Below are 43,354 nucleotides of genomic sequence, written 5' to 3' on the forward strand. Positions count from 1 at the left end.
GGTGGCGCCCGCCGGGGCCTCCGCGGCCCGCGCGCCGGAGCCGCCGGCGGCCCCCGCGGTCGCGCCCACGGCCCGAGACCCCGAGGCCCGCGAGTCCGAAGGGCCGGCACCGGATCCCGTGGCGCGGGCGGCGCGGGCGATCTCGGCGCGGTCGAGCGCGGTCGCGGTACGCCGTGGAACCGACGCCCGCTCGTCCGGTCGGGCATCCGGTTCCACCCTGATGGATGACGCTCGATCGGGTGAACCCGCGGCGGCCGCGCGGGCATTCGCGCGCGCCCGGCGGGAGCCGCCGATCACCATGTCGTTGACCTTGACCATGGTGGCCACGACCGCCGGGAGGACGGGCACGGCCCACCAGCTGACCAGCTCCGCCAGTGCCAGGAGAACCCCGGCGGCGATCATGCACTCGAAGAGCAGGAAACTCACGAACCCACCCACATGGAGGTGGCGAAGCCGCAGCGCACGCACGTAGAGCGGTGCCTGGTGCGCCAACCCGTTGCTCGTCGTCATCGTCCTATTCCTCCACCGCGCGCAGCGACCACTGCGAACACCGCCCGCTCGAGGGCATAGCCGCGGTCATCAGATCCACCCTTCACGGCGGCATTGCACTCTGCCGCCGCTCGCATGGCATCAACGAGCGCCTCGGCCGTCCAGCCACGGGCTTGGCGCTGCGCGCGTTCGACCTTCCACGGAGGCATTCCCAAACTTCCGGCGAGTTGGTATGCACTCCCCTTCCCGGCCGCGGCCACCCGGGCCACGCTCCGGACCCCGTCGGCGATGGCGTCGGCGATCGGCACCGGGTCGACCCCGACGTGCAGGGCCCACCGCAGCGCCTCCAGCGCACCCGCCACGTCGCCGACCATCACGGCATCGGCGACCGTGAAGCCGGACACCTCGGCGCGACCCTTGTAGTACTGCGCGACGACCTTGGCGTCGATGCGACCCCCGGTGTCGGCCATGAGCTGCGAGCAGGCCGCCACGATCTCGCGCAGGTCGTTGCCCACCGCGGCGAGCAGTGCCTCGGCCGCGTCCTCGCCGATCTTGCCGCCCTGCCGCCGGATCTCGTTGCGCACGAAGTCGACCCGCTCGCGGTGCTTGCTGATCTTCGCCGCCGGCACCACGTCGGCGCCGGCCGCCTTCAGCCCGTCGGCCAGCGCCTTGCCCTTGGCCCCGCCCGCGTGCGTGACCACGAGCACCACGTCGTCCTCGGGGTTCTTCGCGTAACCGACCAGCGCCGCCGACACGTCCTTCTTCGCGTCCTGCCCGTCGTGCACGACCAGCACCCGCCGGCCACCGAACAGCGAGGGGCTGAGCATCTCGGCCAGTTCCCCCGCGACGAGCTCGCCGCCGGGCCGCTGCCGCACCTCGGTGTCCGGCTCCTCGGCGCGCGCGGCGGCGATGGTCTCGGCGACGGCGCGGGAGACGAGCAGCTCTTCGTCGCCGATCACCAGGCGAAGGCGGGGAAGGTTCGACACGCCAGCCATCGTTTCACGCATCCGGCCGCCGACGCGGGACTCGACCGCCGCGGTCACACACCGCAGTCTGGCGACCACGCATCGAGCAACGTCCGCGCCATTCGATGAGACACTGATAACCGAAAAGTCGGATATGTCCGTCACGGCGTGGCGGACATATCCGGCCAAATGCCTACTCTTTGCGCACCGATACCGCCAGCCGACCGGCCCCGTCCCGTAGCACCGCCAGGTCTCCGTGCTCGTCGGTACGCAGCACCTGCGCCCCGCCCCGCACGAGCCGGGCCATCAGCACCGGGCTCGGGTGCCCGTAGTCGTTGCCGGCCCCGACGCTGACCAGCGCGATCCGCGGCGCGACGGCCTCCAGGAAGCCCTCATCCTGGTAGGGCGAACCGTGATGGGCGACCTTCAAGACCTCGGCCCGCAGCACGCCCGGATCGTCCGCCGCGAGCAGGCTGAGCTGCTCCTCCGTCTCCGCGTCGCCGGTCAGCAGCAGCCGCACCCCACCGGTCGTCACCGCCAGCACCAGCGAGTTGTTGTTCGGATCCGAACGAGTGCCGGCCAGCGGGCGCACCGGGGCGAGCACCACCAGGTGCACCCCGCCCACGTCCAGCGCCGCCCCCGGCGGGCCGGCCACGCGGGGCAGGCCGTGCGCGAGGACCGCGGCCCGCGCCGCAACCGGCTCGGCGAAGTCCGGCGCGAGCAGGCCGCCGACGGCGCGCCCGCGCAGCACGCCGTCGAGGCCGCCCACGTGGTCGGCGTGGAAGTGGCTCAGGACGAGCAGCGGGACGCGACGCACGCCGAGGCGGCGCAGGCAGCCGTCGACCGGTTCCGGGTCCGGGCCCGCGTCGACGACCACCGCGGCGCCCGGGCCGGCCGCCAGGGCGAGCGCGTCGCCCTGGCCCACGTCGCAGGCCACGATCAGCCAGCCCGGCGGCGGCCAGCCCGCGGCGACAAGGCGCACCGGCACCGCCCCGAGCACGGCGGCGACGGTGGTGACGAGGACTGCCCGCCGTACCGCCGGGAAGCGAAACCCCACCAGCAGCGCCGTCACCAGCAGCGCGAGCAGCAGCCCGCCCGCCGTGCCGGAGGGCCACGGCAGCACCCCGGCCGGCACGTCCGCGCCCCGGTGCGCGATCAGCACCAGCCAGCGGGCCGGCCACGACGCGAGCCAGGCGGCGAAGGCGGCCGCGGTGGGGGCGAGCGGCGACAGTACCGCCGAGAAGATCCCCAGGATCGTGGCCGGCGCGACCGCGGGCTCCGCCAGGAGGTTGGCCGGGACGGTGGTCAGGCCGACCCCGCCGGAGATCGCGACGATGACGGGAGCGCAGGCGGCCTGGGCCGCGGCCGGCACCGCGAACGCCTCGGCGGCCACCCGCGGCCAGCCCCGGGCCTGCAGCGCCTCCCGCCACCGGGGCGCGATCAGCACCAGCCCGCCGGTGGCGAGCACCGACAGCGCGAACCCGGCGTCGACGGCCAGCTCCGGATCGACCACCACCAGCCCGAGCACCCCGGCGGCCAGCGAGGGCACCGCCGCCCGCGGCCGCCCGAGTGCCAGCGCGACGAGCGCCAGGCCGCCCATCGCCGCGGCCCGCAGCACGCTGGGCGACGGACGCACCAGCACCACGAAGCCGGCCAGCGCGACGACGCACACGACGGCCGCCACCCGCGGCCCGGCCCGGCCCCACCGCGCGACCGCGAGCACCAGCCCGATGAGAATTGCCAGGTTAGCTCCGGATACGGCCGTAAGGTGCGTCAGCCCGGTCGTCTTGAAGTCGTCGGCGAGCGCGGGATCGAGCCGGCTGGTGTCCCCGACGACCAGGCCCGGCAGCAGCCCGCCCGGCTCGGCCGGCAGCCCCGCGCAGGCCCGCTGCAGGCCGGCCCGGAGCACCCCGGCGGCCCGCTGCACGTACGGCGCCGCCCCGATCGGCCGAGGCCTCCCCGGCACCGAGACGAGCGCCGCCCGCAGGTCGCCTCCCCCGGCCGGCGCGAGCCGCCCCTCGGCCTCGGCCCGCTGGCCCGGCAGGAGCCCGAGCCACCCGCGGTCGGCCCCGAGCACCAGCACCCGCGCGCCCAGGGCGATCCGCCGGCCGTCCCCGGTCGCGACCCACTCCAGTCGCGCCGGCACGACGACGGTGGCGTCCCGCCCCACGCGAGCCCGCCCGAGGCGGGGGTCGTCGGTGATCCGCACCTCGACCGTGACCTGGGCATTGCGCGCCGCCAGGCCCCGCAAGGGCTCGGCGTCGCGCTCCCCGATCCGCGCCGCCGTGGCCGCGGCGCCGCACGCCACCCCGGCCGCGACCGCCGCGACGACCCATCGCGTGGCCCCGACCGGATGCCGGCCGGCCAGGAAGGGCCACGCGACGGCAATCAGCAGGGCCGATCCCCCAACGGCCCAGCCGGCGCCGGTCGGGACGAAGAGCGCGCCGATCGCCGCGGACCAGCAGCCCAGCGCGGCACCGACCAGTCGCATGTCCGCGTTCATACCGTCACGCGGCTCTTGAGCTGCTGGTACTTGGCGTCGCCGATCCCCTCGACCTGCCGTAGGTCGCTCACCGCCCGGAAGCCGCCGTGGGCCTCGCGGTACTCCACGATCCGCTGCGCCAGCACCTCACCGATCCCGGGCAGGGACTGCAGTTCGGCGAGCGTCGCGGTGTTGAGGTTGACCGGGCCGCCGGTGGGGCCGCCGCCCGGGCCGCCGGCAACCGCCCCCGGCGGCGGGGTCACGCCGATCGCGATCATCTCGCCATCGACGACCTTGCGGGCGAGGTTGACGCCGGTGAGATCGACGCCGGGCAGCACCCCGCCGGCCGCCTCGATCGCGTCCGCCACCCTCGATCCGGCCGGCAGCCGCACCAGCCCCGGGTGCTGCACCCGGCCCGTGACGGAGACCACCAGCAGGGCCGCCGGGCTGGGCGAGCCGGCGGCGGCCGGGGCCGCGCTCACCTGCGGCGCCGCCGTCACCCGGGGCCGCGACCACCACACGATCCCGGCCGAGATGCACACCACCAGCCCGGCGACCACGAGCAGCACCCGCACCCCGCGCCGCCCCGGATCGAACGCCGAGAACGCCGAGGACCCGGCCCGCGGCGGTTTCTCCGGCTCGCCCGATCTTCGAATCGCGCCGTCCCATGGGTACTCGTCGCCCATGTCCGAGAGTTCCGAAGACAGGGCAGTGACCCGGGGAACGTCGTCATCATGTTCGTCAGTGCGCCACATGACCCGGCAGGTTAGGCCGGAACGCCCGCCCCTCGCGGGCCTCGACCCCCGGATCTGTGGATAACCGACCCCTTGTGGATAACCGCCGGAACGGCAGTTGATCTGCTATGCGCCGGCCGCGGCCCGGTGCACCACCACGGCCACCATCCCCGGCCCGACGTGCGCGCCGACCACGGCGCCGACCTCGGTGAGGTACGCCGCCCGCAGCCGCTCCCCGAGCCGCTCCTTCAGCGTCGTGAGCAAGCCGTCGGCCCGGTCGGGCGCGGCCAGATGGTGCACGGCGACGTCGACGTCCCCGTCGCCGGACGCTTCCACGGCGATGTCGACCAGCCGGGCCAGCGCGCGGCCGGCCGTGCGGACCTTCTCGCGCACCACCACCCCCTGATCGGTGGTGTGCAGGATCGGCTTCACCGACAGCGCGGTGCCCAGCAGCGCGGCCCCCGCCCCGATCCGCCCGCCGCGCCGCAGGAATTCCAGCGTGTCGACGTAGAACAGCGTCGTGGTCCGGCCCACCGCGTCGAGCGCCGCCTGCCGCACCTGGGCGAGCGAGCCCCCGGCGGCCGCGGCCTCGGCGGCGGCCAGCGCCGGGAAGCCGAGCCCCATCCCGGTCGACTGGGTGTCGATGACCTCGACCCGGTCGCCGAACTCCTCGGCCGCCAGCACCGCCGCGTCGTACGTGCCCGAGAGCCGCGCCGACAGGTGCACCGACAGGACGGCGTCCGCGCCGGAGTCGAGCTGTTCGCGGTACACCTGGGAAAACGCCTCCGGCGAGGGACGCGATGTGGTCACGGCGACCCGCCGGGCGTTGAGGGCGTCGGCGACCGTGGCCGAGTCGATGTCGACGGTCTCCAGCCCCAGCACCCCGTTGACGACGACGGCGAGTGGCACGACGGTGAGCCGCGGGGCGGCGATGGGCATTGGCGGAAGGTACGCGGTCGAGTCGGTGACCACGGCAACGGTCATGTCCGCACCGTAGCCGATTGCGGCCCGGTGGCGCTCAGGGCTCGATCTTCGTGACCTTGAACGGCGTGCCCTGCTGGCAGGTCGTCATGAGATCGGGCTGCGGCGTGCCGTATACGGTCACCTGCTGACCACTCTTCATCGCCGCCCGGTCCCCGCCGATCAGCAGGTACGTCTTGGCGTCGGTGGCCAGCAGCACGCACCCCGGCTCCACCCCGTCCTTCAGCGTCCCCCGGACCGACATCACCGAACCGGAGGGCGGGCCCGCCAGGGGCGCGGCCGAGGAAGCCCCCGGCGAGGACGGCGCGACCGAGGGCGGGGCCAGGGCCGGCGAGGACGCGTCCTGAGAGGCGCAGCCGCCCAGCGCCGCGAGCACGACCAACGTGGCGATGCGAAGTCTCATGACCGTTTGACGTTAGTCGCCCGGCCACGGTTCCGCGGCGAATGTGACGATACCGCTACGCAACGTTGTGGGCCTCGAGCATCCAGCCGCGCAGCGGGTCGTGCCGCAGGTGGGTGGCGTGGCAGTTGTGCAGCGCGCCGAGCGCCGGGGCCAGCGCCATCGGCCAGCCGAGCAGCCGGACGGCGGCGAACCGGGCGGCGGCCCCGTGCGTAGCCGCCACGATCACGGCGTCGGGCTCGGCGGCGGCGACCGTCTCCCGCAGGGCCGCGCTCATCCGCTCGGCCACCGCGTCGATCTCCTCGACCCCGGCGTCGTGGACCTCCTCGCCGCGCCGCCAGCGGGCGAACGACTCCGGCCAGCGCTCGGTCGCCTCGGCGTGGGTGTGTCCCTCCCACTCCCCGAAGCCGCGCTCGCGCAGCCGCGGGTCGAAGGTCACCGGCAGCCCCGAGATGTCGACCAGCGCACGGGCCGTGGTCGCCGCCCGGGTGAGGTCGCTGGCGACCAGCACGGTGGGCTTCAGCGCGAGCAGGCGGGGCGCGCTCTCCATGGCCTGGGCGATCCCCACCGCGGACAGCGGGGTGTCGGTCTGCCCTTGGATCCGGTGCGCGGCGTTCCACTCGGTCTGGCCGTGCCGCCAGAGCACGAGCAGCGTCATGCGGAAGCCGGCAGGCCGCGGTCCACGAACTCGATCTGCGGGCAGTCCTTCCACAACCGATCGAGCGCGTAGAACTCCCGCTCCTCCGTGTGCTGCACGTGGACCACGATGTCGACGTAGTCCAGCAGCACCCACCGACCGCCGCGCTCGCCCTCCCGGCGGACCGGCTTGGCCTTCTCCGGCAGCTGCACCAGCCGCTCCTCGATCGCGTCGACGATCGACAGAACCTGCCGCTCGTTGGGCGCCGAGGCGAGCAGGAACGCGTCGGTGATGACCAGCTGATCGGCCACGTCGAGGATGACGATGTCTTCGGCCTTCTTGTCGGCGGCTGCCTGCGCAGCGGTGAGCGCCAGCTCGCGGGCACGCTCAGTGGCGGGCACCGGTCTCCCTTCGTTGAACGATCCCGGCCAACCTCACCGGGCTCGTTCCAGCCTCTCACGCGGGTACGACATTTTGCGCATCAGTTATTGCCGACTTTTCGGTACAAACCTCGCTTTGCGATGTACTGCACCACGCCATCCGGCACCAAATACCAGACCGGCTTGCCCTCCTCCACGCGCCGCCGGCAGTCGGTGGACGAGATCGCCATGGCCGGCACTTGCACCAGGCTGACCGTGTCGTCCGGCAGGTGCGACGCGCTGAGCTCGAAGCCGGGCCGCGTCACGGCCACGAAGTGCGCCAGCTCGAAGAGGTCGGCGGCGTCCTTCCACGAGAGGATCTTGCCAAGCGCGTCGGCGCCGGTGATGAAGAACAGCTCGGCGTCGTGACCGTACGCGTCCCGCAGGTCCCGCAGCGTGTCCACTGTGTACGTCGGCCCGCCCCGGTCGATGTCGACCCGGCTGACCGTGAAGCGCGGGTTGGAGGCGGTGGCGATGACGGTCATGAGGTACCGGTCCTCGGCCGGGCTCACCGTGAACTCGCTCTTCTGCCAGGGCTGACCGGTCGGCACGAACACCACCTCGTCCAGCCCGAACCGGTCCGCGACCTCGCTGGCCGCCACCAGGTGTCCATGGTGGATCGGGTCAAAGGTGCCGCCCATGATGCCCACGCGCATCACCGCATCGTAATGATCGAAGCGGCCATCCGCCGTCGTGCCGCTCGTCACCCTGGGCACACCCGGCCGCCATCCGATCGGGCGGGGCGGGCCGCGCGCGGCCACCCGTGGCGGTACGGTGACGCCCATGACGCTGCCCCATCCGAAAGGCGACTTCGACAGCTCCCGCGCCGTGTGGAAGTCCGCACCGGGCGACAGCCACGGCAGCCGCGTCGAGGTCGCGTTCGTCGACGATCTCATCGGCCTACGCAACGGCGCCGATCCGGACAGCCCCATCCTGGTCTTCACCCAGGCCGAGTGGGACGCCTTCGTGGCGGGCGCCAAAGACGGCGAGTTCGACGTCTGACACCCGCCCCGAGCGGGACGCCTTCGTGGCGGGCGCCAAAGACGGCGAGTTCGACGTCTGACGCCCGCCCCGAGGCAGCGCAACAACCCGCGGCGACGGCGGCTCAGAGCAGCAGTGTCCGGAGCGGCCCCATCCGCTCCAGGCGCGGCGCGAGCGCGCGCACCTGCAGCAGCAGCGTCACCGCCGTGAACGTCGGCTCCTCCTCCGGCGGCCGGTACCCGGCCCGCCCCGCCAGGAACTCGGCCACCTCGGCCCAGTCGTAGACCGGCCGCCGCGGGTGCGCGAACACGACGCCCGGCAGCGGCCAGGCCCGCACCACCTCCGCCGGCCGGCCGAGCCGCTCCGCCACCGTCTCCACGGTGACCAGCGAGTCGTCGGCGGCCGCCGCCGCGACCCCCAGTCCCGCCGCGTCGAGGTCGCGGACCGCCGACACGACCGCGTCCACCAGCCCGGGCGCCATCCGGTCGAAGGCCACCCAGGCGACCGCCCCGTCCGCGGCCGGCAGCGCGCACGGCAGCCCGTCGAACTCCGGCGCCGCCGCCGGGCCCGCGCTGACCTCCACGCACAGGTCGTCCGCCCGGTCGAAGAGCGCGTCCGCCGCCGCGTCGGGCAGCCCGCCCGCGACCATCAGCCGGAACTGCCGCAGCCGCATCATCGCGGCCCCCCACAGGCCCGGTGCCGCTGCGCGAACGCGTCGATCCGCCGCGCCACCCGCTGCGCCGCGAGGCCGCGCGGCGCGTCGGCCGGCACCCCCAGCCAGCCCCGGCACACCGGGCACTCCAGCCGCAGCCAGGCCCGGTCCTCGTCGATGTATCGATGCACAGGTCCTCCCCCCGTGATCCCTTCCCGCCGCTCCAGCGAACACCAGAAAACGCCGCTTGGGAGGGGCCAGCCGGGAACCCCAGCCGCTGCCCGATATCGATGCATCCAACGCCGCTATCCGGGTGCTAACCTCGGATACATGTCGCAGTGCCCCGCGTATCGACAGAGCTGGCGCGCCCCATAGGGGCGGCCATCCTTCGCGCACCGCGATATCCCCACATATCACCACGGCCGCCCGTCTCGGGCGGTCGCTTCGTATGCGCACACGCTCGACTCGGGCCAGAATCCGAACAGGAGCGAGCGCAATGTCCAACAGCCTGGCCAACCGCCGCATCTCGGGCTTCAAGCCCACCGGCCCGCTGCAGCTCGGCAACTACGTCGGCGCGATCCGCCCGACGGTCGAGGGCCAGCACGCCCACCCCACGATCGCCTTCGTCGCCGACCTCCACGCCCTGACCGTCCCGCACGATCCCGAGCGCCTGCGCGAGCTGTCCCTGCAGGTCGCCGGCCTACTGCTGGCGGCCGGCCTGGACCCGCACCGCACGCTGCTCTACCGCCAGTCCGACCTGCCCGCCCACGCCGAGCTGCACTACCTGCTCGAGTGCGTCGCGAGCTACGGCGAGGCGCACCGGATGATCCAGTTCAAGGAGAAGGGCGGCGGCTCCGGCACCCGCCTGTCCCTGCTCACCTACCCGGTCCTCATGGCCGCCGACATCCTGCTGCACGACATCGAGGAGGTGCCGGTCGGCCGCGACCAGCGCCAGCACGTCGAACTGGCGCGGGACATCGCCATGCGCTTCAACGAGCGCTACGGCCCGGCGCTGACCGTCCCCCGGGCCGTCCACCCGCCGGTCGCGGCCCGCCTGGCCGACCTCGCCGACCCGGCGGCCAAGATGGGCAAGACCAGCGCGAGGACCAACGGCGTGCTGTTCCTGCTCGACCCGCCCGACGTCCTGCGCCGCAAGATCATGCGAGCCGTGACGGACGGCGGCACCGAGGTCGTCTACGACCCCGAGCACAAGCCGGGCGTGGCCAACCTGATCGACCTGATCTCGGCCTGCACGGGCGGCAAGGCCGAGCAGATCGCCCAGCATCACGAAACGTACGGCGCCCTCAAGGCCACGGCCGTCGACGCGGTCCTCGCCGTCATCGAACCGCTCCAGCAGCGGTACCACCAGCTCGGCACGGAAGAAATCGAACAAGTCCTGGAAGACGGCGCCGAGCGGGCCCAGGACCGCGCCGCGCGAACCGTGAACCGGGTCAAGGAGGCCCTGGGCCTCACCACCGCACGGCGCGCTCCCGCAGGTACCCCAGCGAAGCCGGCGACGGCGACGCCACCGCGCTGAAGCGAGCCGGCCGGTAGGCGACCTCCTCGAACAACAGGTCGGCCTCGACCAGCAGCGCCCACGGCACGTGGAACACCCGCTCGCCCGGCACGGACACGCCCACCAGATCCACGGAGGGCAGCAGCGCCGGCGTCCCGACCGCCCAGGTGGCCGTCGTGAACGCCGACCCGTCCGGCCGGGCGGCGAGGGTGGCCCCGGCCAGCCGCGGATCGCCCAGGGTCCGCCGCTGGTGCTCGGCGACGTCGACCGCGAGCCGCCGGGCCGCCCGGGCCGCGGCCGGGTACGCCGGATGCCCCCGAGGCGGCAGGAACGGCACCACGCGCCCGTCGTCGTCGGTCGTGTACGCCATCGGCGACAGCGGCCGCGGCGTGCGCGCGTACTCGTCCCCGGCCAGCTCGAACAGCTGCTCGACCAGCCGCGGCTCGTCGGCGCAGACCAGCAGCATGAGCGTGCTGGGCAGGAACGCCACCGCCCGCCCGCCGACCTGCTCGTCGAGCTCGGCCAGCCAGCCCTCCAGCAGCACCCAGGAGACCAGGTGCTCGCCGCCGTAGTCGGGCACGTGCAGTACCGATGGACCGAAGAAACCCGCCGAGGCCGGCAGCTCGGCGCGGGCCAGCGTGCGCTGGTGGGCCGCGGCGAAGATCTCTTCCGGGCTCACCCCCCAGCGGCCGGGGCTGTCGATGTCCAGCGGGGTCTCGCCGACGAGCACGACCTCGTCGAGGTGCGGCAGGGCCGGCCGGCGCAGCGTGCGGGTGCCCCTGGCCGCGTGGCGCAGGGCGAGCCGCAGCTCGGGCAGCGCCTCCGCGAAGCTCTCGGGCTGGGCCGGCGGGATGAGGCTGTGCGCGACGAACTCCCGGACGAACTGCTTGCGATCGCCCGGACTGCGTTGGTACCGCGAAAACGCCTTGGAGAGAAACAACGTGCTGTACGCGTCCTGGCCGCATTCGCACACGATGGCGAACTGGGTCGGGCGAAATTCGGCGTCCCGGAATCCGAGTCTGCGCAGCTCGGCCAGCACCTGGTCGGCGAAGCGCTCCCGTGGTGAACGGGCCGGTCGGGTCAGCCGCTCGAGGATGCCCACCGACCAGACACTAGCCTCAGGCGAGCTCAGACGCGATGGGCTCGGGAGCAATCACAAGTTTTTCGTAGCAGAGGCTGAGCGGGCTGTGTACGTACGGGCCATACGGCGGAATCGGTCGGTAACCGGCTGATTCGTACAATCGGATCGACTCGGGCTGCCGCGGCCCGGTCTCCAGCCGGATCACCAGGTAGTGCGAGCCCGCGGCGAGGTCCTCCAGCGCGGCGAGCATGCGCCGGGCCAGGCCGTTGCCCCGGTAGGCCGGGCGCACGTACATCCGCTTGATCTCGACGGTCTGGTCGTCCAGCGGCTGGATCGCGCCGCAGCCGGCCGCCACCCCGTCCACCGTGGCCAGCACGAACCTGGCCAGCGGGTCGATCGGGAAGCGCCGGGCGGCGGGGCTGCCGTAGCGGCCGGCGGCCTCGTCGGCCGAGAGCGCGATCAGCTCCGACACGGCCGGGTCGGCCGGCGAGCGGCGGACCACCCGGGTCTCCCGCCCGGCGTCGTCGAAGTGCTTCTCGAAGCAGCGGCTGGCCTCGTACTTCACGTATCCCCCGAACCGCGCGATGGGCCGGTAGCCCGCCGCGAGGAACAGCGAGATCGCCTCGGGCGAGGTCACCCCGGCCTCGAGCCGCACGACGCGGTGCCCGCGGGCGGCGGCGAGGTCCTCCAGGGCGGCCAGCATGCGGCGGGCCACCCCCCGGCCGCGGTGCGCCGGGCGCACGTAGAGCCGGGTCACCTCGGCCGTGTCGATGTCGATCGCGAGCAGCGCGCCGCAGGCGACGGCGTCGCCGCCGACGACCGCGACCAGATAGCGGGCGGCCGGGTCGACCGCGTACACGTGGCCCTCCCGGCCACCGTCGCGCGCCCGCAGCTCGACCTGCTGGTCGACCACGAGCGCGATCACCTCCGAGTCGCCCGATGGGCGTTGCTCGATCAGCATGGACCGACGGTACGCACCCTCGATTTCCCCGATGTTTCCCTGAATGGGCAAATCACGTTGCGCGGAGGATCAAAAATCCTCGTCCTCGTCGTCGGCCCCGGGCGAGACTTCCAGCTCCTCGTAGGGCCGGCGGCGGGCCGCCCGCATGGCCTTGCGCTCGGTCGCCCCGACCCGCTTGGACGCATCTTCGAGGCGATAGTCGGTGCCCCGGTTGCCCGGCACGAACTCCTCCTCGACGAACAGGTTCGGCTGCCAATCGAATTCATGGACGCCAATGCGAACCGGGTCTCCGGGCTGTGCGCCGGCCTTCTTCAGCCCCACCTCGACGCCGAGCCGGGCGAGGCGGTCGGCAAGGTACCCGACGGCCTCGTCGTTGTCGAAGTTGGTCTGGCGCACCCAGCGCTCCGGGGCGCCGCCCCTGACCACGTACACGCCCTCGGCGTCGCGCTGGATCGTGAAGCCGCTGTCGTCGACCGCGATCGGGCGCAGGATGATCCGGGTCCGCTCCGGCGGCGGCGCGGCCGCCCGGTGCTGCTTGACGACGTCGGAGAGGGCGAACACCAGCTCGCGCAGCCCCTCGTGGGTGACCGCACTGATCACGTGCACGGCATAGCCGCGGGCCTCGAGCTCGGGGCGGACGATGTCGGCGAGGTCGCGCCCGTCGGGCACGTCGATCTTGTTGAGCACGACCAGCCGGGGCCGGTCCTCCAGCCCGCCGTAGGCGGCCAGCTCGGCCTCGATGGCGTCGATGTCGGAGAGCGGGTCGCGCTCGGTCTCCAGCGCCGCGGTGTCGACCACGTGGGCGAGCACGGCGGTGCGCTCGATGTGCCGCAGGAACTCCAGGCCCAGGCCCTTGCCGGTGGCCGCGCCGGGGATGAGCCCGGGCACGTCGGCGACGGTGAAGGTCTCGTCGCCGGCCTGCACCACGCCGAGGTTGGGCACCAGGGTGGTGAACGGGTAGTCGGCGATCTTCGGCCGGGCCGCCGAGATGGCCGCGATCAGCGACGACTTGCCGGCCGACGGGAAGCCGACCAGCCCGACGTCGGCGACGCTCTTGAGCTCCAGGACGACGTCGATCGTCTCGCCCGGCTCGCCCAGCTCGGCGAAGCCCGGGGCCTTGCGCCGGGTGCTGGCCAGGGACGCGTTGCCCCGCCCGCCACGGCCGCCGCGGGCCAGCTCGAACTGGGTGCCGACGCCGACCAGGTCGGCCAGCACCTCGCCGTCGATGCTCTGCACCACGGTGCCGTCGGGCACCCGCAGCGTGAGGGTCTCGCCGTTGGCCCCGTCGCGGTGGTTGCCGGCCCCGCCGTTGCCGTTGCGCGCCTTCTGGTGCGGGTGGAAGTGGAAGTCCAGCAGGGTGTGCACGCCGGCGTCCACGACCAGCGTGACGCTGCCACCGTGGCCGCCGTCGCCGCCGTCGGGGCCGCCGAACGGCTTGAACTTCTCCCGGTGGATGGACACGCAGCCGTGACCGCCGTCGCCGGCCCTCACGTGCAGCACGGCCCGGTCAACGAACGACGTCACGGTGCACACCTTTCAAAAAGCTGTTTATGGCTCCGGTCCGTCGTGGTGACGACCGTTGCTCCCGTCAGCGCCTGGTCTGGGTCGATCAGAGCGAAGCCCAATCGAGCCAGACTAGGCGAACCGGTCGAAGCTGGCGCTTCTCCCTGCCAGTTTCGACGTGGGTCGCGGTCAGAACCAAAACCCCCGGAACACAGCAACGGCGGGCGAGGGGCTGTTATGCCCCCTGCCCGCCGCGCGAAGAAACGAACTCAGCCCTCGGCCGGGGTGATGCTCACGGTCTTGCGGCCGCGCTTGAAGCCGAAGGTCACGTGACCGTGGGCGAGCGCGAACAGCGTGTCGTCGCCACCGCGGCCGACCAGGTCGCCCGGGTGGAACTTGGTCCCACGCTGGCGGATGATGATCTCGCCGGCGTTGACCAGCTGACCGCCGAACCGCTTCACGCCGAGCCGCTGGGCGGCGGAGTCGCGCCCGTTCCGCGAGCTGGACGCACCCTTTTTGTGTGCCATGGCGCTTAGCCCTACTTCCCGGTGGAGATGCCGGTGACCTTCACCTGGGTCAGCGGCTGACGGTGACCCTGGCGCTTGTGGTAGCCGGTCTTGTTCTTGAACTTGTGGATCCGAATCTTCGGACCCTTGGTGTGCGCGACGACCTCGGCGGTCACCTCGGCACTGGCAAGCTTGGCAGCATCGGTGATGAGATCCTCACCGTCGACAAGCAGGACCGCGGAGAGCTTCAGCGCATCGCCCGGCGCGCCCGCGAGCTTCTCGACCTCGATCACATCGCCCTCGGCGACCTTGTACTGCTTGCCGCCGGTCTTGACGATCGCGTACATGGGACGCGGACTCCTGTCGTAGAGCTCTGGCGGGCTGATCCGGGTCTCAACTGCTACTGACGCCTTACGGCACGCGAAGACCCTGCACACGAAAGTGCGCTTTGATGAGCGTACGCCATCGCTGGCGTACTCCCCAAATCAGGGCCGGGTCCGGCGGCGAACGCCACCCCGGCGGGTCCGGCGGCGGGCGCCGGCGGCTTCCTCCTCGTCGTCCTCGACGTTGTCCGGGTCGTCCTCGGAGGCGATCGGCGTGAACTCCGCCTCCTCCTGGACGTCCTCGACCACGTGCGGGGCCTCGACGGTGGTCTCCTCCTCGGCGACCGCGGTGGCGCCGCGGCGGCCGCGCCGGCGGCTGCGCGGGGCGGGCACGTCGGCCTCCTCCACGCCGGTGGTCACGCCGGGCGACGTGGTGGCCGAGGCGACCTTGGTCACGGCGTTGTTGTGCCCGCCGCCACCACCGCCACCGCCGCCGCCACGCTTCTCCGGGATCGGCTCGGTGTGGATGATCAGGCCGCGGCCCTTGCACACCTCACAGGTCTCGCTGAAGGCCTCCAACAGCCCCTGTCCGACCCGCTTGCGGGTCATCTGGACCAGGCCGAGCGAGGTGATCTCGGTGACCTGGTGCTTGGTCCGGTCCCGGCCCAGGCACTCGGTCAGCCGGCGCAGCACCAGCTCGCGGTTGGACTCCAGGACCATGTCGATGAAGTCGATGACGATGATGCCGCCGAGGTCGCGCAGCCGCAGCTGGTGGACGATCTCCTCGGCCGCCTCGAGGTTGTTGCGGGTGACCGTCTCCTCGAGGTTGCCGCCGGCGCCGGTGTACTTGCCGGTGTTCACGTCGATCACGGTCATCGCCTCGGTGCGGTCGATGACCAGGCTGCCGCCGGAGGGCAGGAACACCCGCCGGTCCAGCGCCTTGATCAGCTGCTCGTCGATGCGCAGGTCGGCGAAGACGTCGCCGGCGCCCGCGTAGCGGTGCACCCGCTCCACCAGGTCCGGCGAGACGTGCGACAGGTAGGGCTCGACCGACTCGAAGGCATCGCTGCCCTGGATCACCAGGTCGCGGAAGTCCTCGTTGAACAGGTCACGCACGACCCGCACGACCAGCTCGGGCTCCTCGTAGAGCAGGGCCGGCGCGCTACTGCTGCGGGCCTTGTCCTGGATGGCCTCCCACTGCGCCTGCAGCCGCTTGACGTCGCGGGCCAGGTCGTCCTCGGAGGCGCCCTCGGCCGCGGTGCGCACGATCACACCCGCGCCGTCGGGGACAAGGTTCTTGAGCACGTCGCGCAGGCGCTTGCGCTCCACGTCGGAGAGCTTGCGGCTGATCCCGGAGGCGTTGCCGTGCGGCACGTAGACCAGGTGCCGCCCGGACAGCGCGATGTGGCTGGTCAGGCGGGCGCCCTTGGTGCCGATCGGGTCCTTGGTCACCTGCACGAGCACCGAGTCGCCGGACTTGAGCGCCTGCTCGATGGTGCGGGTGCGCCCCTCCAGCCCGGTGGCGTCCCAGTTGACCTCGCCGGCGTAGAGCACCGCGTTGCGGCCCCGGCCGATGTCGACGAACGCCGCCTCCATGCTGGGCAGCACGTTCTGCACCCGGCCCAGGTAGACGTTGCCGACCATGGAGCTCGACGAGGCCCGGGTGACGTAGTGCTCGACCAGCACCTTGTCCTCGAGCACGGCGATCTGCGTCCGGTCGTTCTTCTGCCGGATGACCATGGTGCGGTCCACGGCCTCGCGGCGGGCCAGGAACTCGGACTCGCTGAGGATCGGCGGACGGGTGCGGCGCTGCTCGCGGCCGTCCCGGCGGCGCTGGCGCTTGGCCTCCAGCCGGGTCGAGCCGGAGACGCCCTGCACCTCGTCGCGCTCGCGGGTGGTGGTGCGCGGCTCACGGATCTTCACGACCACGTGCGGGTCGTCGCCCGCGTCGGCGTCGCCGGCCGCGCCCTTGCGCCGGCGGCGGCGACGACGCCGGGTCAGCCCCTCGCCCTCGCCCTCGTCCTCGCCGTCCTCGTCGGCGGACGCCTCGGCCTCCTCCTCCGCGGCGGCCTCCTCGTCGGCCCCCTCGGCCTCGGCGGCCTCCTCGTCCAGCTCGTCGGCGGCGGTGCCGCGCCCGCGGCCCCGGCCGCGACGGCCGCGGCGGCGACGGCGGCGGCCCCCGGCGGTCTCGAAGTCCTCGTCGTCCTCGCCCTCTTCGCCTTCCTCGGCCTCCTCGGCCTCCTCGACCTCTTCGGGGGCCTCGACGGCCTCCTCGACCGGCGCCTCGACGAAGACGTCCTCGGCGGCGGCCCGGCCGCGGCGGCGGCGCCGGCGACCGGCCGGCTCCTCCTCCTCGGCGGCCTCCTGCGGCTCGAGGGCGACGATCTGCTCGCTGGGCGACATGAACAGCAGCTGCACCGGCGCGGGGGCGCGGCGCCCGCGGCGGGCCGGCGGCGGCGGCTCCTCCTCGACCTCGACCAAGGGCTCGAGCTCCTCGGCCGTCTCCTCTTCCGCGTCGGCCAGGAGCTCCTCGACGGCGACGGGCTCCGGCTCCTCGGCGGGAGGCTCCTCGGCCACGGGCTCCTCGACCGGGGGCTCCTCGACCACCGGGGGCTCCTCGACGACCTTGGCGCGGCTGCGCCGGGCGCGGGTGGCCTTCACCGGGGCCGGTGGCTCCTCGATCGGAAGCGCCTGCTGTCCGGACTCGCCGGATTCGCCCGGTTCCTCGCCCGCCGTCACCTTCCGTCGGCGGCGCGTGGTCGCCTTGACAGGGGCCGGCTCCTCCACGGCGGGCGGAGCCTCGGGCTCCGCCACCGGCTCGGCGGCGGCCTTCGTGGTCCGGCGCCTGGTGCGACGCACGGGGGTAGTGGTCTCTTCGCTGGCTGCGGCAGCAGCCACCGGCTCGTCGCCGGTGGTCTCGCCGCTCGCCGACTCGTTGTCGAACATGCGGACGTTCTCCAGTTCTGGCGCTCCCGGGCGCGTCACAACGCAGCCACACGGGGGCACCGCATATATGTTGTGCCGGCGGAGGTTTCCGCTCACGCGGACGATCCGCCGAAAGTCTGCCAACCTCGCGCCCGGCGACCAGCGGCCCGCCACCTGGCGGGTCACCCGTCGTCTACAGCGACGAAGTCCCCACGACGGCCGCCGGCCGATCCACCTCGCCAGACTGGGCGAGCGGATCGACGAGCCCACCCTGCTCGGTCAGCACTCCCTGAGCCAGTCGGGTCGCACGGGGCGGAACCGGCGGCTCCAGGTCGGCCACAACGCGCAGACCGGACAGCACATCGTCGGGTCGCACGGTCGGGGTTACCTGCCGCACGACAAGGTCGAGTATCGCACACGGTGTGTCAGTGACCTCGGAAGGTACGTCCCCGGGAGCGGAATCCGACAGAACTTCAAGATCGGAACAGGCCAGCGACACCACCGCGGCGCGCGTGTCGAAGGTCCGTCGACCCTGCTTGGTGAGGCGTTCGACGAGCACCTCGGGGGCGTCGAGGAACGCGCGGATGGCCTCCGTGGCGTCGTGCGCCGACACGCCGGGCAGCTCGATCCGCCATGCCGAGGCGTCGATCCGGTCGGCGAGGCTGCCCCCGCCGGTGAGCGGCGACTCGACCGCCTCGAGCACGTCGAGGCCGGGCGAGAGGGCGGCGTCGAGCGCCACCCGCAGCCGGTCCGGCTCGACCACGGCCCGCAGGCCGATCTCCAGGTACTCCGCCTCGCTGGCCACCCCCGTCGGCGCGGCGCTGGCGTAGGAGACCTTCGGGTGCGGGGTGAAGCCCTGGGAGTAGGCGATCGGCACGTTGGCCCGCAGCAGCGCCCGCTCGAAGGCCCGGGCGAAGTCGCGGTGGGAGGTGAACCGCAGGGGGCCCCGCTTGGCGTACCGCAGCCGGATCCGCTGCACGACGGGGTCCTGGTTGCTCTCGGGCTGGCGCTTAGCCATGGTTCGCCTCGGCAGTTCCAGCAGCAGCGCTGGGCACCCGCAGGCCGGCGACGGGGGTGAGCGGCAGGAGCTTGCGCCCCGTGGGCCCGATCTGGATCTCGGTGTCCTGGCTCGGGCAGACGCCGCAGTCGAAGCACGGCGTCCAGCGGCAGTCGTCCTGCCAGTCCTGCCAGAGCCAGTCCTTGTCCAGCCCGGAGTCCAGGTGGTCCCAGGGCAGGACCTCGTGCTGCTCCCGCTCGCGGGTGGTGAACCAGGCCAGGTCGACGCCGAACTCCGGCAGCACCTCGGCCGCCGCGCCGACCCAGCGGGCGTAGGAGAAGTGCTCGGACCAGCCGTCGAAGCGCCCGCCCTGCTCCCAGACCCGGCGGATCACCGCGCCGACGCGCCGGTCGCCCCGGCTGAGCAGGCCCTCCACCTGCGAGGGCTCGCCGTCGTGGTACCGGTAGCCGATCGCCTTGCCCAGCGACCGGTCGGCGTTGATGGCCTCCTTGAGGGCCTTGAGCCGCCGGTCGATGACCTCCGGCTCCTCCATGGGGGCCCATTGGAAGGGGGTGTGCGGCTTGGGCACGAAACCGCCGATGGAGACCGTGCAGCGGATGTCCCGCGACCCGGTGGCGGACCGGCCGGCCCGGATCACCTCGTGCGCGAGCTTGGCGATCTGCAGCACGTCGTCGTCGGTCTCGGTGGGCAGGCCGCACATGAAGTACAGCTTCACCTGGCGCCAGCCGTTGCTGTACGCCGTGACCACCGTGCGGATCAGGTCCTCCTCGGTGACCATCTTGTTGATCACCTGGCGGATCCGCTCCGAGCCGCCCTCCGGCGCGAAGGTGAGGCCGGTGCGCCGCCCGTTGCGGGAGAGCTCCTGGGCCAGTGTCACGTTGAACGCGTCGACCCGGGTCGAGGGCAGCGACAGCGAGACGTTCGTCCCCTCGTACTGCTGCGCCAGCCCCGAGCACATGTCGCCGATCTCGGAGTGGTCCGCCGAGGACAGCGACAGCAGCCCCACCTCGTGGAAGCCGGAGAACTCCAGCCCCTCCTTGACCATCTGCCCCACGGTCGTGATCGAGCGCTCGCGGACCGGCCGCGTGATCATCCCCGCCTGGCAGAAGCGGCAGCCCCGGGTGCAGCCGCGGAAGATCTCCACCGCGTAGCGCTCGTGGACCGTCTCGGCCAGCGGCACCAGCGGCTTCTTCGGGTACGGCCACGCGTCGAGGTCCATCGTGGTCCGCTTGTGCACGCGGAAGGGCACGTCGGCCCGGTTCGGCACGACGCGCTGGATGCGCCCGTCCGGCAGGTAGCCGACGTCGTAGAAGCGCGGCACGTACACCGACTCGGTCCGGGCCAGGCGCAGCAGCAGCTCGTCGCGGCCGCCGGGCGCGCCCTCGGCCTTCCACTCGCGGACGATCCCGGTGATCTCCAGGACCGCCTCCTCGCCGTCGCCGAGCACGGCGGCGTCGATGAAGTCGGCGATCGGCTCCGGGTTGAAGGCGGCGTGACCGCCGGCGACCACGATCGGGTGCCGGCCGTCCCGCTCGCGCGCGTCGAGCGGGATGCCGGCAAGGTCGAGCATGGTGAGCATGTTGGTGTAGCCGAGCTCGGTGGCGAACGAGATGCCGAACAGGTCGAACGCGGCGACCGGCCGGTGCGCGTCCACCGTGAACTGCGGCACACCCTCGGCGCGCATGAGCGCCTCGAGGTCGGGCCACACCGCATAGGTGCGCTCGGCGAGCACGTCGGGCTGCTCGTTGAGCACCTCGTAGAGGATCTGCACGCCCTGGTTGGGCAGGCCGACCTCGTAGGCGTCCGGATACGACAGCGCCCACCGCACCGTAACGGCGTCCCAGTCCTTCACGACCGCACCGAGCTCACCGCCGACGTACTGGATCGGCTTACTGATCCGTGGCAGCAGTCGCTCGAGTTGCGGGAAGACGCTCGTCACACTCACGGATAACCAGGGTACCTATCCCTCCCGCTGGCGACGATGCGGCGCCCTCCCACGGGGCTGTGCCGGGGGCGGGGTGGCCGGGTGCGGCGGGGGAATGCGCAGCGTGACGGGCTCGCCGGCCCGGACGACGACCTCCTCGCCGTGGTGGCGCAGCGTGATCTCGCCCTGGTCGGCCTGGTACGTCGCCTGCCCGTGCTCGACCGTGACGCGCAGCACGTCGCCGTGGATCGTGACGGCGAACCGCAGCCGGTTGAGCTGGCCCGGCAGCCGCGGCACGAAGGACAGCTCGCCGCCGTAGTCGCGCATGCCGCCGAAGCCGGCCACCAGGGCCAGCCAGGTGCCGGCCAACGAGGCCATGTGCACCCCGTCGCCCGCGTTGTGCTGCAGGTCGTACAGGTCGACGAAGGCCGCCTCGCCGAGGTAGTCGTAGGCCAGCTCCGTGTGACCGACCTCGGCCGCCAGCACCGCCTGCGTGCACGCCGACAGCGAGGAGTCGCGGACCGTGCGCTCGTCGTAGTAGTGGAAGTTGCGGGCCTTCTCCTGCGGCGTGAACGCGTCGCCGCGCCAGTGCATGGCCAGGATGAGGTCGGCCTGCTTGACCACCTGGCGGCGGTACAGGTCGAAGTACGGGTAGTGCAGCAGCAGCGGGTAGTCCTCCGGCGGCGTGTTGTCGAAGTCCCACTCCTGGTGCACCGTGAAGTTGACCGACTGCTGGTGAACGCCCAGCTCATGGTCGTAGGGCAGGTGCACGTTCGCCGCCGCGTCGCGCCACGAGGAGATCTCCTCGTCGTCGATGCCGAAGGTGCGGGCGCGCTCCGGGTGCCGCTCCGCGGCGTCCGCGGCCGCGCGCAGGTTGAGCTGCGCCATGAGGTTCGTGTAGATGTTGTCGTCCGCGATCGCGCTGTACTCGTCGGGCCCGGTCACCCCGTCGATGTGGAACAGCCCGTGCCGGTCGTGGTGGCCGAGCGAGCGCCACAGCCGGGCGGTCTCCACCAGCAGCTCCAGCCCGTAGTCGGCCTCGAACTGGGCGTCCCCGGTGGTCTGCACGTAGCGGACCACGGCGGCGGCGATGTCGGCGTTGACGTGGAAGGCCGCGGTGCCGGCCGGCCAGTAGGCCGAGCACTCCTGCCCGCGGACCGTGCGCCAGGGGAAGGCGGCCCCCTTCAGTCCCAGCTGGCGGGCCCGGTCCCGGGCCAGGTCGAGCGTGTCGTGGCGCCACCTCAGCCCGTCCCGGGCGACCTGGGGGTGGGTGTACGTCAGCGCCGCCAGCACGAAGCTCTCGGTGTCCCAGAAGACGTGCCCGTCGTAGCCGCGGCCGGTGAGCCCCTTGGCCGCGATCGGCCGCGCCTCGGCCCGCGCGCCGGCCTGCATGAGGTGGAACAGCGCGAAGCGGACCGCCTGCTGGATCTCGCCGTCGCCGTCGACCTCGACGTCGGCCTGCGCCCAGAACCGGTCGAGGTAGGTCCGCTGGGCCTTGACCAGCCCCTCCCAGCCGCCGAGGCGGGCACCGGCGATCGCGCCGTGCACCTGGTCGCGGATCGCCTGCCGGGAGCGCTGGCTGGACCAGCCGTAGGCGAGGTACTTCACGATCCGCAGCCGCTGCCCGGGCTGCAGCTCGCAGGCGAACGTGGTGCGGGCCCAGTCGTCGGTGGCCTCGGTGTGCGAGCGCACCGGCACCGGCGCCTCGACCTCGTGGTCCATCTCGGCGCCGAGGCGCAGGAGGCTGGCGTTGGTCCGGTGCAGCAGCTGCGCGTTGAGCTCGTTGGCGTAGTGCCCCTCGGCGACGAGCGCGTGCCCGAGCGCGGCGGAGACCCGCGGGTCCTTGCTCGGCGCCGGCACGTCCTCGTTGGCCACCAGCTCGGACTGCACGATCACCCGGGCCGGCGCGGCGACCGGCTCGACCTCGTAGAGGAAGGCGGCCACCGAGCGCTGCTCGAGCGAGACCAGACGGACCGTGCGCACCTTGACCTGCTGCCCGGCCGGCGAGATCCACTCCACGTCGCGCAGCAGGGTGCCGGCCCGCAGGTCGAGCACCCGCTCGTGGGAGACCAGGTTGCCGTAGCGCACGTCGAAGGGCTCGTCGTCGACCAGCAGCCGGAAGACCTTGCCGTTGGTGACGTTGAGGATCGTCTGCCCTTCCTCCGGGAAGCCGTAGCCGGCCTCGGCGTACGGCAGCGGCCGCTCCTCGTAGAAGGAGTTGAGGTAGGTGCCGGGCAGCCCGAACGGCTCGCCCTCGTCCAGGTTGCCGCGCAGCCCGATGTGCCCGTTGGCCAGGGCGAACAGCGACTCGGTCTGCCCGAGGGCGTCGAGGTCGAGCCGCGTCTCGCGCACGGCCCACGGTTCCACGGGGAAGGTGCTCACGACCGCTCCTCCAATAGCTGCCCGAGATCCGGTACCACCACGTCGGCGCCGCTGCGCCGCAGGTCCGCGGCGTGCTCGCCGCCGACCCGGTCGACGCCCACCACGAAGAACCCGCCGGCCCGCCCGGCCGCGACCCCGGCCAGGGCGTCCTCGAAGACCGCCGCGCGGGCGGGCTCGACGCCCAGTTCGCGGGCCGCCTCGAGGAAGGTGTCGGGGGCCGGCTTGCCCTTGAGCCCGCGCTCGCGGATGGTGATCCCGTCGACCCGGGCCTCGAGGTACCGATCCAGCCCGGTCGAGGTGATGACCTGCAGCGTGTTGGCGCTGGAGCTGACCACCGCCCGGCGCAGCCCCGCCTCCTCGGCCCGGCGCAGGTACCGCGCCGAGGACGGGTACGGCTGCAGCCCGCCCTCCTCCAGCAGCTTCAGCAGCAGCGCGTTCTTGCGGTTACCCAGCCCGTTGACGGTCTGGGCGTCCGGCGGGTCGTCCGCCGTACCCTCCGGCAGCGTGATGCCCCGGGAGCTCAGGAAGTCGCGGACGCCCGCCTCGCGGGGCTTGCCGTCGACGTAGTCGTTGTAGTCGTGGACCGGGTCGAAGCCCGGCAGGCTCCTGGCCCGCAGGAACTCGTCGAACGTCGCGGTCCAGGCCTTGTTGTGGATGACCGCCGTAGGGGTCAGCACACCGTCGAGATCGAACAGGCACGCGCTCACGTGATCCGGTAGACCCAGCACTCCTGCGACGTTATCGCCGCAGAGCGAACTCTGCGCGGCGTGCACGGGGTCGTTAGCCTTCAGCTGTGACACAACCGGAGGACGAGCCGCCGACCCAGCGGCAGCCGGCTCCTGCGACGTGGATCGGCTCGGCCTCCGTGCCGTCCGACGGCTCCCGCCGGCGCCGCCAGTGGGAGGACACCCTCGACCTGCCGGTGCAGCCCCGCACGCTCGACCTCCCGGCGCGGGTGGAGTACGTCCCGGTCCCACCGCCCGGTCACGGCAAGCTGCCACCCGGCTACCGTCCCGGCCCCATCCCGCCGCCGTGGCAGTTCCAGAAGCGCAGGCGGCGCAGGTGGCCCTGGGTCCTGCTGATCATGTTCCTGCTGTGCGCGGGCTGCTGCGGCGGCTCCTACGCGTGGGCGCGGCCGTGGTGGGTGCAGTACCCGGCCTCGGTGAACGTCGACGCCGGCGTGGCCGGGCTGACCAAGGTCGACGACGCCGCCGCGAGGAAGACCGCCGAGCAGCTGCAGGCGTCGCTGACCTCGGGGCACCTCGACGAGTCCGGGTTCACGGTGGCGTACCAGGACACGACCGACGGCCGCGCGAAGATCCTCGTGTTCGGGGCCACCCGGTTCATCACCAACCCGGCCCGCGACCTCGACGCCAGCCTGCGCAAGCTCGGCACCAAGATCCAGGTGCAGCGCATCCGCGAGGTCGACCCGGGCCTGCTCGGCGGCGAGCAGCGCTGCGCCGCGTCCCGCCTCGACGGCCGCGCCGCCACCGTCTGCGGCTGGGCCGACCACGGGGTGATCGCGATCGCGGTCTTCGCCGGCAAGTCCGTCGAGGCCGCCTCCACCTCGATGCAGAGCATCCGCGCGGCGATCGTCACCCGCGGCTAGTCACTGACGTCCGCCTGCCACACCGAGGCTAGGTACCGCGGCCGGCGGGACCCTCACCGCCGCTGGGTGATCGCGTCGCGCGCGAAAATGGCTCCGGAGGACCGGGTGCTGGGAACACCCGATCCTCCGGAGCCGTGTTGGTGGAGGAAAGTCTCTGCTTACGGCAGCGTGGCCAGGTGCGGCTTGATCGTGTTGGCGAAGCCGTTGCCGTTCTTCACGTCCCAGTTGATCGACCAGGTCATCGCGCCGCGGATGCCCGGGTAGGTGTGCGGCGGCTTGAACGTGCCGCAGTTGGTGCCGACGGCCAGGCAGTCCAGCGCCTGGTTGACCAGCGCCGGGGAGACCACGCCGCCGCCCGCCGCGCCGGTGCCGGCCGGCAGGCCCAGGGCCACCTGGTCCGGGCGCAGCCCGTTCTCCAGCTGGATGCAGGCCAGGGCGGTCATGAAGTTGACCGTGCCCTGCGAGTACGCCTGCTGCTGGTCGCAGCCGAGCATGCTGCCGGAGTTGTAGTACTGCGTGTGGACGACCGTCAGGATGTCCTTGATGTTGAGCGCCAGCGCGAAGTAGCCGCTGCCGGTCGACTGCATGTCGATCGTCTGCGGCGCCACCGTGATGATCAGGTTCGCGCCGGCCTTGGACCGCAGCGAGCGCAGGGCCTGGCCCATGTACGTCGGGTTGAGCCCGTTCTCCAGGTCGATGTCGATGCCGTCGAAGCCGTAGTTCTGCATGATCGAGTACGCCGAGTTGGCGAAGTTCGTCGCCGAGTTGGCGTCCCCGACGCTCACCGTGCCGGTCTCGCCGCCGACGGAGAGGATGACCTTCTTGCCCCGCGAGTGCATCGTGGCGATGTCGGCCTTGAAGTCGGCGTCGCTGTAGCCGCCGAGCGTGTTGGACAGCCCGGAGTCGACACTGAAGGCCAGGCCGCCGGGGGTGCCGGTGGCGGTGGCGAAGGCGACCGCGATGAGGTCGTAGTTGGCCGGCGTGTCCCGCAGCCGCAGCGGCGTGGCCAGGTTGACGAAGTCCTGCCAGTAGCCGGTCAGGAAGTGCTTCGGCAGCCCGCCGCCCGGGTTGGTCGGCGACGTGCTCGGCGAGGCCGACGGCGACGACGAGGGCGACTTGGACGGGGACGCCGACGGCGAGGCCGACGCGGACTTCGACGGCGAGGCCGACGGGGTCGTCGGTTCGATCGTGGTCGGGTTGCCGCCCGGGCCGTTGAGCGAGAAGTCGTCGGCGGTGTAGGCGGGCTGGCCGTACCAGCCGTGCACGTAGACGGTGGCCGACGTCTGGGTCGCGCCGGTGGTGAACGCGACCGACAGGTTCGCGTAGGCGCCGCCGGTGCCGGGCGTCCACGTGCTGGCGTCGACCCCGCCGGTGACGCCGATGAAGACGTAGGAGCCGTTGACGAAGCCCGAGAAGGTGTACTTCGTGTTGGGCTGGACCGACACCGTCTGCGAGCACTGGGCGGTGGTGCTGCCGGGGGTCCCGGCGAGCTTGTAGGTGCCGGTGTGGGCGGACCCGGACGTGACCGAGGCGGACTCGCAGGTCCAGCCGGACGTCGTGCCGGTCTCGAAGCTCGGGTTGGCGATCAACTCGGCGGCCGACGCGGGCATGGCGAGCACGACCCCGGCGAGGGTCAGTGCTGCCGCGCCGGTCCCCGCGAGCAGGGTGATGTGGCGTGGACGCATGGAACGCTCCAGGTTGGACCGAACAGGGGGTGCGTGACACGTCGATGGGCGTCGACGTGCTCTCCACGAAACACGCGCCCGAATTTAATGTCAAGGTTTGTTTACTATTTCTTATGGCTCCCCCGAAAACAGGTTCCGGGAGCGCGCTACCATCTGTGGTACAGGCGTCGACCCGGCCATCACCGGCGAGCCTCCGGAAGAACGGCCGCTCAGGTGGCCCAGTAGAACCGGACGGGTACCGGCCCGTGACAGCCGGCCAACGAGCGGCCGCCGGGCGCACCACCACGGCGGCAAGCGGGGTGGTACCGCGGATCGGGCGACCGGTTCGTCCCCGCGTGGAGTCGAGACAACCGACCACGCGAGGAGATTGACCACCGATGGCCTACCCGATGCACCGCGCGGGCACCGGCGTCCCGGCGAGCCCGAGCCTCCCCGAAGTCGAGCGCGAGGTCCTGGACTACTGGTCCGGCGACGGGACGTTCCAGGCCTCGGTGGACCAGCGCCCGGCCGGCGAGAACGGCGCGAACGAGTTCGTGTTCTACGACGGGCCCCCGTTCGCCAACGGGCTGCCGCACTACGGTCACCTGCTGACCGGCTACGCCAAGGACGTCGTTCCGCGGTACAAGACCATGAAGGGCTTCCGCGTCGAGCGCCGCTTCGGCTGGGACTGCCACGGCATGCCCGCCGAGGTCGAGGCCGAGAAGCAGCTGGGCATCACGACCAAGGCGGAGATCCTCCAGCTCGGCGTCGACAAGTTCAACGCGGCCACCAAGGAGTCGGTGCTGCGCTACACCAGCGAGTGGGAGCGGTACGTCACCCGCCAGGCCCGCTGGGTCGACTTCACCAACGACTACAAGACGCTCGACCTGGACTACATGGAAAGCGTCATGTGGGCCTTCAAGACCCTCTACGACAAGGGCCTGGTCTACGAGGGCTTCCGGGTGCTGGCGTACTGCTGGCGCTGTGAGACCCCGCTGTCCAACACCGAGCTGCGCATGGACGACGACGTCTACCGCGACCGGCAGGACCCGGCCCTGACCGTGGCCTTCCAGCTGGAGACCGGCGAGAAGATCCTGGTCTGGACGACCACGCCGTGGACCCTGCCGTCCAACCTGGCCATCGCGGTCGGCCCCGAGATCGAGTACGCGGTGTTCGAGGAGGACGGGCAGCGCTTCATCCTGGCCGACTCGCGGGTCGCCGCCTACGAGAAGGAGCTGGCCGGCGCCGAGCGGGTCGGCTCGGTGGCCGGCGCCGAGCTGGTCGGGCGCCGCTACACGCCGCTGTTCGACTTCCTCGCCGACACCCCCAACGCCTTCCAGGTCATCGGGGCCGACTTCGTGACCACCGAGGACGGCACCGGCGTGGTGCACATGGCGCCCGCGTTCGGCGAGGACGACCAGAACGCCTGCGCGTCGGTGGACATCCCGACGGTGGTGACCGTCGACGAGCACACGCGGTTCACCTCGCTCGTGCCGCCGTACCAGGGGCTGCAGGTCTTCGAGGCCAACAAGCCGGTGATCCGCGACCTCAAGGCGGCCGGCGTGGTGGTGCGCCACGACTCGTACACCCACTCCTACCCGCACTGCTGGCGCTGCGACACCCCGCTGGTCTACAAGGCGGTGTCCTCCTGGTTCGTCCAGGTGACCGCCTTCCGTGACCGGATGGTGGAGCTCAACCAGCAGATCACCTGGACGCCGGAGCACATCAAGGACGGCTCCTTCGGCAAGTGGCTGGGCAACGCCCGCGACTGGTCGATCAGCCGGAACCGGTTCTGGGGCTCGCCGATCCCGGTGTGGAAGTCCGACGACCCGCAGTACCCCCGCATCGACACCTACGGCTCGCTCGACGAGCTCGAGCGCGACTTCGGCGTGCGCCCGACCGACCTGCACCGGCCCGAGATCGACAACCTGACCCGGCCCAACCCGGACGACCCGACCGGGCAGTCCGTCATGCGCCGGGTGCCGGAGGTGCTGGACTGCTGGTTCGAGTCCGGCTCGATGCCCTTCGCGCAGGTGCACTACCCGTTCGAGAACGCCGACTGGTTCGAGCACCACTACCCGGGCGACTTCATCGTGGAGTACATCGGGCAGACCCGCGGCTGGTTCTACACCATGCACGTGCTGGCCACCGCGCTGTTCGACCGCCCGGCGTTCAACAACTGCGTGAGCCACGGCATCCTGCTGGGCGAGGACGGCCGCAAGATGTCCAAGAGCCTGCGCAACTACCCGGACGTCTACCGGGTGTTCGACGAGTACGGCTCGGACGCCATGCGCTGGTTCCTGGTCTCCTCCCCGGTGCTGCGCGGCGGCGACATGCCGGTGACGGAGACCGGCATCCGCGACGCCGTGCGCCAGGTCCTGCTGCCGCTGTGGAACGTGTGGTACTTCTTCTCGCTGTACGCCAACGCCGACGGCTACACCGCGCGGCGGCGCACCGACAGCACCGACCTGCTGGACCGGTACGTGCTGGCCAAGACCGGCGAGCTGGTGTCCACCGTCGAGCGGCAGCTGGACGCCTACGACATCTCCGGCGCGTGCGGCACCGTGCGGGCCTACCTCGACGCGCTCACCAACTGGTACGTGCGCCGCTCGCGGGACCGCTTCTGGTCCGGCGACCACGACGCGTTCGACACCCTCTACACGGTGCTCTCCACGCTGGCCCAGGTGGTGGCCCCGCTCACGCCGCTGACCGCGGAGGAGATCTACCGCGGCCTGACCGGCGAGCGCTCGGTGCACCTGACCGACTGGCCGTCGGCGGAGCAGTTCCCGGCCGACCACGATCTGGTGGCCGACATGGACGCCGTGCGCGACGTGTGCTCGGCCGCGCTGTCCCTGCGCAAGGCCCGCGGCCTGCGGGTGCGCCTGCCGCTGCAGACGCTCACCGTGGCCACGCCGAACGCGGAGGCCCTGCGGCCCTTCGCGGCGCTCGTCGCCGACGAGGTGAACGTCAAGGCGGTCGAGTTCACCGGCGACGTGGCGGCCCACTGCACGCCGGTGCTGACGTTGGTACCGCGGGTGCTCGGCCCCCGGCTGGGCAAGGACGTGCAGCAGGTCATCAAGGCGGTGAAGGCCGGCGACTGGGGCCGCACCGGCGACACGGTGGTCGCGGGCGGGGTGGAGCTGCACGAGGGCGAGTACGACCTCAAGCTCGTGGCCGCCGACCCGACCCAGTCGGCGCCGCTGCCCGGCGGCGAGGGCGTGGTCGTGCTCGACAGCACGGTGACCCCGGAGCTGGCCGCCGAGGGCCTGGCCCGCGACCTGGTCCGGGTGATCCAGCAGGCCCGCCGCGACGCGGACCTCAACGTGTCGGACCGGATCGTGGTCGTGGTCGACGGCCCGTCCGCGGTCGCCGAGGCGCTGGGCGCCCACTCGGCCTTCGTGGCCGGCGAGACCCTGGCCAACTCGGTCGAGCTGGGCACCCTGGTCGACGGCTTCGGCGGCGAGGTTGGCGAGGGCGACCGGGTCAAGGTTTCGGTGACGCCCGTCTAGCGCCTCCGGTCGTGCTCCCCGGTGGGCATGACCACCACCATCGTGAGGACCGCCTCCACCGCGCCGGTGTTCCGGTAGCCGTGGGGGCGGTCCGCCGGGAAGTCGATGGTCTCGCCGGGCTTCGCGGCGTAGACCGCGGCGTCGACGGTGATCTCCAGCTCACCCCGGCGAATGTGGATGATCTCGCGGGTGCGCGGCGCGTGGTCGCCGGAGTCGTGCTCCTCCCCCGGCGCCATCCGCCAGTCCCAGACCTCGACGAACGCGGGATCGTTCACGCCGCGCAGCAGCCGCCCGGCCCCGCCCTTCGGCCCGCGCCACAGCACCGCCGGCTCGTCCGCCGCGACGATCTTCACCACCGGCTCGGGCTCGGCCTCCAGCAGCCGCCCGATGCTGACCCCGAACGACTCGGCCACCCGGCACAGCGTGCCGATGCTCGGGTTGGTGCGGGCCCCCTCGATCTGCACGAGCATGCCCTTGCTGACGCCCGAGCGGGCGGCCAGCTCGTCCAGCGACCACCGCCGCCCCTGGCGCAGGCCCTTCACCTGCCGCGCGATCGCGGCCTGCGCGTCCCGCTCCCGGTCGGTCAACATATTTTCCTTCACGGTCATTATTGTGATACGAGTATGGCGTGTTCGCCGCCGCCGACGATGTACTCGACCCGTGCCGCCCCGTGGGCCACGAGGCTACCGTCTTTCCGATCCTGGCCGACGGGCCACGCAACGGCCCCGGCGACCCGCCGCTGCCGCGCGAGGCGGCCGGCGACCTGAGCGCGCCACACCGGTTCGGCGCCAAGCCCCGGCGCAGCCTGCGCCCGGCTGGAGCGCTGCGCAAGCGGGCCGCCCGCGGCGACCTGCCGTCGGTCAACCGCCTGATCGACGCCCACAACGCGGTGCGCATCCGCTTCGCCGTCCCGATCGGCAGCGAGGACCGGCCTTCATGATCGGGATCGTTCTCGCAGCGCTGTCGGGGCTCGTGTGGGGGGTCGGCGACTTCGCCGGCGGAAAGGCGAGCCAGAAGGCCGACTCGCTGCTCGTCGTGGTGCTGTCGAAGGCCGCGAGCGTGCCGCTGCTGGCGCTGTACCTCGTCCTGCTCCCCGCACCCGTGCACCCCCGCACGCTGGCCTGGGGCGCCGCCGCCGGCGTGCTCGGCGCGCTCGGCATGTTCGTCTTCTACCGCGCCCTGGCCGGCGGGGCGATGGCGATCGTCGCCCCGGTCAGCGCCGTGACGGCCGCCCTGCTGCCGGTCGCCTTCGGCCTGGCCACCGGCGAGCGCCCGGGCGCCCTCGCGCTCACCGGCGCGGCCTGCGCGGTCGTGGCGATCGGCCTGGTCAGCGCGGCCGGCGGTGGTGCCGGGACCGGTTCCGCGGGCCGGGTCACCGGCCGGCTGGTCGGCCTCGCGCTGCTGTCCGGTGCCGCGTTCGGCCTGTTCTTCACGTGCCTGTCCCGGACCGGCGGACACGCCGGGCTGTGGCCGATCGCGGGCGCCCAGGCGGCCGCGATCGCCCTCGGCGCGCCGCTGCTCGTGCGGCGCCTGCGTGCGGGTGCCGCCCGCCCGGCCGGCCCCTCGGCCCGCTGGGTCGTGGTGGCCGGTGCGCTGGACATGAGCGCCAACGCGCTCTATCTGCTGGCCGTCGACCGCGGGGACCTCAGCATCATCGCGCCCATCGCCGCGCTCTATCCCGTTTCCACGGTGCTGCTGGCCATGCTCGTCGATCGGGAGCGCCTGCGCCTCGTGCAGCTGGCCGGCCTGGGCCTGGCCGCGGCCGCCCTGGTGCTTGTGGCATCGTAGGAGCCGTGGGTGGTGTTGCCCACCTTTGTGAACCTCTCTGGCCGCCCCAGCCGTGCGCGGCCGTTAGAGTGTGGCGGCAGTGTCCAGTTGAGCCGGTGGAGGGCATTTGTCCGCGCTCTATGCGGTCGGCAAGATGACGATCGCACCCATGCTCAAGATCCTGTGGCATCCGAAGATCACCGGCCTGGACAACGTCCCGAAGGATGGCCCGGCGATCCTCGCCAGCAACCACCAGTCCGTCCTCGACTCGGTGATGTTGGGGTCGGTGGCCCCCCGCAACGTGTACTTCCTGGCCAAGGACCAGTACTTCATCGGCCCGGGCCTCAAGGGCACCATGATGCGCCACATCATGTACGGCCTGAACCAGATCCCGGTGGACCGCTCCGGCGGCCGGGCCAGCCTCCTGGCGCTGGACGCCGCCCTGCCCGTGCTGCGCGCCGGGCACGTGCTGGGCATCTTCCCCGAGGGCACCCGCTCGACCGACGGCCGCCTCTACCGCGGCCGCCCCGGCGTGGCCAAGCTCGCCCTGGACGCGCCGGCCCCGATCATCCCCGTCGGCCTGATGGGCTTCGACCAGGTCATGCCGATCGGCACCTCGCTGCCCAGGCTGGGCCCGAAGGTCGAGGTCCGCTTCGGCGAGCCGCTGGACCTGAGCCAGTGGCAGGGCGGCGGCGAGGTCGACAGCCGGGCCCTGCGCGAGGTCACGCTGAAGCTCATGAACGCGATCCAGCAGCTTACGGGGCAGGAGTACGTGGGCCGCTACGCACCCAAGCGCCCCGACCAACTCGCCGAGCCCACCGAGTAGCGCTCTTTCGGCAGATCTCAGCGCGCCCCGTCGGCTGCCGTCAGAGGGTCAGCTCGGGGAACCACAGGCCGATCTCGCGCTTCGCGCTGTCCGGCGAGTCGGATGCGTGGACCAGGTTCTCTCGGTTGGACAGGGAGAGGTCACCGCGGATGCTGCCCGGGGCCGCCTTGCGGCCGTCGGTGGCGCCGATCAGGGTGCGGACCACCGTGATCGCCTCGTCGCCGGAGACGACCAGGGAGACCAGCTCGCCGCTGGTCATGAAGTCCCGCAGCGCCGGGTAGTACGGCCGCTCGACGTGCTCCGCGTAGTGCTGGTCGGCCAGCGCCACGTCCATCGTGCGCAGGGTCATCGCCGCGATGGTCAGGCCCTTGCGCTCCAGCCGGCCGATGATCTCGCCCACCAGGCCGCGGCGAACGGCGTCGGGCTTGATGAGAACGAGCGTGCGCTCGGACACGAGGATCCTCCAAGATTCACGGTACTGCCCGAAGCCTACCGAGCGTCACGACGCGCATCCCGCCAGGGTGCCTCAGACTTCCGTTTCGGGAATGATCGGGCATAGCCTGATGTCAGTCGTCTGGGGAGGTCGACTTGCCGTCCAGCAACCGCGCGTCTTCGTCTGACAGCCGGACTCTGGTCATACTGCTGCTGATCGTGATCGGCAGCTTCTTGGCCTTCTGCGGCCTGGGCATGACGAACAACCTGGTCATTGCGCTCGGCGTGATCGTCGCCGCCGCCGGGCCCGTCATGATCATGGTGCTGAACTCGCGGAACAAGGTCCGGCTGTACGTCCAGGGCACCGCCCAAGTCGAGGACGTCACGCCTCGGCCCACCTCGGAAGGCCGCACGGCCCGCGCCCGGCTCAAGCTGACCATCAAGGCGACCGGCATCCGGGGCGTCACGGTCACCGGCACCGACCCGGCCATCCCGCTGGAGAAGTGGCCCGAGCCGGGCGCCGTCCTGCCGGTGCGGGTGCTCAAGGGCGCCCCGCGCAAGTTCACCGTGCTCTGGGACCGCGTGCAGACCTACCAGGAGGTCATGGCCGAGGACCTGCACGAGTCACCCTTCGACGGGGCCGACGAGACCGGTTACTCCGCCGACGGCGACGACTACTACCGCCCGCCGGCCCAGGGCACCCGCGTCCCGCCGGACGACACCCCGACGCTGCCCAACCTTCCCCCGATCGACGACGGCCTCGACGAGCCCGTCGGCGCCCACTCGGCCGCCCGCACCGGGACCGCCGTGGCCGACGCCCCGGCGGAGCAGATCCCGCCCGCCGCGCGCCGCGCGACCCGCCCGCGGCCCCGGCCGAGGCACGCGGGCGCCGACCTGGCGCACCGCCCGGCCGGCCCCCTTGGCGCCACCTCGCTCGCCCCGCAGTCCGCCGACGCCTACGCCTTCACCGCAACCGAGCCCCAGCCCCAGCCTCACGAGGGCCCCGACACCCCGGAGGCCGCGGTCGTCCCGGAAGCGGAGGCTGTCGCGGAGACGGAGTCGGAGGCCTCCGCGGAGGCGCGGGCCATCCCGGAGACGGAGGCGGTCGCCGAGACGGAGTCAGAGGCCTCCGCGGAGGCGCGGGCCATCCCGGAGACGGAGGCGGTCGCCGAGACGGAGTCAGAGGCCTCCGCGGAGGCGCGGGCTATCACGGAGACAGAGGCTTCCGCCGAGGCGCAGGCCATCCCGGAAACGGAGGCCGGGGCCGCAGCGGAGACGGAGGCTATCGCCGAGGCGGAGGCCGTCCCGGAAGCGAAGGCCCAGTTCGTCCCGACGGCCGAGGAAGCCCCGGAGGTCGAGGAAGCCCCGAAGACCGAGACGACGGAGGCCGCGAGCCCAGCCGAAGCAGCGGCCGCGGACGAGCCCGTGGCCGATGTCGAGGTCGATGCCGATGAGCGCCCCGACCAGGCCGGCCAGACGATCATCGGCGAGGAGGACGAGCCGATCATCATGCGGCTGCGCTCCACCCCGAGGCCCGGCGGCGCCCACCGCCGCCCGAGCCCGTACCCGCGCCCGAGCGCCCACGACCGCGTCCGCCGCAGCCGCCCCGGCCACCCCCGCCCGACCACGGAACCGCCGGACGAACCACCGGCGAGCCTGCTCGAGCCCGCCGCCGAGCCGTACACCGATCCCGCCGCCGAGCCATATACCGAGCCCGCCGCCGAGCCGTATACCGAGCCCTACGACGAGCCCCGGGCGACCTACACCGCCGACTATGCCGAGCCACCGGCCGCGACCGCGGACCCGGAGGAGTACACGATCCCGGAGCCCGGCCCGGTCGTCATCTTCCCGGAGTCGAAGGACATCGAGCCCGCCCCGGTGCTGTTCTACCCGGACCGCGAGTCGGAGCAGCCTCCCGCGCGCCTCGGCCGCCCGGAGCACCCGGTCATCGAGGGCGAGCTGGCCGACGACGAGCCCGAACCGGACCCTGACCTCGATCTGTGGCCCGAACCGGAGCCGCGGGCCGAGATCGAGGAGCCGCCGCAGCCGCTCGGCTCGGCCTGGGGCGGCAACGGCCACGGCCCGGCCCCGGTCGGCGCCGGCCTCTACAGCGCCCCGCCGATCGTGCGCACCCCGCCGCCGGACCCGGCCGACGAGGACGACGAGCCGGCGGTGACCCCCGACCCGTACGCCACCGAGCACTACCTGCCGCCCGAGGACCAACTGGAGGAGCAGCCGCTGGCCGAGGGGGCGGTCGCGGAGTTCCTGGAGGCCACGGGCCCCCGCCGCCCGGCCATGCCGCTGGACGAGATCAACGGCGTGAGCATCACGCTCATCGTCTCCGACCTGCAGCGCTCCCGGCGCTTCTACCGCGACACGCTCGGCCTCACCGAGCTGGACAGCGGCGAGACGAGCGCGGTGCTGAAGACCGGCACGGCCCGCGTGGTGCTGCGCCGGGTCGCCGACATGCCGCCGGTCGACCGCCGGGTGGTCCACCTCAACCTCGACGTGCCGGACGTGTACGAGGCCTACGAGCGGCTGCGCGAGCAGGGCGTCGACTTCGTGCACCGGCCGAGGGTGGTGCCGCAGGGCGAGCAGCTCGAGCTGTGCTCGGCGACCTTCCGCGACCCCGACGGCCACGCCATCGCCCTGACCCGTTGGGAACTGCGCCGGTAGTCCCACGTCCAGCCGCGCCTTATGTACCGATCTGCCCCGAAAGATCGATTCTGCCCCGAAAGATCGATCTGCCTCAAAGCTTGCCATTAAACGGACACATCGCCCGCCGGGGTATAAATCCGATAAGTCGCGGCGCGCCAGCGCCCGACTTATCGCTCAACCTGGTCGGCTCGCTCTACCGGGTCAGCCGAGTACCGGCGCAGCGTCTCCGCGGCATCGGAGCGCATCAGCGCGCGCAGTTCCACCGGCTCCAGCACCTCCAGGTCGGGCCCGAAGCGGCCAAAGTCGATCCGCGCGTGCTCGAAGGACTCGATCGGCACGACCGCGCGCACCCAGCCGGGCTCGGACGGGTCGGGCGCGCCGGTCTCCCGCAGGGCCCGCGAGGCGACGGGGCCGAGCAGCCACCACAGGTCGACGGCGCGCGGGGCCAGCCGTACCGTCGCCGAACCCCCGCTGTAGAGGGTCTCCTGCAGCCGCTCGGACCACTCCAGCCAGTATCGCCGCAGGTCGAAGCCCTCCGGGCGCTCGAAGGCGGCGTCGAGCAGCTCCACCCCGTCGACGCGGGCGATCCGGTAGGCGTTGACCCGCGTCCGGCCGCGGGCCACGAGGTACCACGCGATGCCCTTGAGGACCAGGCCGAGCGGCTCCAGGGTGCGCTCGACCGGGGTCTGGTCCCACTTGCGGTACCGAATCCGGATCTTCTGCTCCTGCCAGACCGCCGTCGCGATGGCGTCGAGGTGCGGGGGCGCCTCCGGGTCGCGGAACCAGCCGGGCGCGTCCACGTGCACGCGCTCCTGGATGCGCCCGGCCGTCGTGCGCTGCTCCGCAGGTAGGGCGGCCAGCAGCTTCAGCCGCGCCGTCTCCAGCGTCGGGCCGAGGCCGAGGTCGCCCGCGGTGGCGCCGCTGCCGTCGAGCAGCAGCGCGGCCGCCTCGTCGGTGGTGAGGCCGGTGAGGCTGGTCCGGTAGCCGTCGAGCAGCTGGAAGCCGCCGGCCGGGCCGCGGTCGGCGTAGACGGGCACGCCCGCGGCCGACAGGGCCTCGATGTCGCGGTACACCGTGCGGACGGACACCTCGAGCTCGTCCGCGATCTGCTGCGCGGTGAGCCGGCCCCGGGTCTGCAACAGCAGCAGCGTCGACAGGAGCCGGCTCGCGCGCATCAGTCGGGCTTGTTCGCGTACACCGAGCGGCGCACGTACAGCGCGTACAGCCAGGCCGGGCCGAAGACCAGGCCGAGGGCGATCAGCGACCAGTGCAGGAACCCGCCGGCGAACAGCGCGACCTGCACCAGCAGCCCGCCGATCCACGCCCACGAGTGCTTGAGCAGCCCGCAGAGCAGGAAGCACACGACGGCGAGGACCCCGCACATCCAGATGGCGCCGGTGGCGTGACCGAGCTTCGCCAGCGGCAGCAGCGCCAGCAGCAGCACGACCCCCTCGACGACCAGGCCGGCCGCGCCGACGCCGCGCACGGCGGCGCCCGGGTTCTTCAGTCCCGCCGGCGCGCTCATCGCTTCAGCAGCCCGCGCGCGTCGGCGACGGTCACGACCGAGCCGGTGATGAGAATCCCGACGGTGCCGGGGACGGCGTTGTCGGACTCGGCGAGGGTGACGGCCGCGTCGATGGCGTCCGGCAGGTTCGGCACGACGTGCACCCGATCGGCCCCGAACAGCTCCTCGGCCAGCACCCCGAGCTGCGCCGCCGACATGGCCCGGGGCGAGCTGTTGCGGGTCACCACGATGCTCTCGGTGATCGGCTCCAGCAGCTCGAGCATGCCCTCGACGTCCTTGTCGGCGAGCGCCGCGACGACCGCGACGAGCCCGCTGAACGCGAACTCCTCGGTCAGCGCCCGCACGGTGGCCGCCATGCCGTGCGCGTTGTGCGCGGCGTCGAGCAGGATCGGCGGCGAGTTGCGGATCCGCTCCAGCCGGCCGGGCGAGGTGGCCCCGGCGAAGCCGTCGCGCACCGACTCCGGGTTGAGCGCCCGCCCGGCCCCGGCGCCCAGGAACGTCTCCACGGCGGCGAGCGCGACGGCCGCGTTCTGCGCCTGGTGTTCACCGTGCAAAGGCAGGAAGATTCCCTCGTACGTCCCGGAGAGCCCCTGCAGCGTCAGCACCTGCCCGCCGACGGCCAGGTCCCGGTGCACGACGCCGAAGTCGCGCCCCTCCCGGACCAGCGTCGCGCCCACCTCGGCGCAGCGCTCCAGGATCGGGCGCATCGCCTCCTCGGGCTGCAGCGCGCAGATCAGCGTCGAGCCCTTGTGCACGATGCCGGCCTTGGCCCAGGCGATCTCCTCGATCGTGTCGCCCAGCCACTCGGTGTGGTCGAGCCCGACCGGCGTGATGACCGTGGTGTGGGCCTGCAGCACGTTCGTCGAGTCGTCCGCGCCGCCGAGGCCGACCTCGACCACGGCCACGTCGACGGGCGCGTCGGCGAACGCGGCGAAGGCCATCGCGGTGGTCATGTCGAAGTACGTCAGCGGCGCGTCGCTGCGCGCGTCGAGGAACTCGGCCAGCGGCGCGACCTCCTCGTACACCTCGACGAACTTCTCCTCGCTGATCGGCTCGCCCTCGATGCTGATCCGCTCGGTGATGCTCTGCAGGTGCGGGCTGGTGTACCGCCCGGTGCGCAGCCCGTGCGCCCGCAGCAGTGAGTCGATCATCCGGGCCGTGGACGTCTTGCCGTTGGTGCCGGTGAGGTGGATCGACGGGTACGCCCGCTGGGGGCTGCCGAGCGTGTCGAGCAGCCCCTCGACGCGGCTCAGGTCGAACACCATGCGGGTGAACCCGCGGGCGTTCAGCTCCTGGTCGATCTCACTGAAAGAACGGGTCATGCCGCCTCCTCGCTGCGCTCGCCGGCGGCACGACCTGAGGGCTGAGCTGCCCGGTGCTCCGGACCGGTCACTGCAACGCTTCCAGCTGCGCCGCGATGCGGGTCAGGTCGGCCTCGGCCGCCTCGAGCCGCTGGCGGATCTTCGCCACCACCGGCTCGGGCGCCTTGTCGGTGAAGGCCGGGTTGCCGAGCTTGGCCCGGCACTGCTCGGCCTCCTTCTCCGCCGCGACCTTGTCCTTGGTGAGCCGGGCCCGCTCGGCGGCGACGTCGATCGCCCCGCGGGTGTCCAGCTCGACGGTGACCCCGACGCCGACGGCCAGCTTCGCCGTCGCCGCGAACTCGGTGCCGTCCGGACCCTGCCGGGGCGCGTCGAGGCGGGCCAGCGAGCGGATGAGCCCCTCGTGCGCGGCCAGCCCGGCGGCGTCGAGCCCCTCGAGCCGGGCCACCACCCGCTGGGCCGGCTTCACGCCCTGGTCGGCGCGGAACCGCCGGACCTCGGTGACGACCCGCTGCAGGTTGTCCACCTCGCCCTCGGCGGCGTCGTCGACGAGCTCCTTGTCGGCGCTCGGCCACTCGGCCCGCACGACGGTCGGCCGGCCGGTGAGCGTCGTCCACAGCTCCTCGGTGACGAACGGCATGATCGGGTGCAGCAGCCGCTGCAGGCTCTCCAGCACGTGGCCGAGCACCCGCCGGGTGACCGCCTTGGCCGCCTCGTCGTCGCCGGTGAGGACCGGCTTGGTCAGCTCCAGGTACCAGTCGCAGACGTCGTCCCACGCGAAGTGGTAGAGCGTGTCGCACACCTTGGCCAGCTCGAACGCCTCGAACTGCTGGTCCACCTCGCCGATGACGTGCTGCAGGCGGGACAGGATCCAGCGGTCGACGGTGCTCAGGCCCTCGGTCGGCAGCTCACCCTCGACGGTGGCGCCGTTGGACAGCCCGTAGCGGGTGGCGTTCCACAACTTGTTGGCGAAGTTGCGCGCGCCCTGGACCCACTCCTCGCTCACCGGCACATCGGCGCCCGGGTTGGCCCCGCGCAGCAGCGTGAAGCGGGTCGCGTCGGCGCCGAAGCGCTCGATCCAGTCCAGCGGGTCGACGACGTTGCCGAACGACTTCGACATCTTCTTGCCGTACTGGTCGCGGACCATGCCGTGCAGCATGACCACGTCGAAGGGCTGCCGCCCGCCCATCGCGTAGAGGCCGAACATCATCATCCGGGCAACCCAGAAGAACAGGATGTCGTACCCCGTGACGAGCACACTCGTCGGATAGAACTTGGCGAGCTCGGCCGTCTCGTCGGGCCAGCCGAGCGTGGAGAAGGGCCACAGCGCCGAGCTGAACCAGGTGTCCAGCACGTCGGAGTCCTGCACCCAGCCCTCGCCGGTGGGGACCTCGTCGTCCGGGCCGACGCACACGAGCTCGCCGTTCGGCCCGTACCAGACCGGGATCCGGTGGCCCCACCACAGCTGCCGCGAGATGCACCAGTCGTGCATGTTGTCGACCCAGGCGAAGTACCGCTTCGTGAGCTCCGGCGGCTCGACCCGCACCCGCCCGTCGCGCACCGCGTCGCCGGCCGCCCGGGCCAGCGGCTCGGTCCGCACGAACCACTGCAGGGACAGCCGCGGCTCCACCGTCGTGTTGCACCGCTGGCAGTGGCCGACGGCGTGCACATACGGCCGCTTCTCGGCCACGATCCGCCCCTCGGCCCGCAGCGCGGCCACGACGGCCGGCCGGGCCTCGAAGCGGTCCAGCCCCAGGAACGGCCCGTGCGTGGTGATCACGCCGCGCTCGTCCATGATGGTCAGGCTCGGCAGGTCGTGGCGCTGCCCGATCTCAAAGTCGTTCGGGTCGTGCGCCGGGGTCACCTTGACCGCGCCGGTGCCGAACGCCGGGTCGACGTGCGGGTCGGCCACGATCGGGATCCGCCGCCCGGTGAGGGGCAGCTCGACCTCGGTGCCGACCAGGTGCTTGTAGCGCTCGTCGTCGGGGTGCACGGCCACCGCGGTGTCGCCGAGCATCGTCTCGGCCCGCGTGGTGGCCACCACGATCGCGTTGTCGCCGTCGCCGTAGCGGATGGAGACGAGCTCGCCATCGTCGTCGGAGTGCTCGACCTCGATGTCGGACAGCGCCGTCAGGCAGCGCGGGCACCAGTTGATGATCCGCTCGGCCCGGTAGATGAGCCCGTCGTCGAACAGCCGCTTGAAGATGGTCAGCACGGCCCGGGACAGGCCCTCGTCCATGGTGAACCGCTCGCGGCTCCAGTCCACCGAGTCCCCGAGCCGGGTCATCTGCCCCAGGATCTTGCCGCCGGACTCGGCCTTCCACTGCCAGACCTTCTCGACGAACGCCTCACGCCCGAGGTCGTGCCGCGACACGCCGTCGCTGGCCAGCTGCCGCTCGACGACGTTCTGCGTGGCGATGCCGGCGTGGTCCATGCCGGGCAGCCAGAGCGTCTCGTACCCCTGCATGCGCTTGCGCCGCGTCAGCGCGTCCTGCACCGAGTGGTCGAGCGCGTGCCCGATGTGCAGCGACCCGGTGACGTTCGGCGGCGGCAATACGATCGTGAACGGCGGCTTGTCGCTGGACGCGTCCGCCTTGAACAGACCGTCGGCTACCCATTGCTCGTACCGCCGCTGCTCGACCTCGCCGGGGGCATATTGAGCCGAGAGCGCCGGGGCTGCCTGCGCCGCGCGTGGAGTATCCGTCACACGCAAAGTCTAGAACTGTCGCGCAGGGGGTCTACGCTCGCCTTTGCCCCTTGACTCAGGAGATTGATCGACGGTGACCTACCCGCCGCAAAACCCGGACGACGAGCCGCGCTCGGAGCCGTTCCGACCCGTGTCGTACGACCTGGCTCCAGAGTTCGGCACGCCCCCGCCGGTCAACAATCCGGGCCCCTACGGCCCGCCGCCGGCCACCCAGCCCGCGCCCGGCTACCCGGTCTCGGGCCAGCCCGGCGGCGGCTACCCGGCCGCGGGCCAGCGCGGCGCTGGCTACCCGGCCGCAGCCCAGCCCGGCGTCGGCTATCCGACCTCGGCCCCGCCCAGCGGCTACCCCGTCTCGGCCCAGCCCGGCTATCCGGTGTCGGCGCAGCCCGCCTCCCCCGCGATGGGGCAGCCCGGCTATCCGCCGCCCCAACCCACCTTCGCGCCGCCCCCGCCGCCGGCGAAGAAGGGCAAGGGCCTGAAGATCACGCTGGCCGTGGTCGGCGCCGTGCTCCTGGTCTGTGCCGTGGTCGCCTGCGTCTACTTCTACCCCTTCATCAAGGAGGGCAACGCCCACGTCGCCGCGCCCCCGACCCTGCCCGGCGACCTGACCAAGGAGACCGGCGACTCCGCCACCACCCTGTCCGACAGCGCCGAGTCCTCGCTGCGTAGCGACGTCAAGGGCCTGGAAGAGGTCGCCACCGGCGTGTACACCGCCGGCGGCAACACCGACCAGCTGGTCGTCGTGGTCGCCGCGACCGGCACGTTCCTGTCCCCGGGCTCCGAGGTCGACAACGCCTTCAAGGGCTTCGGCAACTCCGCCAGCAAGACGTCGGTCGGCACGGCCACCTCCTACCCCGCCGGCGAGCTGGGCGGCACCGTGAAGTGCGCCGACGGCAAGGCCAGCACCGAGGCCGGCGCCAAGTTCGCGCTGTGCGCATGGGCCGACCACGGCAGCATCGGCATGGTGGTCTTCTTCGGCCGCTCCGCCGCCGACGCCGCCCCGCTCTTCGTCCAGATCCGCGAGGCCGTCCAGACCCGCTCCTGATCCACCCCGCTCGCCCGAACCGTCCCTCGCCTCGGGACCCACCCCGCTCGCCTGAACCGTCGCCCGGCTCGGGCCCGCACCTGCTCCGCCACGTTCAACTCTGTTCCGCCAGGTCTAACTCCGCTCCGGGCTACCGGCTGGCGCCTCCACCATGGCATCTCGTCGAGGAGGCGCCGGCCAGCCGCTCGATCCGGGTCCGGCCCGGCCCGTGCCACCCGGCCGTTGCCCGCGTCCCGGCCCCTCGATTGCCGGAGCTCTCCGCGCCATACGCCGGAGGACCCAGCTGAGCTGCGGCGATCTGCCCTCCGCCGACTGTCCGGCGACCGCCCAGGGTCGCTTGCTACAGTGCGCCGATGGTCGACCCCGACGGCGGTCCCGCCGGCCTGTACACCTACGACGAGGACGAGCCCGAGGAGGCCCCCGCCCCTCGCATCCGTCTCAAGCGCGTCGCCATCATCTCCGGCTCGATCGCGGCCGCGGCGCTGCTCATCTCCGGCGTCATCTACGGCCCCACGGTCTTCCGCGTCCTGGGGCAGAGCGACACCGAGATCAAGTCCCCGGCCAAGGTCGGCAACTTCACGCTGGACACCAGCGCCGGCGCGAAGGACACCGCCGAGTACATCCGCGACGCCATCGCCACCAAGGTCAACCTCGACACCAGCTACGGCCTGATCTACCACGACGGCAAGTCCGACGCGATCCTGGTCGCCGGCACGGCCCGCATCTGGAAGCCCGCCGACGCCCTGAAGTCCGCCTTCGACGTGGTGACCGACGACAGCGGCGGCGTCCGCGACGTGCACGACGTCGACGCCGACTCCCTCGGCGGCACGGTCCGCTGCGGCGCGACCAAGGTCGACGACGCGGACCTGTCCGTCTGCGGCTGGGCCGACAACGGCTCGCTGGGCGTGGCCCTGTTCTCGTCCCGCTCGGTCGCCGACTCCGCGAAGTCCATCCTGGACCTGCGCTCCGCCGTGGAACACCGCTCCTGATCGACCCGAACCCGAACAAGCGGCCGCCCCCAACCGGGACCCGGCCGCTTCTTCTTATAGCCGGTCTACCCAATCCTGTGGACCCCGACGCCGTCGAGCAGGAGCCCCCGCCCCGTCTCGCCCGCCTTCTGACGTTGCCTATCCGCCCGCGCGGGCCCGCGATTCGCCCCGCACCCCCGTATCGCCGGGCTTCGACGCTGCTGCTCGCGCCTGGACACAAACTTCGCCCGACAAACAGCAAAGCGGCCGCCCACGCCGGGGCGGCCGCTCTGTTTTCAGGTCCCGGAAAACGCATCAGGGGCCCCCATAAATTGGGGGCCCCTGGCGAAGGTTTGTCCGGCGGCGTCCTACTCTCCCACACTCTCTCGGGTGCAGTACCATCGGCGCTGGAGGGCTTAGCTTCCGGGTTCGGAATGGGACCGGGC

Annotated in this window: 38 protein-coding genes and 1 rRNA gene; 10 read left to right on the forward strand and 29 right to left on the reverse strand. The window is 72.4% G+C overall.

Annotated elements, in window-relative coordinates; translation table 11 throughout:
- The 9 genes from AB0M46_RS38275 to nadD form a co-directional block, all read right to left on the reverse strand.
- Positions 1 to 510 (reverse strand): hypothetical protein (locus tag AB0M46_RS38275; protein ID WP_363344457.1); only part of this gene is annotated, 510 nt, incomplete at its 3' end.
- A complete protein-coding gene (holA, locus tag AB0M46_RS38280) occupies positions 507 to 1,484 on the reverse strand; it encodes a DNA polymerase III subunit delta (protein ID WP_363344521.1) in 978 nt (325 codons plus the stop codon). The genes AB0M46_RS38275 and holA, both read right to left, overlap by 4 nt.
- A 163-nt stretch (positions 1,485 to 1,647) precedes the next feature.
- Entirely contained in the window at positions 1,648 to 3,945 is a 2,298-nt protein-coding gene (locus AB0M46_RS38285) for a ComEC/Rec2 family competence protein (protein ID WP_363344459.1), read from the reverse strand.
- Between the two features lie 8 nt (positions 3,946 to 3,953).
- Complete coding sequence (locus AB0M46_RS38290) at positions 3,954 to 4,622, reverse strand: ComEA family DNA-binding protein (protein WP_363344461.1); 669 nt, start codon at positions 4,620 to 4,622, stop codon at positions 3,954 to 3,956.
- A 174-nt stretch (positions 4,623 to 4,796) separates the two neighbouring features.
- Positions 4,797 to 5,654: a DegV family protein gene (locus tag AB0M46_RS38295; RefSeq protein ID WP_363344462.1), complete on the reverse strand. Its 858-nt coding sequence runs from the start codon at positions 5,652 to 5,654 to the stop codon at positions 4,797 to 4,799.
- Positions 5,655 to 5,688: 34 nt separating this feature from the next.
- Complete coding sequence (locus AB0M46_RS38300) at positions 5,689 to 6,054, reverse strand: hypothetical protein (RefSeq protein ID WP_363344463.1); 366 nt, start codon at positions 6,052 to 6,054, stop codon at positions 5,689 to 5,691.
- A 55-nt stretch (positions 6,055 to 6,109) separates the two neighbouring features.
- The gene (locus AB0M46_RS38305) at positions 6,110 to 6,709 is read right to left on the reverse strand and encodes a histidine phosphatase family protein (RefSeq protein WP_363344464.1); all 600 of its coding nucleotides are present in this window, start codon (positions 6,707 to 6,709) and stop codon (positions 6,110 to 6,112) included.
- Positions 6,706 to 7,089 (reverse strand): ribosome silencing factor, encoded by a 384-nt coding sequence (gene rsfS, locus AB0M46_RS38310; protein WP_363344466.1) that lies wholly within the window; start codon positions 7,087 to 7,089, stop codon positions 6,706 to 6,708. Before rsfS ends, AB0M46_RS38305 begins: the two co-directional genes overlap by 4 nt.
- Positions 7,090 to 7,169: 80 nt before the next feature.
- Complete coding sequence (nadD, locus tag AB0M46_RS38315; RefSeq protein ID WP_363344467.1) at positions 7,170 to 7,763, reverse strand: nicotinate-nucleotide adenylyltransferase; 594 nt, start codon at positions 7,761 to 7,763, stop codon at positions 7,170 to 7,172.
- A 127-nt stretch (positions 7,764 to 7,890) separates the two neighbouring features.
- On the opposite strand from nadD, the gene AB0M46_RS38320 reads away from it, so the two are divergent.
- Complete coding sequence (locus AB0M46_RS38320; protein ID WP_363344469.1) at positions 7,891 to 8,109, forward strand: DUF397 domain-containing protein; 219 nt, start codon at positions 7,891 to 7,893, stop codon at positions 8,107 to 8,109.
- A 103-nt stretch (positions 8,110 to 8,212) separates the two neighbouring features.
- Here the strand turns inward: AB0M46_RS38320 and AB0M46_RS38325 are convergent, their stop codons facing one another.
- Positions 8,213 to 8,764 carry a hypothetical protein gene (locus AB0M46_RS38325; RefSeq protein WP_363344470.1) on the reverse strand — a complete coding sequence of 184 codons (552 nt, stop codon included), beginning with the start codon at positions 8,762 to 8,764 and terminating at the stop codon, positions 8,213 to 8,215.
- The gene (locus tag AB0M46_RS38330) at positions 8,761 to 8,931 is read right to left on the reverse strand and encodes a hypothetical protein (protein WP_363344471.1); all 171 of its coding nucleotides are present in this window, start codon (positions 8,929 to 8,931) and stop codon (positions 8,761 to 8,763) included. The genes AB0M46_RS38325 and AB0M46_RS38330 overlap by 4 nt, the downstream gene beginning before the upstream one ends.
- A 305-nt stretch (positions 8,932 to 9,236) precedes the next feature.
- Between AB0M46_RS38330 and trpS the strand changes: the two genes are divergently transcribed.
- The gene (gene trpS / locus AB0M46_RS38335) at positions 9,237 to 10,277 is read left to right on the forward strand and encodes a tryptophan--tRNA ligase (protein ID WP_363344472.1); all 1,041 of its coding nucleotides are present in this window, start codon (positions 9,237 to 9,239) and stop codon (positions 10,275 to 10,277) included.
- Here trpS and AB0M46_RS38340 read toward each other — a convergent pair.
- The 10 genes from AB0M46_RS38340 to AB0M46_RS38385 all read right to left on the reverse strand — a co-directional run bounded on the left by AB0M46_RS38340 (position 10,210) and on the right by AB0M46_RS38385 (position 23,607).
- The gene (locus AB0M46_RS38340) at positions 10,210 to 11,358 is read right to left on the reverse strand and encodes a hypothetical protein (RefSeq protein WP_363344473.1); all 1,149 of its coding nucleotides are present in this window, start codon (positions 11,356 to 11,358) and stop codon (positions 10,210 to 10,212) included. The two genes, trpS and AB0M46_RS38340, sit on opposite strands and share 68 nt — an antisense overlap.
- A 16-nt stretch (positions 11,359 to 11,374) precedes the next feature.
- Positions 11,375 to 12,298: a GNAT family N-acetyltransferase gene (locus AB0M46_RS38345; RefSeq protein ID WP_363344474.1), complete on the reverse strand. Its 924-nt coding sequence runs from the start codon at positions 12,296 to 12,298 to the stop codon at positions 11,375 to 11,377.
- A 69-nt stretch (positions 12,299 to 12,367) separates the two neighbouring features.
- Positions 12,368 to 13,822, reverse strand: coding sequence for a GTPase ObgE (obgE, locus tag AB0M46_RS38350; protein ID WP_363344476.1), 1,455 nt, complete (start codon positions 13,820 to 13,822; stop codon positions 12,368 to 12,370).
- 248 nt (positions 13,823 to 14,070) lie between these two features.
- Positions 14,071 to 14,328, reverse strand: a complete 258-nt coding sequence (rpmA, locus tag AB0M46_RS38355; protein ID WP_363344478.1) for a 50S ribosomal protein L27 — start codon at positions 14,326 to 14,328, stop codon at positions 14,071 to 14,073.
- Positions 14,329 to 14,339: 11 nt separating this feature from the next.
- Entirely contained in the window at positions 14,340 to 14,654 is a 315-nt protein-coding gene (gene rplU, locus AB0M46_RS38360; protein WP_363344480.1) for a 50S ribosomal protein L21, read from the reverse strand.
- A gap of 138 nt (positions 14,655 to 14,792) precedes the next feature.
- Positions 14,793 to 17,576, reverse strand: coding sequence for an Rne/Rng family ribonuclease (locus AB0M46_RS38365; RefSeq protein ID WP_363344482.1), 2,784 nt, complete (start codon positions 17,574 to 17,576; stop codon positions 14,793 to 14,795).
- Positions 17,577 to 17,748: 172 nt separating this feature from the next.
- Positions 17,749 to 18,573, reverse strand: a complete 825-nt coding sequence (locus AB0M46_RS38370) for a TIGR03936 family radical SAM-associated protein (protein ID WP_363344483.1) — start codon at positions 18,571 to 18,573, stop codon at positions 17,749 to 17,751.
- On the reverse strand, positions 18,566 to 20,518 hold the full coding sequence (locus tag AB0M46_RS38375) for a TIGR03960 family B12-binding radical SAM protein (protein ID WP_363344485.1): 1,953 nt from the start codon (positions 20,516 to 20,518) through the stop codon (positions 18,566 to 18,568). The genes AB0M46_RS38370 and AB0M46_RS38375 overlap by 8 nt, the downstream gene beginning before the upstream one ends.
- Before the next feature lie 15 nt (positions 20,519 to 20,533).
- The gene (locus AB0M46_RS38380; protein ID WP_363344487.1) at positions 20,534 to 22,879 is read right to left on the reverse strand and encodes a glycoside hydrolase family 65 protein; all 2,346 of its coding nucleotides are present in this window, start codon (positions 22,877 to 22,879) and stop codon (positions 20,534 to 20,536) included.
- Entirely contained in the window at positions 22,876 to 23,607 is a 732-nt protein-coding gene (locus AB0M46_RS38385; protein ID WP_363344489.1) for a beta-phosphoglucomutase family hydrolase, read from the reverse strand. Before AB0M46_RS38385 ends, AB0M46_RS38380 begins: the two co-directional genes overlap by 4 nt.
- Before the next feature lie 65 nt (positions 23,608 to 23,672).
- Here AB0M46_RS38385 and AB0M46_RS38390 point away from each other — a divergent pair, with 65 nt between their 5' ends.
- Positions 23,673 to 24,488 carry a hypothetical protein gene (locus AB0M46_RS38390; protein WP_363344491.1) on the forward strand — a complete coding sequence of 272 codons (816 nt, stop codon included), beginning with the start codon at positions 23,673 to 23,675 and terminating at the stop codon, positions 24,486 to 24,488.
- A 158-nt stretch (positions 24,489 to 24,646) separates the two neighbouring features.
- Here the strand turns inward: AB0M46_RS38390 and AB0M46_RS38395 are convergent, their stop codons facing one another.
- Positions 24,647 to 26,173 carry a glycosyl hydrolase family 18 protein gene (locus AB0M46_RS38395; protein ID WP_363344493.1) on the reverse strand — a complete coding sequence of 509 codons (1,527 nt, stop codon included), beginning with the start codon at positions 26,171 to 26,173 and terminating at the stop codon, positions 24,647 to 24,649.
- 377 nt (positions 26,174 to 26,550) lie between these two features.
- Between AB0M46_RS38395 and ileS the strand changes: the two genes are divergently transcribed.
- Entirely contained in the window at positions 26,551 to 29,661 is a 3,111-nt protein-coding gene (ileS, locus tag AB0M46_RS38400) for an isoleucine--tRNA ligase (RefSeq protein WP_363344495.1), read from the forward strand.
- On the opposite strand, the gene AB0M46_RS38405 is transcribed toward ileS, so the two are convergent.
- Entirely contained in the window at positions 29,658 to 30,263 is a 606-nt protein-coding gene (locus AB0M46_RS38405; protein ID WP_363344497.1) for an XRE family transcriptional regulator, read from the reverse strand. The two genes, ileS and AB0M46_RS38405, sit on opposite strands and share 4 nt — an antisense overlap.
- 26 nt (positions 30,264 to 30,289) lie before the next feature.
- On the opposite strand from AB0M46_RS38405, the gene AB0M46_RS38410 reads away from it, so the two are divergent.
- The 3 genes from AB0M46_RS38410 to AB0M46_RS38420 all read left to right on the forward strand — a co-directional run bounded on the left by AB0M46_RS38410 (position 30,290) and on the right by AB0M46_RS38420 (position 32,254).
- Entirely contained in the window at positions 30,290 to 30,601 is a 312-nt protein-coding gene (locus tag AB0M46_RS38410) for a hypothetical protein (protein ID WP_363344499.1), read from the forward strand.
- On the forward strand, positions 30,598 to 31,449 hold the full coding sequence (locus AB0M46_RS38415) for a DMT family transporter (protein WP_363344501.1): 852 nt from the start codon (positions 30,598 to 30,600) through the stop codon (positions 31,447 to 31,449). Before AB0M46_RS38410 ends, AB0M46_RS38415 begins: the two co-directional genes overlap by 4 nt.
- Before the next feature lie 106 nt (positions 31,450 to 31,555).
- On the forward strand, positions 31,556 to 32,254 hold the full coding sequence (locus tag AB0M46_RS38420; protein ID WP_363344503.1) for a lysophospholipid acyltransferase family protein: 699 nt from the start codon (positions 31,556 to 31,558) through the stop codon (positions 32,252 to 32,254).
- Positions 32,255 to 32,294: 40 nt separating this feature from the next.
- Here AB0M46_RS38420 and ndk read toward each other — a convergent pair whose 3' ends face one another.
- Positions 32,295 to 32,708 carry a nucleoside-diphosphate kinase gene (gene ndk, locus AB0M46_RS38425; protein ID WP_363344505.1) on the reverse strand — a complete coding sequence of 138 codons (414 nt, stop codon included), beginning with the start codon at positions 32,706 to 32,708 and terminating at the stop codon, positions 32,295 to 32,297.
- 197 nt (positions 32,709 to 32,905) lie between these two features.
- On the opposite strand from ndk, the gene AB0M46_RS38430 reads away from it, so the two are divergent.
- Positions 32,906 to 35,362, forward strand: coding sequence for a VOC family protein (locus AB0M46_RS38430; protein ID WP_363344507.1), 2,457 nt, complete (start codon positions 32,906 to 32,908; stop codon positions 35,360 to 35,362).
- A 149-nt stretch (positions 35,363 to 35,511) separates the two neighbouring features.
- Here AB0M46_RS38430 and AB0M46_RS38435 read toward each other — a convergent pair whose 3' ends face one another.
- The 4 genes from AB0M46_RS38435 to AB0M46_RS38450 all read right to left on the reverse strand — a co-directional run bounded on the left by AB0M46_RS38435 (position 35,512) and on the right by AB0M46_RS38450 (position 40,895).
- Positions 35,512 to 36,519: a YafY family protein gene (locus tag AB0M46_RS38435; RefSeq protein ID WP_363344509.1), complete on the reverse strand. Its 1,008-nt coding sequence runs from the start codon at positions 36,517 to 36,519 to the stop codon at positions 35,512 to 35,514.
- Entirely contained in the window at positions 36,519 to 36,869 is a 351-nt protein-coding gene (locus tag AB0M46_RS38440; protein WP_363344511.1) for a DUF4233 domain-containing protein, read from the reverse strand. The genes AB0M46_RS38435 and AB0M46_RS38440 overlap by 1 nt, the downstream gene beginning before the upstream one ends.
- The gene (locus tag AB0M46_RS38445; RefSeq protein ID WP_363344513.1) at positions 36,866 to 38,191 is read right to left on the reverse strand and encodes a folylpolyglutamate synthase/dihydrofolate synthase family protein; all 1,326 of its coding nucleotides are present in this window, start codon (positions 38,189 to 38,191) and stop codon (positions 36,866 to 36,868) included. Before AB0M46_RS38445 ends, AB0M46_RS38440 begins: the two co-directional genes overlap by 4 nt.
- Before the next feature lie 67 nt (positions 38,192 to 38,258).
- Positions 38,259 to 40,895 (reverse strand): valine--tRNA ligase, encoded by a 2,637-nt coding sequence (locus AB0M46_RS38450; RefSeq protein WP_363344515.1) that lies wholly within the window; start codon positions 40,893 to 40,895, stop codon positions 38,259 to 38,261.
- Between the two features lie 73 nt (positions 40,896 to 40,968).
- On the opposite strand from AB0M46_RS38450, the gene AB0M46_RS38455 reads away from it, so the two are divergent.
- On the forward strand, positions 40,969 to 41,940 hold the full coding sequence (locus AB0M46_RS38455) for a hypothetical protein (RefSeq protein WP_363344517.1): 972 nt from the start codon (positions 40,969 to 40,971) through the stop codon (positions 41,938 to 41,940).
- Between the two features lie 353 nt (positions 41,941 to 42,293).
- Positions 42,294 to 42,929 carry a hypothetical protein gene (locus tag AB0M46_RS38460; RefSeq protein ID WP_363344519.1) on the forward strand — a complete coding sequence of 212 codons (636 nt, stop codon included), beginning with the start codon at positions 42,294 to 42,296 and terminating at the stop codon, positions 42,927 to 42,929.
- A gap of 334 nt (positions 42,930 to 43,263) precedes the next feature.
- Here the strand turns inward: AB0M46_RS38460 and rrf are convergent.
- Positions 43,264 to 43,354: ribosomal RNA gene (rrf, locus tag AB0M46_RS38465) — 5S ribosomal RNA — on the reverse strand; the annotation flags it as partial.

Source organism: Dactylosporangium sp. NPDC051485, from assembly GCF_040682015.1.
GTDB lineage: Bacteria > Actinomycetota > Actinomycetes > Mycobacteriales > Micromonosporaceae > Dactylosporangium.

What these genes read in the sequence shown, in the direction of transcription:
- holA (WP_363344521.1), bottom strand. Translation starts at nt 1,484, where the DNA reads ATGGCTGGCGTGTCGAACCTTCCCCGCCTTCGCCTGGTGATCGGCGAC.
- AB0M46_RS38285 (WP_363344459.1), bottom strand. Translation starts at nt 3,945, where the DNA reads ATGCGACTGGTCGGTGCCGCGCTGGGCTGCTGGTCCGCGGCGATCGGC.
- AB0M46_RS38290 (WP_363344461.1), bottom strand. Translation starts at nt 4,622, where the DNA reads ATGGGCGACGAGTACCCATGGGACGGCGCGATTCGAAGATCGGGCGAG.
- AB0M46_RS38295 (WP_363344462.1), bottom strand. Translation starts at nt 5,654, where the DNA reads ATGACCGTTGCCGTGGTCACCGACTCGACCGCGTACCTTCCGCCAATG.
- AB0M46_RS38300 (WP_363344463.1), bottom strand. Translation starts at nt 6,054, where the DNA reads ATGAGACTTCGCATCGCCACGTTGGTCGTGCTCGCGGCGCTGGGCGGC.
- AB0M46_RS38305 (WP_363344464.1), bottom strand. Translation starts at nt 6,709, where the DNA reads ATGACGCTGCTCGTGCTCTGGCGGCACGGCCAGACCGAGTGGAACGCC.
- nadD (WP_363344467.1), bottom strand. Translation starts at nt 7,763, where the DNA reads ATGCGCGTGGGCATCATGGGCGGCACCTTTGACCCGATCCACCATGGA.
- AB0M46_RS38320 (WP_363344469.1), top strand. Translation starts at nt 7,891, where the DNA reads ATGACGCTGCCCCATCCGAAAGGCGACTTCGACAGCTCCCGCGCCGTG.
- AB0M46_RS38325 (WP_363344470.1), bottom strand. Translation starts at nt 8,764, where the DNA reads ATGATGCGGCTGCGGCAGTTCCGGCTGATGGTCGCGGGCGGGCTGCCC.
- trpS (WP_363344472.1), top strand. Translation starts at nt 9,237, where the DNA reads ATGTCCAACAGCCTGGCCAACCGCCGCATCTCGGGCTTCAAGCCCACC.
- AB0M46_RS38345 (WP_363344474.1), bottom strand. Translation starts at nt 12,298, where the DNA reads ATGCTGATCGAGCAACGCCCATCGGGCGACTCGGAGGTGATCGCGCTC.
- rpmA (WP_363344478.1), bottom strand. Translation starts at nt 14,328, where the DNA reads ATGGCACACAAAAAGGGTGCGTCCAGCTCGCGGAACGGGCGCGACTCC.
- rplU (WP_363344480.1), bottom strand. Translation starts at nt 14,654, where the DNA reads ATGTACGCGATCGTCAAGACCGGCGGCAAGCAGTACAAGGTCGCCGAG.
- AB0M46_RS38365 (WP_363344482.1), bottom strand. Translation starts at nt 17,576, where the DNA reads ATGTTCGACAACGAGTCGGCGAGCGGCGAGACCACCGGCGACGAGCCG.
- AB0M46_RS38370 (WP_363344483.1), bottom strand. Translation starts at nt 18,573, where the DNA reads ATGGCTAAGCGCCAGCCCGAGAGCAACCAGGACCCCGTCGTGCAGCGG.
- AB0M46_RS38395 (WP_363344493.1), bottom strand. Translation starts at nt 26,173, where the DNA reads ATGCGTCCACGCCACATCACCCTGCTCGCGGGGACCGGCGCGGCAGCA.
- ileS (WP_363344495.1), top strand. Translation starts at nt 26,551, where the DNA reads ATGGCCTACCCGATGCACCGCGCGGGCACCGGCGTCCCGGCGAGCCCG.
- AB0M46_RS38415 (WP_363344501.1), top strand. Translation starts at nt 30,598, where the DNA reads ATGATCGGGATCGTTCTCGCAGCGCTGTCGGGGCTCGTGTGGGGGGTC.
- AB0M46_RS38435 (WP_363344509.1), bottom strand. Translation starts at nt 36,519, where the DNA reads ATGCGCGCGAGCCGGCTCCTGTCGACGCTGCTGCTGTTGCAGACCCGG.
- AB0M46_RS38440 (WP_363344511.1), bottom strand. Translation starts at nt 36,869, where the DNA reads ATGAGCGCGCCGGCGGGACTGAAGAACCCGGGCGCCGCCGTGCGCGGC.
- AB0M46_RS38445 (WP_363344513.1), bottom strand. Translation starts at nt 38,191, where the DNA reads ATGACCCGTTCTTTCAGTGAGATCGACCAGGAGCTGAACGCCCGCGGG.
- AB0M46_RS38460 (WP_363344519.1), top strand. Translation starts at nt 42,294, where the DNA reads ATGGTCGACCCCGACGGCGGTCCCGCCGGCCTGTACACCTACGACGAG.